General features: G+C 57.2%; 54 protein-coding genes, 2 pseudogenes and 1 other annotated feature (2 of these 57 running past the window's edge). Of the genes and pseudogenes, 24 read left to right on the plus strand and 32 right to left on the minus strand.

The features are described 5' to 3' along the window. The 3 genes in view from ACOT1A_RS10070 to ACOT1A_RS10080 are tightly spaced (at most 15 nt apart) and all read left to right on the plus strand, a layout consistent with a single transcriptional unit that may run on beyond the window. Positions 1-251: the 3' portion of a fimbrial biogenesis chaperone gene (locus ACOT1A_RS10070; protein ID WP_058646781.1), read on the plus strand. The gene continues 442 nt to the left of window position 1, outside the view; only the last 251 of its 693 coding nucleotides appear in the window; the start codon falls outside the window, past its left edge; the stop codon is at positions 249-251. Between the two features lie 15 nt (positions 252-266). Beyond that, a complete protein-coding gene (locus tag ACOT1A_RS10075; protein ID WP_276169983.1) occupies positions 267-2,759 on the plus strand; it encodes a fimbria/pilus outer membrane usher protein in 2,493 nt (830 codons plus the stop codon). Positions 2,760-2,774: 15 nt separating this feature from the next. Next, positions 2,775-3,839 (plus strand): fimbrial protein, encoded by a 1,065-nt coding sequence (locus ACOT1A_RS10080; protein WP_276169982.1) that lies wholly within the window; start codon positions 2,775-2,777, stop codon positions 3,837-3,839. 6 nt (positions 3,840-3,845) lie between these two features. Here ACOT1A_RS10080 and ACOT1A_RS10085 read toward each other — a convergent pair whose 3' ends face one another. Continuing rightward, positions 3,846-4,481, minus strand: a complete 636-nt coding sequence (locus ACOT1A_RS10085; protein WP_032622107.1) for a LuxR C-terminal-related transcriptional regulator — start codon at positions 4,479-4,481, stop codon at positions 3,846-3,848. Positions 4,482-5,050: 569 nt separating this feature from the next. On the opposite strand from ACOT1A_RS10085, the gene ACOT1A_RS10090 reads away from it, so the two are divergent. Further along, on the plus strand, positions 5,051-5,671 hold the full coding sequence (locus tag ACOT1A_RS10090; RefSeq protein WP_015570093.1) for a LuxR C-terminal-related transcriptional regulator: 621 nt from the start codon (positions 5,051-5,053) through the stop codon (positions 5,669-5,671). Between the two features lie 76 nt (positions 5,672-5,747). After that, positions 5,748-6,428 carry an EAL domain-containing protein gene (locus ACOT1A_RS10095; RefSeq protein ID WP_058677109.1) on the plus strand — a complete coding sequence of 227 codons (681 nt, stop codon included), beginning with the start codon at positions 5,748-5,750 and terminating at the stop codon, positions 6,426-6,428. Positions 6,429-6,446: 18 nt separating this feature from the next. Here the strand turns inward: ACOT1A_RS10095 and nlpA are convergent, their stop codons facing one another. After that, positions 6,447-7,247 (minus strand): lipoprotein NlpA, encoded by an 801-nt coding sequence (gene nlpA, locus ACOT1A_RS10100; RefSeq protein ID WP_276169981.1) that lies wholly within the window; start codon positions 7,245-7,247, stop codon positions 6,447-6,449. Positions 7,248-7,549: 302 nt separating this feature from the next. After that, entirely contained in the window at positions 7,550-9,049 is a 1,500-nt protein-coding gene (locus ACOT1A_RS10105) for an MDR family MFS transporter (RefSeq protein ID WP_058646776.1), read from the minus strand. Between the two features lie 78 nt (positions 9,050-9,127). Here ACOT1A_RS10105 and ACOT1A_RS10110 point away from each other — a divergent pair, with 78 nt between their 5' ends. Further along, on the plus strand, positions 9,128-9,775 hold the full coding sequence (locus ACOT1A_RS10110; protein ID WP_150312271.1) for a TetR/AcrR family transcriptional regulator: 648 nt from the start codon (positions 9,128-9,130) through the stop codon (positions 9,773-9,775). Here ACOT1A_RS10110 and ACOT1A_RS10115 read toward each other — a convergent pair. Then, complete coding sequence (locus ACOT1A_RS10115; RefSeq protein WP_150312252.1) at positions 9,772-10,191, minus strand: GNAT family N-acetyltransferase; 420 nt, start codon at positions 10,189-10,191, stop codon at positions 9,772-9,774. The genes ACOT1A_RS10110 and ACOT1A_RS10115 overlap by 4 nt on opposite strands. A gap of 185 nt (positions 10,192-10,376) precedes the next feature. On the opposite strand from ACOT1A_RS10115, the gene ACOT1A_RS10120 reads away from it, so the two are divergent. From ACOT1A_RS10120 to ACOT1A_RS10140, 5 genes are all read left to right on the plus strand, one after another. Then, the gene (locus tag ACOT1A_RS10120; protein ID WP_038414998.1) at positions 10,377-10,946 is read left to right on the plus strand and encodes a TetR/AcrR family transcriptional regulator; all 570 of its coding nucleotides are present in this window, start codon (positions 10,377-10,379) and stop codon (positions 10,944-10,946) included. A 147-nt stretch (positions 10,947-11,093) separates the two neighbouring features. Then, positions 11,094-12,215, plus strand: coding sequence for an efflux RND transporter periplasmic adaptor subunit (locus tag ACOT1A_RS10125; protein ID WP_038414997.1), 1,122 nt, complete (start codon positions 11,094-11,096; stop codon positions 12,213-12,215). After that, complete coding sequence (locus tag ACOT1A_RS10130; protein ID WP_276169980.1) at positions 12,215-15,325, plus strand: efflux RND transporter permease subunit; 3,111 nt, start codon at positions 12,215-12,217, stop codon at positions 15,323-15,325. Before ACOT1A_RS10125 ends, ACOT1A_RS10130 begins: the two co-directional genes overlap by 1 nt. Then, positions 15,325-16,689 carry an efflux transporter outer membrane subunit gene (locus ACOT1A_RS10135; protein WP_022646568.1) on the plus strand — a complete coding sequence of 455 codons (1,365 nt, stop codon included), beginning with the start codon at positions 15,325-15,327 and terminating at the stop codon, positions 16,687-16,689. The genes ACOT1A_RS10130 and ACOT1A_RS10135 overlap by 1 nt, the downstream gene beginning before the upstream one ends. A 120-nt stretch (positions 16,690-16,809) precedes the next feature. Then, entirely contained in the window at positions 16,810-17,106 is a 297-nt protein-coding gene (locus ACOT1A_RS10140; protein ID WP_022646567.1) for a YicS family protein, read from the plus strand. 50 nt (positions 17,107-17,156) lie between these two features. Here ACOT1A_RS10140 and ACOT1A_RS10145 read toward each other — a convergent pair whose 3' ends face one another. Then, positions 17,157-18,107 carry a LacI family DNA-binding transcriptional regulator gene (locus tag ACOT1A_RS10145; RefSeq protein WP_022646566.1) on the minus strand — a complete coding sequence of 317 codons (951 nt, stop codon included), beginning with the start codon at positions 18,105-18,107 and terminating at the stop codon, positions 17,157-17,159. 293 nt (positions 18,108-18,400) lie between these two features. Between ACOT1A_RS10145 and ACOT1A_RS10150 the strand changes: the two genes are divergently transcribed. From ACOT1A_RS10150 to ACOT1A_RS10175, 6 genes are all read left to right on the plus strand, one after another. Next, positions 18,401-18,715 (plus strand): PTS sugar transporter subunit IIB, encoded by a 315-nt coding sequence (locus tag ACOT1A_RS10150; protein WP_003861034.1) that lies wholly within the window; start codon positions 18,401-18,403, stop codon positions 18,713-18,715. Between the two features lie 11 nt (positions 18,716-18,726). Beyond that, positions 18,727-20,052 carry a PTS sugar transporter subunit IIC gene (locus ACOT1A_RS10155; RefSeq protein ID WP_063841687.1) on the plus strand — a complete coding sequence of 442 codons (1,326 nt, stop codon included), beginning with the start codon at positions 18,727-18,729 and terminating at the stop codon, positions 20,050-20,052. A 17-nt stretch (positions 20,053-20,069) separates the two neighbouring features. Continuing rightward, positions 20,070-21,446: a glycoside hydrolase family 1 protein gene (locus tag ACOT1A_RS10160; RefSeq protein WP_276169979.1), complete on the plus strand. Its 1,377-nt coding sequence runs from the start codon at positions 20,070-20,072 to the stop codon at positions 21,444-21,446. 5 nt (positions 21,447-21,451) lie between these two features. Continuing rightward, a complete protein-coding gene (locus ACOT1A_RS10165) occupies positions 21,452-21,754 on the plus strand; it encodes a PTS lactose/cellobiose transporter subunit IIA (RefSeq protein WP_421625517.1) in 303 nt (100 codons plus the stop codon). 138 nt (positions 21,755-21,892) lie between these two features. After that, positions 21,893-23,272 (plus strand): carbohydrate porin, encoded by a 1,380-nt coding sequence (locus tag ACOT1A_RS10170; RefSeq protein ID WP_022646562.1) that lies wholly within the window; start codon positions 21,893-21,895, stop codon positions 23,270-23,272. A 147-nt stretch (positions 23,273-23,419) separates the two neighbouring features. Continuing rightward, positions 23,420-24,325: an EamA family transporter gene (locus ACOT1A_RS10175; protein ID WP_023298973.1), complete on the plus strand. Its 906-nt coding sequence runs from the start codon at positions 23,420-23,422 to the stop codon at positions 24,323-24,325. A gap of 112 nt (positions 24,326-24,437) precedes the next feature. On the opposite strand, the gene nepI is transcribed toward ACOT1A_RS10175, so the two are convergent. The 12 genes from nepI to ACOT1A_RS10235 all read right to left on the minus strand — a co-directional run bounded on the left by nepI (position 24,438) and on the right by ACOT1A_RS10235 (position 35,731). Next, complete coding sequence (nepI, locus tag ACOT1A_RS10180) at positions 24,438-25,628, minus strand: purine ribonucleoside efflux pump NepI (RefSeq protein WP_023298972.1); 1,191 nt, start codon at positions 25,626-25,628, stop codon at positions 24,438-24,440. A 100-nt stretch (positions 25,629-25,728) separates the two neighbouring features. Then, positions 25,729-26,181, minus strand: coding sequence for a DUF1198 domain-containing protein (locus tag ACOT1A_RS10185; RefSeq protein ID WP_014830062.1), 453 nt, complete (start codon positions 26,179-26,181; stop codon positions 25,729-25,731). Between the two features lie 151 nt (positions 26,182-26,332). Continuing rightward, positions 26,333-27,337, minus strand: coding sequence for an alpha/beta fold hydrolase (locus ACOT1A_RS10190; protein WP_058677100.1), 1,005 nt, complete (start codon positions 27,335-27,337; stop codon positions 26,333-26,335). Between the two features lie 161 nt (positions 27,338-27,498). Beyond that, the gene (gene uhpT / locus ACOT1A_RS10195) at positions 27,499-28,890 is read right to left on the minus strand and encodes a hexose-6-phosphate:phosphate antiporter (RefSeq protein WP_023298970.1); all 1,392 of its coding nucleotides are present in this window, start codon (positions 28,888-28,890) and stop codon (positions 27,499-27,501) included. 132 nt (positions 28,891-29,022) lie between these two features. Continuing rightward, positions 29,023-30,333, minus strand: a complete 1,311-nt coding sequence (locus ACOT1A_RS10200; RefSeq protein WP_038414992.1) for an MFS transporter — start codon at positions 30,331-30,333, stop codon at positions 29,023-29,025. After that, a complete protein-coding gene (gene uhpB / locus ACOT1A_RS10205) occupies positions 30,326-31,831 on the minus strand; it encodes a signal transduction histidine-protein kinase/phosphatase UhpB (RefSeq protein ID WP_276169978.1) in 1,506 nt (501 codons plus the stop codon). The genes ACOT1A_RS10200 and uhpB overlap by 8 nt, the downstream gene beginning before the upstream one ends. Beyond that, positions 31,828-32,421, minus strand: a complete 594-nt coding sequence (gene uhpA, locus ACOT1A_RS10210) for a transcriptional regulator UhpA (protein ID WP_022646555.1) — start codon at positions 32,419-32,421, stop codon at positions 31,828-31,830. Before uhpA ends, uhpB begins: the two co-directional genes overlap by 4 nt. Before the next feature lie 125 nt (positions 32,422-32,546). Further along, the gene (gene ilvN, locus ACOT1A_RS10215) at positions 32,547-32,834 is read right to left on the minus strand and encodes an acetolactate synthase small subunit (RefSeq protein ID WP_010426528.1); all 288 of its coding nucleotides are present in this window, start codon (positions 32,832-32,834) and stop codon (positions 32,547-32,549) included. A gap of 3 nt (positions 32,835-32,837) precedes the next feature. Then, positions 32,838-34,526, minus strand: coding sequence for an acetolactate synthase large subunit (ilvB, locus tag ACOT1A_RS10220; RefSeq protein WP_276169977.1), 1,689 nt, complete (start codon positions 34,524-34,526; stop codon positions 32,838-32,840). 229 nt (positions 34,527-34,755) lie between these two features. Then, entirely contained in the window at positions 34,756-34,854 is a 99-nt protein-coding gene (gene ivbL / locus ACOT1A_RS10225) for an ilvB operon leader peptide IvbL (RefSeq protein WP_057979964.1), read from the minus strand. Between the two features lie 146 nt (positions 34,855-35,000). Then, positions 35,001-35,420, minus strand: a complete 420-nt coding sequence (locus ACOT1A_RS10230; protein ID WP_022646553.1) for a helix-turn-helix domain-containing protein — start codon at positions 35,418-35,420, stop codon at positions 35,001-35,003. Then, positions 35,417-35,731, minus strand: coding sequence for a type II toxin-antitoxin system HigB family toxin (locus ACOT1A_RS10235; RefSeq protein ID WP_022646552.1), 315 nt, complete (start codon positions 35,729-35,731; stop codon positions 35,417-35,419). The genes ACOT1A_RS10230 and ACOT1A_RS10235 overlap by 4 nt, the downstream gene beginning before the upstream one ends. A gap of 486 nt (positions 35,732-36,217) precedes the next feature. On the opposite strand from ACOT1A_RS10235, the gene tisB reads away from it, so the two are divergent. From tisB to emrD, 4 genes and pseudogenes are all read left to right on the plus strand, one after another. Continuing rightward, a complete protein-coding gene (gene tisB, locus ACOT1A_RS10240) occupies positions 36,218-36,307 on the plus strand; it encodes a type I toxin-antitoxin system toxin TisB (RefSeq protein ID WP_022646551.1) in 90 nt (29 codons plus the stop codon). 64 nt (positions 36,308-36,371) lie between these two features. Further along, positions 36,372-36,818, plus strand: coding sequence for a GNAT family N-acetyltransferase (locus ACOT1A_RS10245; RefSeq protein ID WP_023298965.1), 447 nt, complete (start codon positions 36,372-36,374; stop codon positions 36,816-36,818). 62 nt (positions 36,819-36,880) lie between these two features. Continuing rightward, a pseudogene (locus ACOT1A_RS10250) lies at positions 36,881-37,299 on the plus strand (EamA family transporter). A gap of 175 nt (positions 37,300-37,474) precedes the next feature. After that, entirely contained in the window at positions 37,475-38,659 is a 1,185-nt protein-coding gene (gene emrD, locus ACOT1A_RS10255; protein WP_023298963.1) for a multidrug efflux MFS transporter EmrD, read from the plus strand. Here the strand turns inward: emrD and ACOT1A_RS10260 are convergent. Continuing rightward, a pseudogene (locus tag ACOT1A_RS10260) lies at positions 38,565-39,650 on the minus strand (cellulase family glycosylhydrolase); the annotation flags it as partial. The gene emrD and the pseudogene ACOT1A_RS10260 overlap by 95 nt on opposite strands. A 97-nt stretch (positions 39,651-39,747) precedes the next feature. Between ACOT1A_RS10260 and dsdA the strand changes: the two are divergent. Then, entirely contained in the window at positions 39,748-41,034 is a 1,287-nt protein-coding gene (dsdA, locus tag ACOT1A_RS10265; protein WP_045308260.1) for a D-serine ammonia-lyase, read from the plus strand. Between the two features lie 32 nt (positions 41,035-41,066). Here the strand turns inward: dsdA and ACOT1A_RS10270 are convergent, their stop codons facing one another. The 4 genes from ACOT1A_RS10270 to ACOT1A_RS10285 all read right to left on the minus strand — a co-directional run bounded on the left by ACOT1A_RS10270 (position 41,067) and on the right by ACOT1A_RS10285 (position 44,785). Then, the gene (locus ACOT1A_RS10270; RefSeq protein ID WP_022646545.1) at positions 41,067-41,414 is read right to left on the minus strand and encodes a DUF202 domain-containing protein; all 348 of its coding nucleotides are present in this window, start codon (positions 41,412-41,414) and stop codon (positions 41,067-41,069) included. Further along, positions 41,404-41,751 carry a YidH family protein gene (locus ACOT1A_RS10275; RefSeq protein WP_003861080.1) on the minus strand — a complete coding sequence of 116 codons (348 nt, stop codon included), beginning with the start codon at positions 41,749-41,751 and terminating at the stop codon, positions 41,404-41,406. The genes ACOT1A_RS10270 and ACOT1A_RS10275 overlap by 11 nt, the downstream gene beginning before the upstream one ends. 92 nt (positions 41,752-41,843) lie before the next feature. Further along, positions 41,844-43,166, minus strand: coding sequence for a 6-phospho-alpha-glucosidase (locus ACOT1A_RS10280; RefSeq protein ID WP_045308261.1), 1,323 nt, complete (start codon positions 43,164-43,166; stop codon positions 41,844-41,846). After that, positions 43,163-44,785, minus strand: a complete 1,623-nt coding sequence (locus ACOT1A_RS10285) for an alpha-glucoside-specific PTS transporter subunit IIBC (protein WP_022646542.1) — start codon at positions 44,783-44,785, stop codon at positions 43,163-43,165. Before ACOT1A_RS10285 ends, ACOT1A_RS10280 begins: the two co-directional genes overlap by 4 nt. A gap of 221 nt (positions 44,786-45,006) precedes the next feature. Here ACOT1A_RS10285 and ACOT1A_RS10290 point away from each other — a divergent pair, with 221 nt between their 5' ends. After that, positions 45,007-45,753 (plus strand): GntR family transcriptional regulator, encoded by a 747-nt coding sequence (locus tag ACOT1A_RS10290; RefSeq protein ID WP_276169976.1) that lies wholly within the window; start codon positions 45,007-45,009, stop codon positions 45,751-45,753. On the opposite strand, the gene ACOT1A_RS10295 is transcribed toward ACOT1A_RS10290, so the two are convergent. The 3 genes from ACOT1A_RS10295 to ibpA all read right to left on the minus strand — a co-directional run bounded on the left by ACOT1A_RS10295 (position 45,721) and on the right by ibpA (position 48,530). Then, positions 45,721-47,382: a putative transporter gene (locus ACOT1A_RS10295; protein ID WP_022646540.1), complete on the minus strand. Its 1,662-nt coding sequence runs from the start codon at positions 47,380-47,382 to the stop codon at positions 45,721-45,723. The two genes, ACOT1A_RS10290 and ACOT1A_RS10295, sit on opposite strands and share 33 nt — an antisense overlap. A gap of 172 nt (positions 47,383-47,554) precedes the next feature. Continuing rightward, complete coding sequence (gene ibpB / locus ACOT1A_RS10300; protein WP_022646539.1) at positions 47,555-47,983, minus strand: small heat shock chaperone IbpB; 429 nt, start codon at positions 47,981-47,983, stop codon at positions 47,555-47,557. 136 nt (positions 47,984-48,119) lie between these two features. Next, on the minus strand, positions 48,120-48,530 hold the full coding sequence (ibpA, locus tag ACOT1A_RS10305; protein WP_003861094.1) for a small heat shock chaperone IbpA: 411 nt from the start codon (positions 48,528-48,530) through the stop codon (positions 48,120-48,122). Further along, positions 48,524-48,598: a sequence feature (ROSE (Repression Of Heat Shock gene Expression) occurs in the 5'-region of heat shock genes and acts as an RNA thermometer to modulate expression.), on the minus strand. Its footprint overlaps the gene before it by 7 nt. Positions 48,599-48,845: 247 nt before the next feature. Here ibpA and ACOT1A_RS10310 point away from each other — a divergent pair. Then, positions 48,846-49,178: a YceK/YidQ family lipoprotein gene (locus ACOT1A_RS10310; RefSeq protein ID WP_032622035.1), complete on the plus strand. Its 333-nt coding sequence runs from the start codon at positions 48,846-48,848 to the stop codon at positions 49,176-49,178. Here ACOT1A_RS10310 and ACOT1A_RS10315 read toward each other — a convergent pair. From ACOT1A_RS10315 to yidA, 7 genes are all read right to left on the minus strand, one after another. After that, positions 49,175-50,404: a DUF3748 domain-containing protein gene (locus ACOT1A_RS10315; protein ID WP_211356988.1), complete on the minus strand. Its 1,230-nt coding sequence runs from the start codon at positions 50,402-50,404 to the stop codon at positions 49,175-49,177. The genes ACOT1A_RS10310 and ACOT1A_RS10315 overlap by 4 nt on opposite strands. A 51-nt stretch (positions 50,405-50,455) precedes the next feature. Next, positions 50,456-51,793: an MFS transporter gene (locus tag ACOT1A_RS10320; RefSeq protein WP_161496779.1), complete on the minus strand. Its 1,338-nt coding sequence runs from the start codon at positions 51,791-51,793 to the stop codon at positions 50,456-50,458. Between the two features lie 117 nt (positions 51,794-51,910). Then, complete coding sequence (dgoD, locus tag ACOT1A_RS10325) at positions 51,911-53,059, minus strand: galactonate dehydratase (protein ID WP_017694024.1); 1,149 nt, start codon at positions 53,057-53,059, stop codon at positions 51,911-51,913. Beyond that, a complete protein-coding gene (locus ACOT1A_RS10330; RefSeq protein WP_063841676.1) occupies positions 53,056-53,673 on the minus strand; it encodes a 2-dehydro-3-deoxy-6-phosphogalactonate aldolase in 618 nt (205 codons plus the stop codon). The genes dgoD and ACOT1A_RS10330 overlap by 4 nt, the downstream gene beginning before the upstream one ends. Further along, positions 53,657-54,535 (minus strand): 2-dehydro-3-deoxygalactonokinase, encoded by an 879-nt coding sequence (locus tag ACOT1A_RS10335; RefSeq protein ID WP_276169975.1) that lies wholly within the window; start codon positions 54,533-54,535, stop codon positions 53,657-53,659. Before ACOT1A_RS10335 ends, ACOT1A_RS10330 begins: the two co-directional genes overlap by 17 nt. After that, on the minus strand, positions 54,532-55,221 hold the full coding sequence (dgoR, locus tag ACOT1A_RS10340; protein ID WP_003861109.1) for a D-galactonate utilization transcriptional regulator DgoR: 690 nt from the start codon (positions 55,219-55,221) through the stop codon (positions 54,532-54,534). Before dgoR ends, ACOT1A_RS10335 begins: the two co-directional genes overlap by 4 nt. Positions 55,222-55,447: 226 nt before the next feature. Continuing rightward, positions 55,448-56,168 carry the 3' portion of a sugar-phosphatase gene (gene yidA, locus ACOT1A_RS10345; RefSeq protein ID WP_023305134.1) on the minus strand. 92 nt of this gene lie beyond the right edge of the window, so the window shows 721 of its 813 coding nt (coding positions 93-813); its start codon lies off the right edge, out of view; its stop codon occupies positions 55,448-55,450.

Raw genomic sequence — 56,168 nt, forward strand, 5'->3', positions numbered from 1 at the left:
ACGCGGTGGCGAAACTGACGCTCGCCGCCGAAGGCGATCGCTTTCGCATTACAAATAACAGTCCGTTCCATATTACGGTCGCCAATATTTCGCTGGGTAAAACGAAATTGCTCCAGGAGTCCCCGATGGTTTCCCCGTTTGGGCAGCTGACGGTCGCCGCAAAAAATACGGTTAAGCGCGGACAGACCTTCCAGCTGATGTATGTGGACGATCTTGGCGCGTATAAAACCCGGACTTTCACCAGTCAGTGATCGGAAAGACTCACCATGAAAATGAAACAAAACAGACTCTGTCTGCTGGCAGTCTGCACGCTTCTGCTTTCGCATAAATCAGGGGCCGTCTCGTTTGATCCCTCCCTGCTTGCTGGCGCATCCGGTGAGTCCGATCTGTCTCGCTTTTCCGAAAACAACGCCATGCCTGCCGGCAATCAGGAGATGGATATCTACGTAAACGGCAGCTGGAAGGGACGTTATACCGTCATCTACGGCGAGCAGCGTGACGACATCCGCCTTGCCTGGAAAGATGCCCGGTCGCTTGGCATCAACACCACGTCCGTGCCTGCGCCCGCCATTGCGCACGGGCAGGTGCAGCTGCGCGATCTGGTTCAGGGCGGTGAAGTCAAAACCGATACCAGCACTCTGAGTCTGGCGCTTACCGTTCCGCAGGCGGCTGTGCTGCGTACTGAAGAAGGTTACATTGCCCCCCAGTTTTGGGACGAGGGGATCCCGGCGCTGATGCTCTCGTGGAACACGACCTGGTATAACACCCGTGCAAAAGGCGCTGCGAAAGACACAAATGATGATTTTTATGCCGGGCTGGATTCCGGCGCCAACCTGTTCGGCTGGCAGTTTCGCGACAGCAGCGCCTGGCGGAAAACGGCCAGCGGAGAGAGTAGCTGGCAGAATAATACCCGCTACCTGCGCCGTCCCCTGGCCTCGCTGAAATCCAACCTGACGCTGGGTGACTTTTATATTCCTGGCGATCTGTTTGATTCCCTGCGCGTGCGCGGCGTGTCGCTGGCGTCGGACATGAAGATGCGCCCAAATTCACAGCAGGGTTTTTCACCGGTGGTTCACGGCGTGGCACGGACGAACGCCCTGGTGAAAGTTATCCAGAATGGCAACGTGATCTATCAGGAGAACGTACCGCCGGGCCAGTTTACCCTCGACAGCATTCAGCCTACCGGCTCCGCGGGCGATTTGCTGGTGGTGGTGCGTGAAGCGGACGGTTCACAGCAGTCCTTCACGGTGCCGTTTTCCGCCGTGCCCGGGATGCTAAAAGAAGGGGTGAGTCAGTACAGCGTGGTGGCGGGTAAAGTGCACCAGAACACGCTAGATGCCGAACCCGCATTCATGCAGGCCACGCTGCGCTACGGGTTTAATAACCTCATCACCGGGTATACCGGGACGATTATTAGCGATAACTACCAGGCCGGGCTTGTCGGTACCGGGTGGAACCTTCCGTTTGGCGCGGTCTCGTTTGATGTCACCCACGCCAAAACCACCCTACAGGATCGCACCAGCAGCGGTCAGAGTTATCGCGTGTCGTACAGCAAATTTATCGATACCACCGCCACCAACTTCACCCTGGCGGCCTATCGCTATTCCACTAAAGGCTATTACAGCTTCAGCGACGCGCTCTATTCGCGCGAAGGGTATCAGCGCCTGAGAGCGCAGTACGACGACTATGAAGATCGGTTTGGCGTTGCGCCCGACATGTCGCTAAGCACCTGGGATGCCCTGCGCGCGGCGCAGCCCAAGAATACCTTTACGCTTAACCTTAATCAGCGCCTGCTCAATAACTGGGGCACGGTATTTGTCTCCGGCACACAGCGCGATTACTGGAACTCACAGCAAACCACGCGCGAATACCAGATGGGCTATTCCAACGCCATCGGCCGCGCCAGCTATACCCTGTCGGCCAGCCGGGTACGGAACAGGGACAGTGAAGAAGAGACGCGCCTTTACCTCTCCCTCAGCCTGCCGTTCTCGCTGTTTGATAATAATGCCTGGATCACCTCCAGCCTGACGGCCAGCGATTCGCATTACGAGCAGAGCAATATCAGCATGAGCGGGAACGCGCTGGCGTCGAACCGACTGAGCTACACCCTCTCCGGCAGTAATGCGCGGGGGGGTAAAAATGCGGCAAGCGTTAACGCCGCGTACCGTTCGAACTTCGCGACACTCGGTGGCTCTTACAGCGAATCCTCCGACTACCGCCAGACCGGGCTCAGCGGACGGGGAAGCCTGGTGGCCTACCCGTGGCACGTTCTCGCCTCAAACGAAACCGGCACAACCATGACTATCGTCGATGCGCCAAAAGCGGAGGGACTGATGGTGAACGGCGATGAAAGCATTATGACGAACCGCGATGGCGTGGCGCTGGTGCCTTACGCCACCCCGTATCGCAAAAACGCCATTACGTTATCGCAAACGGAAAACAGCGCTGGCGCGGAGGTGATCGGCAACATGGCTAACGTGGCCCCTTACGACGGGGCGGTGAGCTACATCCGCTTCGAAACCGACAAACGCCAGTCATGGGTACTTCATGCGACGCGTGCCGACGGCAAACCGCTGCCCTTTGGTACTGAAGTGCTTGATGAACACGGTGAATCTGTCGGGTATGTCGGCCAGGCCAGCGTACTGTATATCCGCGCTGAACAGCCGCCACGCGCGCTCAACCTGCATCTCCGCGGCGGGAAGTGCGAAATCTCCGCCCCAGCCTGGGGGCTGAACAGCCTCTCATCGGTTTGCCATTAATTACGGATTATCAAAATGTTACGATCATTCATATTCCTGCTCCTCTCCAGTATTAGTGGGATGAGCTATGCCACCTGCTCCGGCAGCAGCATCGTTTATGGCACACCGATTACCATTGATTTATCGGATAAGCTGAGCCCGGCCACGCCCACATGGACCGGCAGCTTCAGCACCCAGTACAGCGGCTCATTCAACTGTACGACGGGTAACAGTGAATTTTCTTACACGCCGATCCTCTCGACCGACAGCAAATACGCGACCATCCTCGGATTCAGCAATAACAAGTATATGGTGCGGGCGGAGATCACCAATCCCCCGGCCAATAAAACCCTGACTGCCAGCGGTAGCCATACGGCGTCTGAGCTGAACACACCGTTTACGGTTCGCTTCACCCTCGTTAACCAGAGCGGCACTACCCTGACGGGGGATACGGCGAACATGAGCGACGTTCTGTTCGTCAGCGACATGAGTGGGTTATCCTTCTGGGAAATCATCACCTGGCCAATCAATCAGGTCATCAAGATAGCGCAGTGGTTATTCAGCGGGTTCAAGTGGCCTTACGACAACCGCGATATGTTTGGTCAGCCGATGATCATCAAATACGCGCCAAAACTGACTACCTGTTCCTTTGATAATGCGGGGCTGACCGTAGCGCTGCCGACGCTCGGCATTCCCCAGCTCAGTGCATCCTCACAGCCGGGGCTGACGCCTTTTTCACTGAACATGAGCTGTCAGAACGTCGGGGTTAACGGCAATTCCGATCGGGCAATTGAGATGTTTCTGTCCAGCACGCAGCTGCTCTCAACCGACAGCTCGGTGCTGATCGACAGCAGCAGTAGCGCGGCGCAGGGCGTGGGGCTACGCCTGATAAAACGTGACGCCCCACAAACGCCGGTGACCTTCTCTACCTCAACCACCAGCCGTGGCAACGCCACGATGATTTTCAGCGTGGCGGCTGGCGCGGCGCTGGACGAACATTTCACCCTTCCGATGGCGGCGTACTATTACGTGTGGGAGCCCGCCCAGGTGAGCCAGGGTAAGATCAATACATCGGCTACGCTGAATATTATCTATCCCTGATGTGAGCTATTTCTCCATCTTTCCAACCGCTTGCACATACTTAATCAGTTCGCTGTGGTTGGAAAGATTCAGCTTTTTCATCGCATTGTGCTTCTGCGTCGCAATGGTACTGACCGAACGGTTTCGATGACGGGCAATCTCCGTCGTTGAAAATCCTTCCACGATAAGATGGAGCACCTCCCACTCTCTGGCCGAGAGGATGGAGCGCGCCCGGGAACCGGACCGCATTACCCGCCTGAGCCACGAAGAGATCGACGGTGTTTGCCCGTCCGCCATGAGCAACGCGGGTAATTCCTTTTTCAGTTCAGTCAATTCATCCTGCTGACTGATGGTTAATTCAAATTTCATCTCCAGAACTTTTTTTAACAGCCCGTAAGGCAGCTCGGGCACCAACAGAACACGCCTGACGTGATGGGTTTTACATAAAGATGTAAAACGGCTGCTGACCTCCGCACTCCACTCTTTATGATTAAGCAGATAATTAAATTCAGTGAAGAAAACATCCACGTTATTATCCGCGACCGCCGCCAGCGCCTGTTCAGTGGAATCGACCTGAGTAATGTTCAGTACGTAATCGGGTAAAAGATCATGGAGCGCCCGGAATATTATCTCTTTAAATATATTTATTTTGTAAAACACCATTACCTTTACGATACGTTCAGTATTATTCATGTCTTTTCTAAATTCTCGTGACCGGAGGAAAATGATAATAGTTTATGTACTCATCACTCACAACCTCTTCACGCCAGGATTTTATCCTTCTCAGGCTTAAAAATCTGAACAAGGACATTAAATTTATAGAAAAAATTCTATTTTATTCTGCACGCCGTTTCCTCTTGCAGATAAAGCCTTGTCGATAACCCTGCCGCGATCACAATTTTTCTTTCAGGAATAGCAGTAAGCCACTGAAAAAACGGTGGATAAACCCCATCAATCAACCTTCTGATGCTTATTAACCGCCCATTCACAGAATAAAAATCTGGCATGAATATTATTAGAAGATTAAAACAATTGCATATACCATTAAAACCATTTTTCAATTTTATCTTCCTCTAATAATTGGCATCGGCTTTACTCGACGGTTTGTATTGGCTTACATTGATGCCATCGCATCGCGTTATTTAAAAAGTGCTCGCCATTCTTTTAATAAGAGAGTGCGAACCGCCATTTTCTCTTATATGGACTGTTTACTCAGCGAAAGGAGAATGCCAATGCAAAATAAAAAAACAATTCACGTTGCCGTTGTTGACAGCTGCGAATTCACGATGATTGGCCTGCAATCGCTCGGAAAGCGTGAGCCTGATGAAAAACACGACGTTATTTTCCATGGGTTTACCCATATCGAAGAACTTGCTATGAGTGAACAACTCTTTGATATCATCATTTATGATCCGTTGAATACGCGTCATTTCCGGGTGACGACGAATGACGACATTCTCTGTATTAAACAGAAACAAGTGACGGCGAAGATCTATATCTATTCGTTATCCGCCGGCTATTTGAAATTCAAACATGTTGATGGGGTAATCAGCAAAAGAGTCTCCCTGGGGGATATCAAAGCGCTGTGGCAAATACTGATGAGCCAGACGCCGCAAGAGTCTGGTCGTTACAACGTAGGCATGACTACCCGCTTACGCACCCCGGCGAGGCTGTCCAGCGAGGAGGCCAGCGTATTGCGCGGCTATTCCTGTAATCTCAAAACCAAGCAAATCGCCCGTCAGCTGGGGTGTAACGTCAGGCTGGTTTACTTTTATAAAAACAACGCCATGAACAAGCTTAAGGCCGTGCGTGGCCCCTCGTTTTACCAGAGCATTCGCTGGATCCTGAATTAAGAATTTGACCGTGTGTCGTTTGCCTTTTGTTCCCGTGTCCGCGGGAACCTTTTTTTCATTTCCTGAAGGCTGTTCCATGTATACCGTTCTTCCCTCTCCCCTGTTGCAACGTATCTCAGGGCTGCGATTCCAGCCGCTTGTCGATCTTCATTCGGGCCAGGTGTTCGCGCATGAAGTTCTCGTGGAGATCCATAACGTCAATCTGGAGATATTGTTTGCTTCTCTGCCTTCGCGCAGCGCGCTGCAAATCTTCTTCTGGCAGGCCAACACCCTGTTACAGATACCCGTCCGGGACGCTTACTGGCTAAACCTTCCGGCAGAGCACCTTCTCGACGAACGCGCTATCCGGTTGTTGCTGGCGTTACGCCATCAGCAGCGGTTAACGATTGAAATTCAGGATCCTCTCACCATCACACGGCTGAGTAAGGCTGAGCAACATCGTCTTCATGCCACGCTTGTTCGGTTAAAAGAGGCGGGATGGCAAATCTGGCTGGACGATTTAACCCGGGAGTTGGCTGAGGCGTTCGCGCGGCTTGCGCTGCCGCTGGATGGGGTAAAAATTGACCGTTCAGCGCTGCGCGAGCGCGCGCCGCTTGCCCCGTTTGTGCAGGAGGTCAGGGCAGGTATCGCGCAATCAATTCTTATCGAAGGCATCGAGAATTCGCGGGATCTGGCGCGCGCCCGCACGTCTGGCGCACAGTCTGGCCAGGGTTTTCTGTGGCCCGAAAGCCGCACCGATGCCCGCGTAACGCTGTGAGGGCCAGCTTACCGTGGCTTACCAGCCCGGCACCGCACCGCCGTTAAAAAGGGTCTCTGCCGCTTTCGCCACTTCCGGCGACTGATAGGACTGGATAAATTCCTTCACGTTTTCGGCGTCTTTGTTGTCTTCACGCGTGACCACTATATTCACGTAAGGCGAGTTTTTGTCCTCAATAAAGACGCTGTCATGTACCGGAGACAGCCCCGTTTGCTGAAGATAGGTGGTACTGATGATGGCCACATCCACTTTCGGATCGTCCAGCACGCGCGGCAACTGCGCCCCTTCCAGCTCCATAATCTGTACGTTTTTGGGATTCGCGGTAATATCCAGCGCCGTCGGCAGCAGGCCCACATCCGGTTTAAGGGTAATCAGCTTCTCTTTTTGCAGCAGCAACAGCGCGCGGCCGAGGTTGGTGGGATCGTTTGGAATCGCAATGGTTGCGCCGTCCTTCAGCTCAGACACCGATTTAATCTTTCGGGAGTAACCCGCCATCGGGAAGACGAAGGTATTGGCCACGGCGACCAGCTTGTAATTGTGCGCCTTGTTATCTTCTGCAAGGAAAGGGCGATGCTGGAAGACGTTGGCGTCCAGTTCGCCCTGGTTGGTGGCATCGTTGGGTAGCAGCGAGCCGCTAAAGCCCACCAGCTCAACATCCAGACCGTATTTCTCTTTTGCCACCTTTTTGGCGACTTCCGCCACGTCCTGCTCAGCGCCATTAATCACGCCGACTTTAATGTGTCTGGCATCATTGCCGCCCTGATCACAGCCCGCGAGCAGCAGGCCAGTCAGGAGAAGCGCACCCAATCGAAGTTTCACGAGACAGTTCCTTTTGATAGACGTTTTGAAGACTATATCGACAACGAGACGGCAGGCTAAAAAACGAAAAGGAATCAGTAAGACGGATAGGTTATATGCGGCCTGTTGCCGGGTGGCGCTGCGCTTACCCGGCCTACGTGACGGTAGACGTGTAGGCCGGGTAAGCGTAGCGCCACCGGGCGAAGGGGATCAGGCTGCGGTAGTCCAGGCGCAGATAGTGATGGTCTTAAGAAATTCCATTATGGTTTCGTGCAGCTTGTTGTTTTGCTTTTTGGCTACGCCGTAAAGCAATTCCGCTTCCCTCACGCCTGCCGACGCAGCGGCGCTTCGCGCAAAAACCACGACAGCACAAACGCCAGCACCATAATCCCCGCCGCCAGCATAAACACCGCATGGATAGCCGAGCCGAACGCATCCAGATAGTCCAGACGCAGGGCATCAGGCAGATGGTGAATGGCAACGGGATTAAGTTCGCGCGGCAGTTCCGCCCCTTCCGGCAGCCTGTCGATCAGCCCTGATTGCAGAATATGGGTGAACACCGCGCCAAACAGCGCAACGCCAATCGCCCCGCCAATGGAACGGAACAGCGTCACCCCAGAGGTCGCTACGCCGTATTGATCGGCTGACACGCTGTTCTGCACCGCCAGCACCAGCACCTGCATCACCAGTCCCAGCCCCATGCCCAGCACGCCGGTAAACAGGTACAGCTGCCAGGTTGGGGAGGTGATTGAAATGCGCGTCAGTAACGCCATCCCCACCACGCCGAGCAGCGTGCCGAGGATCGGGAACAGGCGGTATTTCCCGGTGCGGCTGATGATGCGCCCGCTGATGATGGAGGTGAGCAACAGCCCGCCCATCAGGGGGATCAGCTGCAAGCCGGCCTGCGTTGGCGTGGCGTCTTTCACCACCTGTAAATAGAGCGGCAGGAACGTTACCGAGCCAAACAGGGACATGCCGATGATAAAGCCAATCAGGCTACAGAGCAGGAAGCTGCGGTCGCGGAAGAGCGACAGCGGGATAATCGGCTCCCACGCCAGCCGCTCTTCGTAAATAAACCCGGCGATCCCCGTCAGGCCGAAGGCCAGAATGCACCACAGCTGCGGGTCGTTCCATTGGCGGATCGTACCGCCCTCGGTGGTAAACAGAATGATGCACAGCAGCGCCATGCTGAGGTAAATCGCCCCCAGGTAATCAATCTCATGCTTGCTGCGCCGCGCGCTGCCGTGGAATACCGCGCCAATCACCAGCAGCGCAAACAGCCCCAGCGGCAGGTTGATGTAGAAAATCCAGCGCCAGGATGCGTGCTGAACGATAAACCCGCCGATCAGCGGCCCTATCACCGTCGCCAGGCCAAACACGCCGCCAAACAACCCCTGATAGCGACCCCGATCGGCAGGCGGGATCACGTCCGCCACGGCAGCCATGCTGATCACCATCAGACCGCCGCCCCCCAGCCCTTGCAGGGCGCGCATCAGCACCAGCTGGGTCATGTTCTGCGCCAGACCGCACAGCGCGGACCCTACAAGAAACAGCACAATCGCGATTTGCAGAACGATTTTTCGGCCAAACAGATCGCCGAATTTGCCATACAGCGGCACCACGATGGTCGAACTGAGGATATAGGCTGTCACCACCCAGGAGAGCTTATCCAGCCCGCCCAGCTCGCCGACGATGGTCGGCAGCGCGGTGGAGACAATGGTCTGATCCAGCGCCGAGAGCAGCATCACCAGCAGGAGTGCGCTGAACAGCAGCTTAATCGACGGTGCGTTTTTCGCAGGTTGAGTCATTACGTCAGACTCCATAAGAGATCGCTTGAAATTAATTAATCGAATAATTAATATTCAGGTAAGTTATGGATAAGATCAAGAGACAGCGTGACCGTGCCAGCACTAAAAGACAATTCTGAACCCCGCCGCCCCGGACGTCCGCGCGGCGGCAAGCGCGTTACCGCCAGCCGCGAACAGCTGCTGGACATCGCCCTGAACCTCTTCTCCCGCCAGGGGATCGCCAATACGTCGTTGAACGCTATTGCCCGCGAAGCCGGCGTGACGCCCGCCATGCTGCACTACTACTTCAACTCCAGAGAACAGTTGCTGGATGCGATGATTGAGGAGCGCTTCCTGCCGTTACGTGAGCGGATCGGGGCAATTTTCGCCGACAACCGGGATTCGCCGGTGGAAGCCCTGACGGAAATGGTCAGGGTGCTGGCCGAACTGGCGGAAAAGTATCGCTGGTTTGCCCCGCTGTGGATGCAGGAGGTGATCGGCGAGATGCCGGTACTGCGTACGCATTTGCAGGAGCGCTTTGGCGATGAGAAATATCACACCACGCTGGCAACCATCAAAGGCTGGCAGCAGGAAGGAAAGCTGAATCCGGCGCTAGCCCCCGAACTGCTGTTCACGACGCTGCTGAGCCTGGTGCTGGTGCCGTTCTCTCGCATGCGCAATGACGAGAGGCTTAATGCCCTCTCGCCGGAGATCGTTGTGCGCCACGTGTTAGCCGTGATCGGCAACGGGATCGGTGGTTAAAGATCCCTGGTCAGATAGTGTCTCTGCATTCCCTGATAAGGGTAATCCTGTAAGGACATCTGCACCTGATAACCCTGTTTTTCATAGAACGGACGCGCCTGAAAGCTGACCGTATCCACCAGCGCGTGACGACACCCTTTACGACGGGCCTCCTCTTCAGCCTTTTTGATCAGCTGGCTGCCGACGCCCGTTCCCCGCACCCTGTCGCTGACCCACAGAAAGTCGATATTCAGCCAGTCGCCTTTACGTACGCCGATTAACCCGCCCAGCATGACGCCGCTGTCGTCTCGCACATATACGCCAATATCGCCACTAAACGTCGCCAGATCTAAATACTGCGCGTTATAGGCTCTTAGCCCCGTTAATAATTCTTCTTTTTCTTCAGCCGTGACTTTATCTGTAATGCTCAGGTGCATAAATCTCTCCTTATTTTCAGCGCAATCTGAATATCTCACAGCTTAACCTTCATAAAAACTCCTTATTTCCTCCATTGTTTAAACAAGGAAATATTCATTCAATATGTAAATAAAAAAAACCTTTCCAATAGGCTCCGAAAACGTATAATGAGAATGATCATTCTCACTTTTTACGGTAGCCGACGATGAGCACAAAGCTGGAAGCACGACAAAAACTACGGCAGGACGAAATCATCACCGCCGCGCGCCGCTGCTTTCGCGCCAGTGGATTTCACGCTGCCAGCATGTCGCAGATCGCCAGCGAAGCCAGGCTCAGCGTCGGACAAATCTATCGCTATTTCAGTAACAAAGACGCGATCATTGAAGAGATGATCCGGCGCATTATTGACTCACGTATTGAGGAGATGCAGGGCAAAACCCTGGTTGAAGGGATGCCGCAGGCGCTTGCCTGGCGCCAGACGCTTAACGAAGATGATGACGCGCTAATGCTCGAAATGTCCGCAGAGGCCACGCGCAATCCGCTGGTGGCAAACATGCTGATCGAAGCCGAAGCCCGCATGTTCGCCAACGCCTGTGAGCACCTGAAAAAGCAGTTCCCCCACCTGAGCGATGAGCATATTCGCTGCTGCGTGGAGATTACCGCCGTGATGATCGAAGGCACGATTTACCGTCGACTCACGCCTTTAAAAGTACCGTCAGAACAATTAGAGCCCATATACCAGAATATTTTAAATATGCTTTTCTCTGCGAAGTAATCGCATGTGAATAATTAGCGGAAATAAGTAATTTCCCTTTTTTCATTTCTGGCTCTGCCAGAGATGCGAGATCGCTGTGCTTTTAATTAGCCCTCCTCCCTGTTAAGCGATTAACAGGGCAGGCTTCGTTCACCCTGGAAAAAGATTATGAAAACCATAACAACCTCCATCGCAGCATTACTCCTCCTGACAGGGTGCGATAATGCGCAAACATCTGCTCCCCAGCGTCCTCTTCCGGAAGTGGGGATTGTCACACTCATGAGCCAGCCGGTGTCCGTGGTCAGCGAGCTGACCGGCCGCACCGCCGCCGCGATGAGCGCCGAAGTGCGCCCTCAGGTGGGCGGCATTATTCAGAAACGGCTCTTCACCGAAGGCGATACGGTCAAGGCCGGGCAGGCGCTGTATCAGATCGATCCTTCCAGCTACCGCGCCGCTTATGATGAAGCTGCCGCCGCACTAAAACAGGCGCAGGCGCTGGTGCAGGCCGACTGCCAGAAAGCCCGGCGCTATGCGCAGCTGGTGAAGGACGACGGCGTATCACGTCAGGATGCGGAAGACGCGAAGTCCACCTGCGCGCAGGACAAGGCCAGCGTCGAGTCAAAGAAAGCCGCGCTGGAAAGTGCCCGCATTAACCTCAACTGGACCACCGTCACCGCGCCGATTGCCGGACGTATCGGCATCTCCTCTGTGACCCCCGGCGCGCTGGTGACCGCCCAGCAGGATACCGCGCTGGCCACTATTCGCGGGCTGGACAGTATGTACGTCGATTTAACCCGTTCCAGCGCCGATCTGCTGCGATTACGCAAGCAAACCCTCGCCAGCAACAGCGATACGCTGAACGTGTCGTTGATCCTCGAAGACGGCAGCAGCTACAGCGAAAAAGGCCATCTGGCGTTAACCGAAGTGGCGGTGGATGAGTCTACCGGCTCAGTCACCCTGCGCGCTGTCTTCCCGAACCCGCAGCATCAGCTTCTGCCGGGCATGTTCGTCCGCGCCCGAGTGGATGAAGGCATCATGAATGACGCGATCCTCGCGCCGCAGCAGGGCATCACCCGCGACGCCAAAGGTACCGCCACCGCGCTGGTGGTGAACGCCAGCAACAAGGTCGAGCAGCGTCAGCTGGAGACGGGCGACACCTACGGCGATAAATGGCTGGTGCTGAATGGCCTGAAGGCGGGCGATAAGCTGATTGTGGAAGGCACCGACAAAGTCACCGCCGGGCAGGAAGTGAAAGCTGAAGAGATGAAAACCAACGGAGGAAACGCCTGATGTTTTCCCGTTTCTTCGTGCGTCGCTCGGTCTTTGCCTGGGTTATCGCCATTCTCATCATGCTCGCCGGGATACTGGCGATCCGCACGCTGCCCGTTGCGCAGTACCCGGACGTTGCCCCGCCGTCGATCAAAATCTCCGCCACCTACACCGGCGCCTCCGCACAAACGCTGGAGAACAGCGTGACGCAGGTGATCGAGCAGCAGCTCACCGGGCTGGATAACCTGCTCTACTTCACCTCCACCAGCAGCTCGGACGGTTCGGTGAGCATCAACGTCACGTTTGAACAGGGAACCGATCCGGACACCGCTCAGGTACAGGTGCAGAACAAAGTCCAGCAGGCGGAATCACGCCTGCCGACCGAGGTGCAGCAGTCCGGGATCACCGTCGAAAAATCCCAGAGCAACTTCCTGCTGATCATGGGCGTATATGATAAAACCGACACCGCCAGCAGCTCGGATATCGCCGACTGGCTGGTGAGTAATATGCAGGATCCGCTGGCGCGCGTGGATGGCGTCGGCAGCCTGCAGGTGTTCGGTGCAGAATACGCGATGCGCATCTGGCTCGACCCGGCTAAGCTGGCGTCGTACTCGCTGATGCCCTCCGACGTGCAGAGCGCGATTGAAGCGCAGAACGTGCAGGTCTCCGCCGGTAAAATCGGCGCGCTGCCCTCGTCGAACGCCCAACAGCTGACCGCCACCGTTCGCGCTCAGTCGCGTCTGCAAACGGTCGATGAGTTCAAAAAAATCATCGTCAAGAGCGAGTCCAACGGTGCGGTGGTGCGCATCAGCGACGTCGCGCGCGTGGAGATGGGCAGCGAAGATTACACCGCCACCGCGAAGCTGAACGGCCACCCGGCGGCGGGTATGGCGGTGATGCTCTCGCCGGGCGCCAACGCGCTTAACACCGCCACGGCGGTAAAAGACAAGATCGCCGAGTTCAAAAAGTCGATGCCGGAAGGCTACGACGTGGCCTACCCGAAAGACAGCACCGAGTTCATCAAGATCTCCGTTGAGGACGTGATTCAGACCCTGTTCGAAGCCATTATCCTCGTGGTGGTGGTGATGTACCTGTTCCTGCAAAACATCCGCGCGACGCTGATCCCGGCGCTGGCGGTGCCGGTGGTGCTGCTGGGCACCTTCGGCGTGCTGGCGCTGTTCGGTTACTCCATCAACACCCTGACGCTGTTTGCCATGGTGCTGGCGATAGGACTTTTGGTGGATGACGCCATCGTGGTGGTGGAAAACGTCGAGCGTATTATGCGCGACGAAGGGCTGCCCGCCCGGGAAGCGACCGAAAAATCGATGGGCGAAATTTCCGGCGCACTGATCGCCATTGCGCTGGTTCTCTCTGCGGTATTCCTGCCGATGGCCTTCTTCGGCGGCTCTACCGGGGTCATTTACCGTCAGTTCTCGGTCACCATTATTTCAGCGATGTTCCTCTCCGTGGTGGTGGCGCTGACCCTGACGCCCGCGCTGTGCGGCTCGATCCTGAATCACACCGCGCCGCACAAAAAGGGCTTCTTCGGCGCGTTTAACCGCTTCTACAGTAAGACCGAGCACGGCTATCAGAATAAGGTTCTGCGCGCCCTGCGCCGTTCCGGCGGCATGCTGGTGATCTTCGCCCTGCTCTGCGGCGCGATGGGGTTCGCCATGCTGAAACTGCCGGGCAGCTTCCTGCCAACCGAAGACCAGGGTGAAATCATGGTGCAGTACACCCTCCCTGCCGGCGCAACCGCGGTGCGTACCGCAGAGGTAAGCCGCCAGGTACGCGAGTGGTTCCTCACCAAAGAGAAAGCCAATACCGACGTGATCTTTACCGTTGAAGGCTTCAGCTTCAGCGGCAGCGGCCAGAACGCCGGGATGGCGTTCGTCTCCCTGAAAAACTGGTCAGAGCGTAAAGGCGAGGAAAACACCGCGCAGGCCATTGCCCTGCGCGCCACGCAGGAGCTGAGCGCCATCCGCGATGCCACCATCTTTGCGATGACACCGCCGGCAGTGGACGGTCTGGGCCAGAGCAACGGCTTTACCTTTGAGCTGATGGCGAGCGGCGGCACCGACCGCGACGCGCTGCTGAAACTGCGTAACCAGCTGATTGGCGAAGCGAATCAGGACAGCTCGCTGCACGCCGTGCGCGCCAACGATCTGCCGCAGATGCCGCAGCTTCAGGTGGATATCGATAACAACAAAGCCGTGTCGCTGGGGCTCTCCCTGAGCGACGTCACCGACACCCTGTCCAGCGCCTGGGGCGGCACCTACGTGAACGACTTCATTGACCGTGGCCGCGTGAAAAAGGTCTACATCCAGGGCGACAGCGACTATCGTGCGGTGCCGTCGGATCTCAACAAATGGTATGTGCGCGGCAGCGACAGCACTATGACCCCATTCTCCGCCTTCGCCACCACCCGCTGGGAGTATGGCCCGGAAAGCCTGGTGCGCTACAACGGCTCGGCGGCGTATGAAATTCAGGGCGAGAACGCCAGCGGCGCCAGCTCCGGTACGGCGATGAGCAAAATGGAGCAGCTGGCGAATAACCTGCCGTCCGGCAGCACCTGGGCGTGGAGCGGTTTGTCGTTGCAGGAAAAACTGGCGAGCGGTCAGGCGATGAGCCTTTATGCACTCTCCATCCTCGTGGTGTTCCTGTGCCTGGCGGCACTGTATGAGAGCTGGTCGGTGCCCATTTCGGTGATCCTCGTGATCCCGCTTGGGGTGCTGGGCGCGGCCATTGCCGCCTCCCTGCGCGGCCTGAGCAACGATGTCTATTTCCAGGTGGCGCTGCTGACCACCATCGGTCTGTCGTCGAAGAACGCCATTCTGATTGTCGAGTTTGCCGAAGCCAAAGTGGCCGAAGGCTACTCACTGACGCGCGCCGCCCTGCGGGCCGCCCAGACGCGTCTGCGTCCGATCATCATGACCTCGCTGGCGTTTATCGCAGGCGTGACGCCGCTGGCGATTGCCACCGGCGCGGGGGCCAACAGCCGCGTGGCGATCGGCACCGGCATTATCGGCGGGACGCTGGCCGCGACGCTGCTGGCGATCTTCTTCGTTCCTTTATTCTTTGTACTGGTGAAACGTCTGTTCTCCGGTAAGCACGCAAACCGGAGGTCATAATGTTTCGTGTAACTGTTTTAGCGTTAGCACTGCTGAGCGCAGGCTGTGTGTCATTAGATCCCACGTATCAGCGCCCGGACGCGCCCGTTCCGGCCACCCTACCCGGCGCGCACGGCGAAGCCAGCGCCGTGGTGAGCCAGTGGCAGCAGGTGATGAATGATGCGCGGCTGAAAAGCGTGGTGACGATGGCGCTCAACAGCAACCGCGACGTGCAAAAAGCGATTGCGGATATCGACGCCGCCCGTGCCCAGTATGGCGAAACGCGCTCGTCCCTGTTCCCGACGGTGGACGCGGAACTGAGCCACACCCGCAGCCGCACGCTGGCGAGCGGCGTCGCGACGAGCGACGAAGCCAACGGCACGGTCTCCAGCTTCGAACTGGATCTGTTTGGCCGCAACCAGAGCCTGTCGCGCGCCGCGCGTGAAACCTGGCTTGCCAGCGAGTTCACCGCGCAGAACACGCGCCTGACAATGGTCAGCGAGCTGACCACGGCCTGGGTGACGCTGGCGGCGGATAACAGCAATCTGGCGCTGGCGAAATCCACCCTGGAGAGCGCCGCGAACTCGCTCAAAATCGTCAAACGTCAGCAGGAAGTAGGTGTGGCAGCGGCCACGGACGTCAGTGAAGCGATGGCGGTTTACCAGCAGGCGCGCGCCAGCGTGGCGAGCTACCAGACGCTGGTGATGCAGGACAAAAACGCCCTTAACCTGCTGGCGGGCGATACGGTGCCCGAGAACCTGCTGCCCGGCACGCTGGAGAGCCTGAGCGATAACGCCATCACGCTGATCCCGGCGGGCGTCAGCTCCAGCGCGCTGCTGCGTCGCCCGGACATTCAGGAGGCGGAACATAACCTGCTGAGCGCTAACGCCAACATCGGCGCGGCACGCGCCAACTTCTTCCCGACCATTTCACTGACCGCCAGCGCGGGCGTCGGCAGCGATTCGCTGTCATCCCTGTTCAGCCACGGCATGAAGGTCTGGTCGTTCGCGCCGTCCATCACCCTGCCGCTGTTTAGCGGGGGCAACAATATGGCGCAGCTGCGCTATGCGGAAGCGGAGAAGAAGGGGCTAATCGCCACCTATGAGAAGACCATCCAGAGCGCGTTTAAGGACGTGGCCGACGCGCTGGCGCGGCGCGAAACGTTGAGCGAACAGCTTGATGCCCAGCGTGAATACGTGGCGGCGGAGCAAAAAACGCTGGATGTGGCGACGCGCAGTTACAAGGCTGGCGCGGGCGATTATCTGACGGTGCTCACCGCGCAGCGGTCGCTGTGGTCGGCACAGGAATCACTGATTGCCTTGCAGCAAACCGACCTGGAAAACCGCATCACGCTGTGGCAATCGCTGGGTGGAGGGGTTCAGTAACGGCCTGAGAGGGCGATTCTCATACCAGGTGAAAAGTAAATTCATACTTTCGGCTGGAATCGCCTGCCTGAATGTAACGATACATTTCAGAGAAAGCCTGTGACTTTACCGGAGGTCTCAATGAAATCTGCACACCTGGTTTGCCTGCTCGTTTGCCTGATTTTCGCTGCGTTTGTTCACGCGCTGGAGAAGAGCGCTCCGGAGAAAGAGGCCCAGATAAAACAGCAGGTCCTGAAAGATGTGAAGAAAACCTGTACCCCGCAGAAAAAGCAGAGCGATAAGGCCTGGCAGGCGATGATTTTGTCGTCTGAGGCCAATCAGCTGCTGATCAAAAATGCCATCACCGCCGTGAAGCGTGACAACCTGGACGCCTACTGGGATGCAGTAAGTCAGGTGGATTGTATGGAAGATTACTGAGGGTTGAGCGCCGGGTGGCGGCTGCGCCTTACCCGGCCTACATCACATGTTTAACGCTTCCGCACATCCGGAATAATCAAATCCCCACGCAGCACGTAGGACCCGAGCATCTGCGTTTTCGCCGTCAGCCAGCTCACGATGCGCGCCGCCATGGCGTCCATGGAATACTCAATGGCCGGGATCACCGGAATACCCGGAAGATGCAGCGAACCGCCGAGGCTGAAGACCATGATGTCTTCCGGTACCGATTTATTAAACGCCTGTAACTGCGGGATCACCCGCTGGGCTTCCTGCTCGTCTGCCACCAGCAGCGCGTTGAAGTTCAGCGTGGACGCGTTGTTGAGTAATTCCTGAAGCGCAACGGACGATGAAGTCGCGTCCATAAACACGAGGTTGCGATTAAAGGGCAGGAAGTTTTTCTCCAGCGCATGTTTGTAACCCAGCAGCACCTGATCGGCAAAGCCGCTGCCGTGCGGGTGGATCAGTGCTATCTGGCGACGCCCCTGGCTGGTGAGATAGTTGCAGGCCGTTTCAGCCGCGAACGCGTGATCGAACTGAATGCTGTTGGCGTTATCGGCTTCCATACAGTCGACCAGAATGACGTTGTCCATGTCCACGTCCAGCGGGAAACGCGCGCCAATCACCAGAATGTCATCACATAAGCCGCAGGAGAGTTCTTCAAGAGCGTTCATCACTTCTGTTTTCGTGTGTGCGAAACGCAGCAGCAGATGTTTTTGATGCTGGCTGAGGTGTTTTTCCAGCGCGTACAGGTAACCGGTGGTCTGGTTAATGTTCTCCTGCGCGCAAATCACCCCAATGCAGCCCGTCGACTGGCTGAGCAGCGACTGGGCGATCACGTTCGGACGATAGTTCAGCTCATCCACCGCTCTCAGAACAGCCTGTCGGCTGGCTTCTTTAACGCCACGCGACCCGCTCAACACCCGTGATACCGTGGCTTTGGACACCCCGGCCAGACGCGATACATCGTTGATTGTAGACATCTCTCTCCCCTGTCAGACGCAACTGGCGTCTGTAATTTCCATCACCGCTACGGCTCACATTAAAGCCAGAACGGAGTATATCCGTTTCCGTTTTCCATGGAAACCGATTTTCCGTTTCCACTCAATTTGATGTCAAAACAGCCAAATTATGTGACCCACATCCGGTTAATTAGCGTCATAAGTAGTGGATATTGATGGTTGTCACACTTCTGTCTTTTATGAATGGAAACCGGTTTCCGTATCATGTCCAATCATCATCGCAATAACTTTTTACATTTTGAGGATGGTCGTCGATGTTCAAGATTATGCTGTGCTGCTCTGCCGGGATGTCCACCAGCCTGCTGGTCAGCAAAATGATCGATGTTGCAAAAGAACGGGGCTTGCCCGTGAAGATAGATGCGTATGGCGTATCCGAATTTGATACGCAGTTTCCGCACTATCAGGTGGTGCTTCTCGGACCGCAAGTGAAATACATGTTAAAGACACTCTCAGACAAGGCAGCGACGCAAGGCATACCGGTGCAGCCCATCGACATGATGGATTACGGCATGCAGCGTGGCGATAAAGTACTGGACTATGCTCTGTCGCTCATCGAAGCGGCACACTAAAAGGTGTTCACATGAGTTCGTTATATCAATCCATGGTCGCGGTGATTGAACAGTCAATTACGCCGCTGGCCGCGAAGCTCGGTCAGCAAAAGTATGTGATTGCCATCCGCGACGGCTTTACCGCCGCGCTGCCGTTTATGATCATCGGCTCGTTTATGCTGGTGTTTATCTTCCCGCCGTTTTCGGCGGATACCACCAACAGCTTCGCCCGCGGCTGGCTGGATTTCTCCGAGACCTACCGCGAACAGCTGATGCTGCCCTTTAACCTCAGCATGGGCGTCATGACCTTCTTCATCTCGGTGGGGATTGGGGCGAGCCTGGGACGTCAGTTTAACCTCGATCCGGTGATGTCCGGTCTGCTGGCCTTTATGGCCTTCCTGCTGGTCGCCGCGCCGTATGCCGACGGCAAAATTTCGACGCAGTATCTGTCGGGTCAGGGCATCTTCACTGCGCTTATCACCGCGATCTACTCCACCCGTGTATACGCGTGGCTAAAGCAGAACAACGTCACCATCCGCCTGCCGAAAGAGGTGCCGACCGGCGTGGCGCGTTCGTTTGAGATCCTGATCCCGGTGATGGTGGTGATTGGTACCCTGCATCCGCTGAACCTGTTCATTGAAGCGCAGACCGGGATGATCATCCCGCAGGCGATTATGCACCTGCTGGAGCCGCTGGTGTCCGCGTCTGACTCGCTGCCCGCGATTCTGCTCTCCGTTCTGCTGTGCCAGATCTTCTGGTTTGCCGGTATCCACGGGTCGCTGATTGTCACCGGCATCATGAACCCGTTCTGGATGGCGAACCTCTCTGCAAACCAGGCGGCGCTGGCGGCGGGCGCGGCGCTGCCGCACGTTTATCTGCAAGGTTTCTGGGATCACTACCTGCTGATTGGCGGTGTAGGCTCGACCCTGCCGCTGGCGTTCCTGCTGCTGCGCAGCCGCGCCACTCACCTGCGCACCATCGGCAAAATGGGCGTTGTGCCAAGCTTCTTTAACATCAACGAACCGATTCTGTTCGGCGCGCCGATCATCATGAACCCGATGCTGTTTATCCCGTTCGTGTTTGTTCCGCTGGTCAACGCCTGCCTGGCGTACGGCGCAACCAAACTCGGCTGGCTGGCCCAGGTGGTTTCGTTAACCCCGTGGACCACGCCCGCGCCGATTGGCGCCTCGTGGGCAGCGAACTGGGCGCTGAGCCCGGTGGTGATGTGCCTGGTCTGCATGGTGATGTCGGCGCTGATGTACCTGCCGTTCCTGCGCGCCTATGAGCGTACGCTCATCAAAAATGAAGAGCAGAAAGCCCAGGCAACCGTCGGCTCCGCTGAAACAGTTAGCAATTAAGTCAAAGAGGAAGGGTCATGAAATACGCATTTCCCGATAACTTCTGGTGGGGCAGCGCAAGCTCCGCTCTCCAGACGGAAGGGACACGAGAGGGTGAAACCACGTGGGACTACTGGTTTGCCCGCGAGCCGAACCGTTTTCACAACGGCGTGGGACCGCAGCACACCTCCACGTTTTATCAGCACTGGAAAACGGACATTCAGCTGTTGAAGCAGCTGAACCACAACAGCTTTCGCACCTCGATTAGCTGGGCGCGCCTGATCCCCGACGGTATCGGTGAAGTGAACCCGGACGCGGTCGATTTTTATAATCAGGTTATTGATGAGCTGAATGAACAGGGCATCACGCCGTTTATCACCCTGTTCCATTTCGACATGCCGATGGCGATGCAGGAGATCGGCGGCTGGGAAAACCGTGACGTAGTGGACGCCTACGCCCGCTATGCGCAGATCTGCTTCGAGCTGTTTGGCGACCGCGTGATGCACTGGTTTACCTTCAACGAGCCGATCGTGCCGGTGGAAGGCGGTTATCTGTACGATTTCCATTACCCGAACGTGGTGGATTTTCGTCGGGCGGCGACCGTGGCATATCACACGGTGCTGGCCCATGCGAAGGCCGTTCAGGCTTACCGCGCCGGGCATTACGCGGGGGAGATCGGCATCGTGCTGAACCTGACGCCGTCATACCCGCGTTCGCAGAACCCGGCGGACGTGAAGGCGGCGCATATCGCGGATCTGATGTTTAACCGCAGCTTCCTCGACCCCGTGCTGCGCGGGGAGTATCCGGCCGACCTGGTGGCATTGCTGAAATCTTACGATCAGCTACCCGCCTGCAAGCCGGAAGACGGTTTCCTGATTGCGGAAGGGAAAATCGACCTGCTCGGCGTTAACTACTATCAGCCGCGTCGCGTGAAGTGTCGCGACAGCGCGGTGAACCCGCAGGCGCCGTTTATGCCGGAGTGGTTCTTTGATAGCTACGAGATGCCGGGCCGTAAGATGAACCCGTACCGCGGCTGGGAAATCTACGAGCCGGGTATTTACGATATTCTGGTTAACCTGCGCGACAATTACGGTAACCCCCGCTGTTTTATTTCTGAAAACGGGATGGGTGTCGAAAACGAGCAGCGCTTTATTGAAAACGGCCAGATTAACGATCGGTATCGCATCGAATTTATTTCTGAGCATTTAGCGTGGCTGCATAAAGGTATTAGCGAAGGCTGCAATTGTCTGGGCTACCATATGTGGACGTTTATTGATAACTGGTCGTGGTGCAATGCCTACAAAAACCGCTACGGTTTTATTCAGCTCGATTTGGAGACGCAGCAGCGCACCATTAAAAAAAGCGGAGAGTGGTTTGCCGCTACCGCCTTAAATAATTGCTTTGATAAAGAGTAAAAATGATGATCGCATTAGAAGAAGCCGTAATGGAAATTATCGTCAACGCCGGTCAGTCCCGCAGCCTGTGCTTCGAAGCGCTGCATGCGGCGCGCCAGGGCAACCTTGACGAAGCCAAAAGCCTGCTGCGTGAAGCCGATGGCTACGCGCGCCAGGCACACAAGATGCAGACCAAACTGATCGAGCAGGACGCGGGCGAAGCCCGCCAGCCGATGACGTTAATTATGGTGTACGCGCAGGATCATTTAATGAATTCGCTATTAGCGCGTGAATTATCTGAAGAGATTATTCATTTATATCAGAGATAGTCTATGGCGAAATAATTTAATGTAATACCTCTGTACCTAAAACTAGAAATCCACTTGTTCTGATGATAGCGACATGTTCTGTCAGATCGGAGCGGGATGGTTATTGTCTGAATAAAATTAAACTATATTGAGATAACCATGAATACGATTAAAAAACTTCCATTAACCATGGCGGTTATCGCCGCGCTTTGTCCAATTTCCGTGCTCGCGCAAGAATTTACGCAGGAGCAAATTGACGCCATTGTGGCGAAAGCGGTGGATAAAGCCCTGGCCGAGCGTCAGGCGAAAATGGATGCGGCGGTCGCGAAAAAAGCGGACGTCATCACCGAGCCGCAGAGCGCAGCGCAATCCCCGGACATGGCGATTCCGTTTGGCATCAAATTTACCGGCTACGCCCGCTACGGCGCGCACTTCCAGGCCGCTGACCAGAAGTATGTGGCGGTGGACGGCTCCTACAACGGCGCGTCCGCGATTGGTCGTCTGGGTAACGAAGGCAACGGCGGGGAATTCCAGCTCTCCAAGGCCTTCAAGGGTGATAACGGCGCCATCTGGGACATCAACGTGATGATCGACCACTGGGGCGACGAAGTTAACCTCAAAAAAGCTTACGCCGGGGTGACCAACATTATGGCCTCCAACCCGAACGCCTACTTTTGGGCCGGTCGTGACTTCCACCAGCGTCCGCAGCAGGGCATCAACGATTACTTCTGGATGAACCACGATGGCCAGGGCGCCGGGGTGAAGAACTTCGACATCGGCGGCGTGCAGTTCGACGTGGCTGCCGTGGCGGCGGTGGAATCCTGTAGCCCGGAAGTGATGGAAGATGAAGCCAACCCGTCGCGCATCACCTGTACCGGCGGTTCCGGCACGGGTGACAAGGGCAACTACGCTGCCACCTCAAAAATCCACGGCATGAAGCTCGGCCCGATCGACCTGGAGCTGTACGCCAACTACGGTTTTGACTCCAAAGCCGTTGAGAGCGACGAGCGTCTGAACGCCTGGCAGGGCGGCGTGGTGCTGAGCCACACCAACGATAGCGGCGTGAACAAGGTGATCGCCCGCTACTCCGATAATTCGGACAACAGCGTGTTCAACAAAACCGAAGATCTGACCACGGTCTACGCCAGCTTCGAAGGGCTGTATAAATTCACCCAGGCCACGCAGGTGGAGTACATCCTCGCCTTCCACGACTATGACAACAGCCGTGATGACACCGACAACCGTAAGAACTACAACGCCATCGTGCGCCCGATGCACTGGTGGAACGACGTTCACTCCACCTGGCTGGAAGCGGGCTGGCAGCACGTAGATTACGACAACGGCGGCGACAACAAGGGCTGGAAGCTGACCCTGTCGCAGAACATGTCTATCGCCATGGGGCCGGAGTTCCGTCCGATGCTGCGCTTCTACGTGACCGGCGGCAAAGTGGACAACGAACGCACCGCGCGCGTGAACAACACCAAAGATGAGACGCTGGACGACTTCAACGTCGGCGCGATGTGGGAGGCGTGGTTCTAAGGTCAACAACATGCCGGGTGGCGCTACGCTTACCCGGCCTACGGTTTTCCCCCTCTCCCCGTGGGAGAGGGCCGGGGTGAGGGCATCAGGCCGCACACAACCATGCTATGCTGTTGGCCAATTAACGACAACATAACAGGGGAGAACATGGGTTCCACACGCAAAGGGATGCTCAACGTCCTGATCGCCGCCGTTTTATGGGGCAGTTCCGGGGTTTGCGCGCAGTACATCATGGAGAAAAGCCACATTTCTTCACCTTACCTGACCATGGTTCGCCTGCTGTTTACCGGCGTGATCCTGCTGACGCTCTCCTTCGTTCACGGCGACAAGATTTTCTCGGTCATCAAAAACCGCAAAGACGCCCTCAGCCTGCTGTTTTTCTCACTGGTTGGCGCGCTCACCGTGCAGCTCACCTTCCTGCTGACGATTGAAAAATCCAACGCCGCTACGGCCACCGTGCTTCAGTTCCTGTCGCCAACCATCATCGTGGCGTGGTTCGCCCTGGCGCGGAAGAAGCGTCCCGGCATGTTTGTCCTGTCGGCGATTTTGACATCGCTTGTGGGTACCTTCCTGCTGGTGACCCACGGCGACCCGACGTCGCTCTCCATCTCGCCTGCCGCGCTGTTCTTCGGTATCGCCTCGGCGTTTGCCGCGGCGTTTTACACCACCTATCCATCAACGCTTATCGCCCGCTACGGCACGCTGCCGATTGTCGGCTGGAGTATGTTGATTGCGGGACTAATGCTGACGCCGTTCTACGCCGGACGCGGCACCACCTTCGCCATTGACGGCGGCCTGCTGCTGGCGTTTTTCTACCTGGTGGTGATTGGCACCGCGCTGACGTTCAGCCTGTATCTGAAGGGCGCGCAGATGATCGGTGGGCCGAAGGCAAGCATTTTGAGCTGCGCCGAACCCCTGAGCAGCGCGCTGCTGTCGGTGGTTTTGCTGGGGGTGGCATTCACCCTGCCGGACTGGCTGGGAACGCTGCTGATTGTGTCGTCGGTGGTGCTGATTTCGATGGATTCACGCAGAAGGGTTAAGGCATCGGCGTAAGCGAATGTCCCCTCACCCCGGCCCTCTCCCCAAAGGGGCGAGGGTGAAAAGACAGCACCGAGCAGTCCCCTCTCCCCTACGGGGAGAGGGTTAGGGTGAGGGGGAAAATTGACTACTTCGCCTTAACCTTCCCCGCCACCAGCAGCGCGGTCAGCAGCATCAGCGTACCGGAGATCACCAGCGGTGACGTCAGCCCCAGATGGTCGAGCGCTACGCCGCCCACCGCCGCGCCGCAGGTGTTCGCCAGCTGGATCACCGCCACCTGAATCGACCCGGCTTTTTCCGCCTGATCGGCAAGCGAGCGGGTGATCCACGTCGACCAGCCCACCGGCACCAGCGCAAAGGCAAAGCCCCAGACAATCGCAATCGCCGATGCGACCCACTTGTCGCTGCCCCACAGCACCAGCACCGCGGCACTGATCGCCAGCACCAGCGGCGCACCCGCCAGCGCCACCTTCAGGGAGCGTTTCAGGAACTGAGACGACAGTGAGGTGCCGACGAAGCTGGCGATACCGAAGCTCAGCAGCACCAGCGTCAGGCCATCCACGTCAAAGCCCGCCATGGTCATATACACCGGGCGAATATAGGTAAAGAAGGCAAACTGCCCGGCAAAGGCCATGAAGATGGCGGTCATCCCCGCCAGCACGCCCGGACGCTTGAGCAGCGCGAACATGTTCTGTTTGTGGTGCGCCGCTTCACCCGGCAGAGACGGTAGCGCTTTCCACACCCAGATAATGCACAGCACGCCCATCACTGCCGCCGCGTTAAAGACGTTACGCCAGCCGATAATCCCACCAAGGAAGCTGCCCAGCGGCGCGGCAATCACCAGCGCAATAGAGACCGCGCCGAAGATAACGGACAGCGCTTTTGGCACGGTGCGCGCGGGCACCAGGCGCATGGTCAGCGAGGCCGACATCGCCCAGAAGCCGCCTAACCCCAGCCCCAGGCAGGCGCGACCCAGCAGCAGCAGGGTGAAGCTTTCAGCGAAAGAGACCAGCAGGCAGGAGAGCGTCAGCAGCACGCTGAACAGAATGACCACTTTACGACGGTCAATGGTGCCAATCGCCTGGGTGATAAACAGGCTGGCGAACATCGCCACAAAGGCGGTGACGGTAACGGACTGCCCCGCCACGCCTTCGGAAATGCCCAGATCCTGCGCCATCGGCGTCAGCAGGCTGACCGGCAGAAACTCAACGGTGATCAGGCAGGCGACGCAGAACGCCACGGAGAAAACCGCCGACCAGTTGGGGCGAGACACCTCTTTGGCCTGCGGCGGAGTCGTGGGCTGGATATGTTCTGTCATGGCATCACCTGAGATAAAAACGTGCGGAAAAGTCGCGCAGTTTATCATCAAAAGTGTGACGGATTTAACGATTTGACAACTTTTGTGGTTTTAGAGGGGATCAGTGCAGATAAAACACACCTTCTTCCGGCAGAAATAGCTGGTTATAGCGCAGCTGGAAGGCGTTCAGCTCCTGCGGATCGGGCTCCATTTCGCGCATAAAGCCAAGTGCCAGTCGAATTTGCGCATCGGTAATGGGTGCGGCAAGGCGGGCTTTACGCAGCATACGGTGCCAGGTATGCAGATTCTCTTCACTGCCGTCGACAATGCAGACCTGCCAGATGAGCAGCACCTGCGCCGCATTTTGCAGATGTGCCTCGTCGGGGCGCTCAAGGTAGCGGATAAACTCATTGCCCGGCGTTTTACCGAACTGATCGATCATCGACTCGACTGGCATCGGGGTGATGCCCAGCCGCTCGCTTAAACGTTTGATGGCGCGGCGGGAGTCTGAGGTCAGGACACGAAATCCAACCACAAATACCACGGCAAGCGTTGCCAGCATTATCCAGACCATGCGTTCTCCTTAGACTAGCCGCCCATCATAGCGGGAAACGCAGCGCGTCAACAGCGGGAACGGCCAGAATAGTGAACCGAAAAAAGCTGGATAATTGCGATGAAAGCAATCCCGCGCAGGCGTGGCTGCGCGGGCTGTTGCTGAAGACCCGTCAGCGCGCCTGAAGCCCTTTCAGCAGCGCGTCGTGGAAACGTTCAGGATCCTGCATCTGCGGCGCGTGGCCCATGTCGTTAAACTCGACCAGCGTCGCGTGCGGAATGCGCTCCGCCGTCTCTTTGCCCAGCACCGCGTAATTGCCGAGCGTCTTGCGGATCTCCGGTGGGGCGAGATCTTTCCCGATGGCGGTATTGTCCTTCGTGCCGATCATCAATAATACCGGCATCTTCAGCTCGCTAAATTCATAGACAACCGGCTGGGTATAAATCATGTCGTAGAGCAGCGCCGAGTTCCACGCCACGCGAGCTTTGCCCGGCCCGTTGTTCAGCCCGGCGAGCATAGTGACCCAGCGCTCGTACTCCGGCTTCCACTCCCCGGCGTAGTAGGTGTTTTTCTCGTACTGACGAATACCGTCGGCGCTGACTTTCAGCTCGCGCTGGTACCACTGGTCGACCGTAATATGCGGCACGCCGCGCGCTTTCCAGTCTTCCAGACCAATCGGGTTCACCATCACCAGCTGCTCCACCTGCTGCGGCCACATCAACGCATAGCGGGTTGCCAGCATGCCGCCGGTCGAATGTCCTATAACCGTCACGCGCTCGACGCCCAGCGTTTTCAGCAGCGCGTGGGTGTTATCCGCCAGCTGCTGGAAGGTGTACTGGTAATGCTCCGGCTTGGTGGATTTACAAAAACCAATCTGGTCAGGGGCGATCACGCGATACCCACCGGCCGACAGCGCGCGGATAGTGCCGTCCCAGGTGCCAGCACAGAAGTTTTTGCCGTGCATCAGCACCACGGTGCGGCCGTTGGGTTTTTCCGGTTTCACGTCCAGGTAAGCCATATCCAGAGGCTGGTTCTGCGAGGTAAAGGTAAAGTGTTTTACCGGCCAGCCGTAGTCAAAACCTTCCAGCTTCTCGCCGTAGGTGGGGGCATCCGCGGCCATTGCGGGGGACGCCAGCGCCATCAGCAGCGCAAGGCAGGACAATCGTCGGGTTAACATGCAAGCTCTCCGTTAGCAAAAGGGCTAAGGCTGCACGAAAGGCGGCAGCAAAAACACTGTAGAGCATAGAGAGGAGCGAGTGTGTAAAGCGGAGTAAAGGTAGGCCGTGCAAAATAAAAAAGCCCGGCATCACACACCGGGCAAAGAAGTTACCTGCACACTCAGGCTACTTTTAATTTCTGCGCACGATTCTCACGGCGGATCTTACGCTCTTCCAGCACCGCAACCATCGCCATCAGGACGATACAGCCAATCGCGGCGGCATCCAGCGCGGCGAAGGTGCCCGCCCAGCCGGTAAGGCCGAAAATTGGCGTGCCGTCGGCGATCATCCCCAGACCCAGCTTGGCGAAGCTGTCGCCGATCAGGTAGGCGAAGGTGCCCTTAATCCCATCGGCGGCGCCGATCGCTTTTTTCGGGACGAAGCCCACTGCCGCCACACCGATCAGTAATTGCGGACCAAACACCAGGAAGCCGAGCGCGAACAGGGACGCCAGGTAAATGTACTGGTTGCTGGCGTGCTGGTAGACGCCAAGGGTGGCGATAATCAGCGCCAGCGCGACGCAGGCCACCAGCGCGCGGCGGCCATTGGCGAGGTCGGAGAGCCATCCCCACAGCAGCGTGCCGACCAGCGCGCCCACTTCAAACAGGGTGAAGCCCTGAATCGCCACTTCTTTAGAAAGCTTCAGCTCCTGGAAGGCATACACTGTGGACCACTGGTCAATGCCGATACGCACCACGTACAGGAAGATATTCGAGAAACAGAGCAGCCAAATCACTTTGTTTTTCAGCACGTACTCAACAAAGATCTGCCATTTGGACATCTCGTTTTCTTCGGTCTCTTTGTCCTCTTCGCTGATCTCTTCCCCGAACAGCTCTTCGGCTTTGCCGAGGCCGTACGACTCCGGGGAATCGCTGCCGTAGCGCAGGCCGATAAAGCCAACAATCAGGGCAATAATCGACGGGAAGATAAACATGCCGATGACGTGACCGTCGAACAGGTAGTTCGCGCCGAACAGCGCCACGCCTGCCGCACCCGCTCCGCCGAGGTTGTGGGAGATGTTCCACATGCCGAGGTACGACCCCCGCTTGCGGCGCGGCGTCCATTTGGTGATGGTGGAGTAGCTGCACGACCCGCCGGTGCTCTGGAAGAAACCGCTCAGGGCGTAAAAGGCGATCATCAGGAACAGGCTGACGGAGCCCGCGCCCATGCTGGCGCTGAAGCCGAGCATACAGATGGCAGAGAGGATCAGCATAAACGGCAGGAACTGCTTGGTGTTTTTGCCGTCCGCATAGTAGGAAACGACAGTTTTCCCCACGCCATAGGTGATGGAGAAGCCCAGGCCAATCATCCCCAACTGCGTCATGCTCAGCCCGTAGGTGGAGATCATGTCGTTCTGCGCGATGTTAAAGTTTTTGCGGATCAGGTACATAGTCAGGTAGCCGATGAAGACCACCAGATAGGACTGCATGAACGGTTTGAACCACATTTTGCGCCGCACGTCGAGCGGCAGATCCAGGGTCGGCTTGCGCACCTGATTTAAGAAGGCCAGCATGACTGAGTTACTCCTGAGCTGATTTTTGCAGCATTGTAAAAACCAGCCAGGAGAGATGCCTGAGACAGCGTCCAGGTGAAACCGGGAAAATTTCTTAGTTTTGCGCGACTCGACAGCAAAAGGTGAGGCGCGTCACGCTTCGCGTGGTGCCTGCGCGTGCAAAAACGGCAGCAACAGCAGGGCGGAGATGCCCGCCGCGATGGCGATCACCGCGAAGAACCCGCTCCAGTGCCAGATGTCGATCACCCGCGCCAGCGGCCAGCCGGAGAGCGATGCGCCGAGGTAGGCAAACAGCCCGACAAAGCCCGTCGCCGCGCCTGCCGCCTCTTTGTGGGAGCACTCTGCCGCCGCCATGCCGATCAGCATCTGCGGGCCAAAGACGAAAAAACCGATGGTGAAGAAGCACGCCGCCTGCATCACGTAGCTGGCGAACGGCATCAGCCACAGCGAGCCGACGGAGAGCAAAATTCCGGCGGCGAAGATCAGGTTCATCGGCCCGCGGTTGCCGTTGAAGAGCTTGTCCGAGCCCCAGCCCGCCACCAGCGCGCCGATAAACCCGCCCAGTTCAAACATGGTCACCGCCGAGTTGGCGGTCACCAGATCCACACCGAGCGTCTCGGACATGTACAGGTTGCCCCAGTCGTTGATGGCCGCGCGCACCACGTAGACCAGCACGTAGCAGAGCGACAGCAGCCAGATGTAGGGGTTTTTCAGTACGTATTTGGTGAGGATCTGCTGGCGGGACAGCCCGGCCCCCTCCTGCTGCTGGGCGATCTCCATCTCGTCGTGCCGCCAGTCGCCCACCGGTGGAAGGCCGACGGTTTGCGGCCTGTCGCGCAGGCGCCAGCAGAGGAACAGCCCGGCGATAATTGCCAGGCCACCGGCAATCATCATCCCCGCACGCCAGCCGTAGTGCAGCGCGGCAGCCCCCACCACCATCGGGATCAGCGCCCCGCCGACGTTATGCGCGGTATTCCATATCGCCCACCAGCCGCCGCGCTCGTTGCGTGAGTACCAGGCGGTGAGCAGGCGGGCGCAGACCGGCGCGCCCCAGCCCTGGAAGAAGGCGTTCAGCGCCCACAGCAGGGCGAAGGCCCAGAGCGAGGTGGAGAAGCCAAACAGGATGTTCACCACGCCGGTGGCGATCAGCCCAACGCCCATGAAATAGCGCGCATTGGAGCGGTCGCTGACGATGCCGGAGAAGAACTTCGACAGACCGTAGGTGATGTAAAACAGCGTCGCCAGCAGGCCGATGTCGGTGCGCGCCATCACGCCGCTGGCGAGGATTTCCGGCGCGGCGGCGTTGAAGCTTTTGCGGGTGAAGTAGAACAGCGCGTAGCCGAGCCAGATAGTGACCAGGATATGACGTCGCCAGTAGCGGTAGCGGGCGTCGATTTCCGCTTTGTTGCCTAGCGGGGCGGCGCTGGCCGGGGTTTTAAACATGGTGCGTCCTTAACGGCAAACTGACGCTGACGCGCGTCCCGTGGGTGCAGGAGATTGTCAGCGTGCCGCCGAGCGCCTTCACGCGCTCGCGCATGCCCGCCAGGCCAAAGCCCTGTTGGCCGGATCCCGGCGGCAGGCCGCAGCCGTCGTCTTCAATCACCAGCATCAGGCGCTCGTCCTGCTGCCAGCCCTGGATCGTGACCGCGCTGGCACTGGCGTGTTTGACGATGTTGTTCAGCCCCTCCTGACAGACGCGGAACAGCGTCACGCGCTGACCTTCGCTCAGGGTAGCTTCATTGATGCGCCAGTCGAGATGGCTGACTATCCCGCGGCTTTCCAGCTCCATCTCGCGCATCAGGGAACGCACCGCCTGCTCCAGGGACAGATCGTCAAGCTGGCGCGGGCGCAGCCGCCCTAACAGGCGGCGAACGGAGTCATAGACACCCAGCGAAAGCTGTTCGATATGCGCCCCGCCCTGCTTCACACCCGCGTTTTCTGCCGCCAGGCGCTGGACAATGCCCGCCTGGGTGCGGATGGCGGTGATGGTCTGGCCGATGTCATCGTGCAGCTCGCGGGCAACCTCCTGGCGCACGCTCTCTTCCGTCTCCAGCAGACGCTCCGCCAGACGGCGATTGCGCGCCAGCTCGGCTTGCAGAGACTGGTTCAGCTCGCGCAGGCGCTGGATGCCCGCCCCCAGCAGCAGCCCGGTCAGGCTCTGGGCCAGCAGCGAGAGCAACAGATCTACCGGATGATCGTGCCAGGTCTGGCTGGCGATCAGCGCGATGGCGTTCATTAGGGTCGCGATCAGCGCCCCCTGCCAGCCGTAGTGCCAGGCGAGGGCGATGATCGGCAGCGCCAGACAAAACGGCGTGAAGCGTGATAATTCAGCGGGCAGACCAAGCTGCAACCACAGGCTCACCACAAACAGCAGCAGATACCAGATCAGGTGCCGGGCGCGCCAGTTCACCGGCTGGGAGACCAGCGCCGGGCCGAGCGGCTGCCAGACGGTGCTGGTAAGGTAGTGCCAGAAAACCAGGCAGGTCGGTGCCAGCGTCAGGCCGCCGGTGAGGGTCAGCAGCAGGGCGTTGAGCCCCTCCTTTTCACCCACCCACGGCAGGGACTGCAACAGCGCGGCGGCAATCAGCGCCGCCCCCTGGCGCAGCAGCGTGCGCCAGTCGCGCTGGTGACGGTAGCGGGAAATCAGGGCAACCGGGAGAAGCGTAAGCAGGCTTCCGGTCATCAATAAAGGCAGATGCGCCAGCGCCACTTCCTGCGCCAGCCAGACCAGCAGTAGCCACTCTGCACCGAGCAAAACGGGCCAGTATCCGCGCGGGCACTGAAGCATCAGTCCCAGACGCAGGCCAAAGGGGAAAAGCAGCACCGCCAGCTCCGGGCGTTCCACCAGATGCAGGCTGATGCTCCACAGGCAGAACCATGCGGCGGAGAAGATAAAAAAGCTGGCGACGACGGCGATCAGCCGTGAAAAAACGGGGCTCATTGCCAGCTGTCAAACATACGGCGCGCCAGCTCGACATCGTTACTGACGTTGAGTTTTTCCATCAGGTTGGCGCGATGAACGTGCACGGTTTTCGGGGACAGATCCAGCTCCGCGGCAATCTCTTTCACCGACATGCCCTGGGCAAGTTTCTCTGCCACCTGACGCTCGCGCCTGGTGAGCGGATCCTGCCGTCCCGCCGCCAGCTTGATGGCGATATCGGGCGTCAGGTAGCAGCCGCCGGTGGATACGGTGCGCACGGCGGCAATCAGCTCGTCGGGGCTACAGCGTTTAGAGAGGAAGCCGCGCGCGCCCGCGTTGAGCGCCTGCTCGACCAGCGCCGGGCTGTCGTGGACCGAGAGCATAATGGTCGCCATCCCTTTCGGCAGCTGGCTTAACAGCTCCAGCCCGGAGAGATCCGGCATTGAGATGTCGCAGATACAGACCTGCACCCCGCGTCCCGGCAGGCCCGCCAGCGCCTCGCGACCGGAGCCAAACTCGGCCACGACCTGAAAATCCGGTTCGAGGTTTAAAAGCTGGGCAAAGCCGGAGCGGACGATAAGGTGGTCGTCGATAAGGGCGATGGTGGTCATGGTTTGATCCTGATGCGTGAACACGCCGGATGGCGGCGTAAACGCCTTATCCGGCCTACGTGTAACGTCCTTGCAGGCTGGATAAGCGCAGCGCCATCCGGCAAAAGCCTTTTACCTTAAGTGATTTACTCGAAAAACACCGCAATTTTGTTAAACATGGTGGGATCGGACTGGTTGCGTGCCACTTTGGTGACATCTTCCAGCTTGTCGATCTGCGCCATCATCTGCTCCAGACGCTGATCGTCGTTCACCAGTAGCCAGATGCGGCTGTGCTCGCTGCCCTGAATCGGCAGGCACAGAATGCCTTCCACGTTAAACGCACGTCGGGCAAACAGCCCGCAGACGTGGGTCATGACGCCAGGGTGGTTGCGGACGGTGAGTTCCAGAATGACGTTATCATGTTGTTTCTGCATGGTTTATTCTCCCACCATCTCAGTATTTGCCGCACCCGGCGGCACCATCGGATACACTTTTTGTTGCGCGTCGATACGCACGTGGATCAGCGCCGGGCCCGGACGAGAAATCGCATCCTGCAACGCCGCGTGGGCATCTTCTTCGGCGTTCAGATCGCAGGTGTGCAGGCCAAAACCAGCGGCAATCTGCATGAAGTTGATCATCCCCGGATAGGTCGCCGCAAACACGCCCTGCTTATAGAACAGGCTCTGCTGCTGGTGTACCAGGCCCAGCGCCTCGTTGTTCATCAGAATGATTTTGACGTCTAACTGGTTTTCGGCTGCGGTCGCCATCTCCTGAATGTTCATCATCAGGCTGCCGTCACCGGAGAAGCAGATCACCTTACGGTCCGGGTTGGCGAGCGCCGCGCCAACCGCTGCTGGCAGGCCGAAGCCCATGGTGCCAAGGCCGCCGGAGGTCAGCCACTGGCGCGGGCGGTTAAGCGGATACGCCTGGGCGGTCCACATCTGATGCTGGCCGACGTCGGTGGTGATAATCGCGCTGTCATCCACGCAGGCGGCAACGGCGTTGATAAGGCCATAGTGGCTCAGCGGGTCGCCCTCGGTTGGGATAGCGCCCGGGAACTCGCGTTGCAGATCGGCCACCAGCTGGCGCCAGTCGGCGCGGTCGGTTGCCTCCGTCTGTGGGATCAGCTGTGCCAGCACCTCGGCCACGTCGCCCTGAATCGCCACGTGCGGCTGCTTGATTTTACCCAGCTCGGCGCGGTCGATATCCACGTGAATGATTTTGGCGTTCGGGCAGAACTCCTCAGTTTTGCCGATCGCCCGGTCATCAAAACGCGCCCCCATAACAATCAGCAAATCCGCCTCTTGCAGGATGTAGTTGGTGCTGCGCGCGCCGTGCATGCCCAGCATCCCTAAAGACAATGGGTGCGCTTTTGGCAGCATGCCGAGCGCCATCAGGGTCATGGTGGTAGGCAGGCTGGATTTTTCAGCGAACTGACGGATTTCATCCGCGGCGTTGATCGCCCCGCCGCCCAGATAGAGCACCGGGCGTTTCGCCGCGTTAATCATGGCGGCGGCATCGCGCACGCTCTCAACGCTGAATTCCGGCGCCGGGGCACGCTTGCCCGGCTCGGGCAGGACGTCGATCTCAATTTCTGCGGTCTGGACATCCTTAGGAATGTCTATCCACACCGGACCCGGGCGGCCAGACTGGGCAATGCGAAACGCATCGCTGATCACCTGAGGCAGCTCGCTGATATCGCGAACTAAATAGTTATGTTTGGTGATGGGGATAGAGATACCGTAGGTATCCACTTCCTGGAACGCATCGGTACCGATCATCGAGGACGGCACCTGGCCGGTAATGCAGATCAGCGGAATGGAGTCGAGGCGCGCATCGGCGATGGCGGTCACCAGGTTAGTGGCGCCCGGCCCGCTGCAGGCCATACAGACCGCCGGTTTACCCTGGGTACGCGCCATGCCCTGAGCGATAAAGCCTGCGCCCTGCTCGTGGCGCGCCAGCACGTGGCGGATCTGTGTGCTTTGGCTTAACGCATCATACAGCGGCAGCACGGTCCCACCCGGGATGCCCGCAACGGTGGTGATGCCCTGTCGTTCCAGTAAATGAACAATCAGCTGCGCGCCGGTGAAACGCGTTTTTGTGTATGTTGTGCCCGAACTTGCCATGCTCCAGTCCTTTTCTTCTGAGCCAGCTTTACGCGTCGTAGTTCAGGTTGCAGATGCGTTGGCTGCGTTCCCTCACCCCAGTCACGTACCTATGTACGCTCCTGGGGATTCGCTCACTTGCCGTCTTCCTGCAACCCGAACTACTTAGCGTATCCGGGAGGGGTCCTAAACGAAAAACCCCGCCCGGTTTGCGCCGGCGGGGTTTTGGATTCGTGTGTTGATCCAGTCCCTACGGCGCATTGCCGACGACCACCACCACACGCACGACGACCACTGCGGCAGGTTGCGCAGTTTTTAGTAGGGTCGAAGTGAAGATGGATGAAGTCATTGGGGACCTGTGTTTGGAATCATTGATAGAATTTATACAAACACAGGTTTTCGGATGTGACAATGGAAATATTTTCAACTGCGCAAAAATGCGTCAGGGATCACGTTTTGTTTGTTGGGCGATGACACTCAATAAAGGGTTTTTACTCACTCAATAAATAGCGCAGGTGATACCCCAAATCTGGCCGCCAGCTTTTTAATATGGTTCAGAGTAAGCTGTCTCTGACCATTCAGAACCCGTGAAACCATCGATTTACTACCAATTTCATCCTTAAAATCCGATATCGTCAGATTGTATTGATCCATCAAGGTTCTCAAAACTGCAATTCCGACGGGAACGGACTCCATCTCCTTGCGTAATGCGACTATCTCTGGCCGATTAGCTTCGTAATGGCTAATTCTGGCGCAAACAATATCCAGCAAGGGGCTATTGGGCTCGTTCATAAGGAGATACTCAACCAGCTCAAGCGCATCCTTATAATCTTTCTCGCTCGGCTGTTCACCCAGTAAAGGAACGGCCGCAACAAGGGCGTGCGTAGCTTTCATTGCATCAGCGACGATCATCATTTCTTCCCCTTAGTGCGATGTTTCTCCGTAAAACGGTCATATTCCTTATGAGTAAAAACATGGCGCACATAAAACTTTTGGCTTTCAAAGAATATGAGAGCCACTACTCTGAGATTGTTATTTGCAATATCAATAACATAATGCTTATCAAGATACTTGAAGTTATCCAGCGTTGGGAAAAGTTTTCTCAGTGCAGCGGGCGTCGGGCAGTGGCTCTTTTCAATAACTCGTCCTAAAAAGAGAAGCTCTTCTCTGTATTGCGGGAACTGGCTTACCGCATCCAAAATTGCCTTCATTGAGATTAAATGCATCCTGCTTGCCTGCCGCGTCCGTTGCCATTATGGCAACGATAACACCTATTGCCAATAAGTCAACGGAGGATACTATTTTCACTTCGTCAGAAAACAAAAAACCCCGCCTAAGCGAGGTTTTTATCAGGGTTTTGCGGTTGGTTGCCGCAGAACACACTGTGTTACGTCAACGCAAAAAGTATACGCGATCGAAGACGAACGCGCAATTCCGGCACGGATTTTGACGTTTTTGAGTATGGATCGCCTTCCAAAATTTGTCCATAAAATACTGTTCATGCATACAGTATTTATCTATACTGAGGGTGTTCGCAGTGAGCGAGGGGGCCGCAGTTTACCGGCGCAACGAAGTCCTGGCTGAAACGGGTGGTGCCGTCAGTGCCTTAACCCCTGAAGTGAGCACACTGTGTTACGTCAATCCAGGTGCTGGCCACAGGCGGCGGAAAGGTACGCCAGCATCGTGCTCCTTTTAACCAAAAGGAGACGCGTATGAGCGTCGTGGATATGGTCATACTTGTCCTCAAACTCATTGTTGCTGTATTGCAACTGCTTGATGCTGTCCTGAAATACGTTAAGTGATTCAGGTTCAAGTCGCACCTGAGAGGGGCGGGCAACCGCCCCTCTTTAATAACGAGGGAATGCTATGTCGCGTCTGTTAATTGAGCCTGTTACCCCTGATGAACCGGGCTATATCGCCCTGAAGGCCGAGAGTATCGCGTTAAATTTCAATATGCTGCGCAGGCTGGAAGAGAACTGGCAGCGCGGTGAGAATCGCTTTAACGCGCCGGGTGAAAAGCTGCTGGGGGCGTTTCTTAACGGCAGGCTGGTGGGCGTGTGCGGTCTAAATCGCGATCCATTCAGCCAGCAGCCGCGCGCCGGACGTATTCGTCATCTCTACGTCAGCGAAAAGTGCCGTGGGCTGGGGATTGGAAAACAACTTTTGACCGTGGTGATGGCGGATGCCAGCATCTGGTTTGATTTTCTTAATACCCATGCGCCGGAAACCGCGTACGGATTTTATCATCGGGCGGGCTTCAGGCTTGTGTCAGACGAGCCCCGGGTGACGCACCGCCTTTTTTGCGCAGTGTAAGCGGCTGGCAGCCTCGACGGGGGAATGTTACAGTTGGATGACATTTCACCAACCGATCCGCCATGTCCATCACCGTTTTCTGCATTTTACTGTTCGCCGCACTGCTGCATGCCAGCTGGAACGCCATCGTTAAGGCCGGAACGGACAAGCTCTACTCGACGATCGGCGTTAGCGGTTCAGCCGCGCTTATTGCCCTGATTTTACTGCCTTTCTCTCCCCAGCCGACGGCTGCAAGCTGGCCATATTTGTTCGTCTCCTGTGCGTTACACTGCTCGGCGGCGTCGGGACGATGGGATCTTACGGTCTGGCACTCTGGGCGATGACTCAGGCGCCGCTGGCGGTGGTCGCCGCACTACGTGAAACCTCTATTCTCTTCGGCGCATTCATCGCATTTGTGCTTTTAAAAGAGAAGGTTGGGGGCCTGCGCATCGCGGCGGCGCTGGGTATTGCAGCCGGTGCGGTCCTGCTGCGCCTGGCGTAATTTGCTGGCAACATTAGTTGCCGATCTTGTTTACAAATCCTGCCTTCACGCCTTCTGTCATTCATCACAGTAATGCTTAAATTGTCATCTCTCTGTGGTAGATTCCTCGCGCATTTATGGGAATGCGTAGTCACTTATTCTTTATTTATCTCTTTTGGCAAAAGTATTCAGCGACATGAAAAAGCAACGGAACGTGAACTTATTGTTGATGCTGGTGTTACTGGTGGCCGTCGGGCAGATGGCGCAAACCATCTACATTCCGGCGATTGCCGATATGGCAAAAGATCTGAGCGTCCGCGAAGGTGCGGTACAGAGCGTGATGGCAGCCTACCTGCTGACCTATGGCGTTTCACAGCTGGTTTATGGTCCCCTGTCCGATCGCGTCGGGCGTCGTCCGGTCATTCTGGTGGGCATGAGCATTTTCATGGTGGCGACGGTGATTGCCATTACTACGCACAGCCTGACCATCCTGATTGCCGCCAGCGCCCTCCAGGGCGTGGGCACCGGCGTCGGCGGGGTCATGGCGCGTACCCTGCCGCGTGATATGTACCAGGGCACCCAGCTTCGCCACGCCAACAGTCTGTTAAATATGGGCATTCTGGTCAGCCCGCTGCTCGCCCCGCTGATTGGGGGTCTGCTGGACACCGTCTGGTCCTGGCGCGCCTGTTACGCCTTCCTGCTGGTGCTGTGCATTATTGTCACCTTCAGCATGGCGCGCTGGATGCCGGAAACACGTCCGCAGGACGCGCCGCGCACGAAGCTCATCGCCAGCTACAAAACGCTGTTCGGTAATGGGTCGTTTACCTGTTATCTGTTGATGCTAATCGGCGGCCTGGCGGGCATTGCGGTGTTTGAAGCCTGTTCCGGCGTACTGCTGGGCGCAGGCCTTGGCCTGAGCAGCATGGTGGTGAGCATTTTGTTTATTCTGCCGATCCCGGCGGCGTTCTTCGGCGCATGGTTCGCCGGACGTCCGAACAAACGCTTCTCTACGCTGATGTGGCAGTCGGTGATCAGCTGTCTGCTGGCCGGGCTGATGATGTGGATCCCGGGGCTGTTTGACGTGATGTCGGTCTGGACGTTGCTTATCCCGGCAGCGCTGTTCTTCTTCGGCGCGGGCATGCTGTTCCCGCTCGCCACCAGCGGCGCAATGGAGCCGTTCCCGTTCCTCGCGGGCACCGCTGGTGCCCTGGTCGGCGGTTTACAGAATATCGGTTCCGGCGCGCTGGCCTGGCTTTCGGCTATGATGCCGCAGACCGGGCAGGCGAGTTTGGGCCTGCTGATGACCCTGATGGGGCTGCTGATTTTGCTGTGCTGGCTGCCGCTGGCGTCGCGCGTCCCGCATCACGAACAGCCGGTTTAACCGCATGATGGCCCGGCTTCTCGCCGGGCTTTTCACACACGGGCGCAATCATCGCCTGTAATAACGGCTCTGGCGCAGGCCGCCAGGCACCCTCTTCCCCGTCGTAAAACTGGAAGTCCGCGTTAAGCGCATACGGGATTTTCGCCTTTTGCAGCTCGCAGGCCATAAAGTTGGCGAAGGCCATTTGCGAAGCGGTTGGTGTGAGGTGGTTTGACTCCCCCACGCCCCAGCCCCCGACCCAGCTAACGTGCCCGGTTTTTTGCTGCCAGTGCAGCGCGGCATTGATTCGGTTACGGATAGCCGCTTTCTCAGCCGCGGTTCCGGACGTCCACGGGTATCTGCCGTTCGTTTTCAGCGGACCCCAGGGGAAAATATGCCATTCCGCCAGCAGGTAATTCTGGCTGTGTGCGGGCAGCTTCAGGCTGGATAAATCCTCCGGCGCGGCGCGCAGACGAGGGGCGATAAAAATCATGCGGCTGGCATCAATGGCGTGAATGTCTTTGATCGCTTTCTCATACACCCGGATGAGCGAAGCAACGTTGTGGTTGAGCTTGTCCGCCGGTTCGTAGATCAGGTCAAACCCCAGCAATGGCGAGCGCTGACCAAAATAGTGCGCCACGGCAATCCACCAGTTGATCACCGCTTTTTCGGTATCCGCTTTCGGATCGTTTTTATATTCATCGGCCTGATAGGCGATGATGGGGATGACGCCGTATTGCTCGCAGGCCTCCACCAGCTTACGCAGGTGAATCAGCCGCGCTTCCGTCGGTTCGCCCGCCACCCGAATACGGACATGATGTATGCCTTTCGCCTGGAAATCACGGACCACCAACGGGTCGAATTCGCGTATACCGCGCTCGGTGCGGGCCCAGTCGACATCCATTCCGACGCCCAACATCTGCGCGTAACGGGCAGCCGTCAGGGGTGGCTCAGCGGCACAGGCCCAGCCGGAAGCGAGCGCTAACACGGTGACAATGAACGGCTTTAACACGACGCCCCTTGCAAATAATCAAATGCTTTACTCTGTATTTAGCATGCTTTTTCACAATTGGTGTAGAGTCAAAACGAACTAAATTCTGAGACAGATTATGAAAACGACTGACCTGATCGGCCTCATTGACCGGTTTCCGCTGCTGGCGGATTTGATTGCCCTGAAAGAGATCACCTGGCTTAATCCGAACACCACGACGCTGGCGGAAGGGTTGCCATATGTCGGGCTGACCAAAGCCGACGTGGACGACGCGCATGCGCGCCTGAAACGCTTCGCGCCGTATCTGGCGAAAGCCTTCCCGGAAACGGCGGCAACGGGCGGGATTATCGAATCCGAACTGGTCGCTATCCCGGCGATGCAAAAGCGGCTGGAGAAAGAGTCTGGCAAGACCATTCCAGGCACGCTGCTGCTGAAAAAAGACAGCCATCTGCCGATTTCCGGCTCCATTAAAGCGCGCGGCGGTATCTATGAGGTGCTGGCCCATGCGGAAAAACTGGCGCTGGAAGCCGGGTTGCTGAGCGTTGAAGATGACTACAGCATCATGCTGGAGCCACGCTTTAAAGCCTTCTTCAGCCAGTACAGCATCGCGGTGGGTTCAACCGGCAACCTGGGGGTGTCCATCGGCATTATGAGCGCGCGCATCGGCTTTAAGGTCACGGTGCATATGTCCGCAGACGCCCGCGAGTGGAAGAAAGCCAAACTGCGCAGCCACGGCGCGATCGTCGTGGAATATGAGCAGGATTATGGCGTGGCGGTGGAGCAAGGGCGCAAAGCGGCGGAAAGCGATCCAAACTGTTTCTTTATTGACGATGAGAACTCACGCACGCTGTTCCTGGGCTATGCGGTTGCAGGTGAGCGCCTGAAAGCGCAGTTTGCCGCGCAGGGGCGCGCGGTGGATGCTGAACATCCGTTGAATGTCTATCTGCCGTGCGGCGTCGGCGGCGGCCCCGGCGGCGTGGCGTTTGGCCTGAAGCTGGCCTTTGGCGATAACGTCCACTGTTTCTTCGCCGAGCCCACGCACTCCCCGTGCATGCTGCTGGGCGTTTACACCGGGCTGCACGATGAAATCGCCGTGCAGGATCTGGGTATTGATAACGTGACGGCGGCGGACGGTCTGGCGGTAGGTCGCGCGTCTGGCTTCGTGGGCCGCGCGATGGAGCGTCTGCTTGACGGGTTCTATACCCTCGCCGATCAAAGCATGTACGACCTGCTCGGCTGGCTGGCGCAGGAAGAAGGCATTTGTCTGGAGCCGTCGGCGCTGGCGGGGATGGCCGGGCCGGTACGCATAACGGCGAATGCTAACACTACACACCTGGTCTGGGCGACCGGCGGCGGCATGGTGCCGGAAGACGAGATGGCGAAATATTTAGCGAAAGGGAAGTAAATATGCCGGGTGGCGGCTGCGCCTTACCCGGCCTACAGGTGCAAAATTTGTTGAATGTGGGTGACCGCAAACAGCAGTGACAGCGACAGCACGGCCAGGGCGATAAGGAACTTATCCCGCACCGCCTTCGGCTGTACAAAGTCGCTCTGCGCCACGTCCATCAGGTTACGGCTGCGGGTGTAGCGCCATAAAATGATGGCTACCAGCGCCAGCACAACAATGGAGATCCAGAATGGCGCCCCCGTGCGGTGCCAGTTGTGCTTAATGGCAAGCGCGATCAACGCACCATACCCAAGCAGCGTGCGCAGCCAGGCCAGCGAGGTTCGCTCCGGCTGAAGCCCGGGGTCCGCTTCCCGCCGCGCTTTGCGGCTATCCGGCATACAGCACCAGTAACATCACTACGCCCGCAACCATCAGCAAAATCGTACTGATGATGAGCAAACCGCGCGTGTAGGGGAGATCCTGCTTCAGACGCATCGCTTTTTCATTTCTCAGCCAGCGCAGATAGCCATAAATCGCCAGCACGCCGGCAATCAGGCACAGCAGCAGGGCCAGCACTTCGCGAATCAACGGAGTGGCAAAATCGGGGGCGAGCTGATCAAGGCCGACGCCTGCGGCCAGAAAGCCCAGGGCGGTGCGGATCCACGCTAAGAACGTGCGTTCGTTAGCCAGTGAGAAGCGGTAGTCCGGCGCTTCACCGAGGCGGGAAATGTTCATGAAGGTTCCTTGTCGTGCATCATGCAGGCTTCAGCATAGCGTAATTCAGCCAGGACAAGGAGACCGGCATCTGGCGATGCCGGTCAGAAAGATTAGTGCAGCTCTGGCCAGTAATCCTTATTAGCTTCAATCAGATCGTCCAGAATCGCCTTCGCCACCGATGCGCTCGGTACGGTTTTCGACAGGGTAATCGCCTGCCAGAGTTTCTGATACGAGCGCTGCTCCCAGGCGTCCACCACCAGTTTTTCCACCGCCACCTGCTGGCTCATGAGCCCTTTCTGGAAGTGCGGAATATCACCCACGGTCAGCGGCTCCGGTCCGTTGTGGCCGACCAGACACGGAATTTCTACCATCGCGTCGGCGTCAAAATTATGGATAGCCCCATTGTTAGGCACAATCAGCAACATGCGTTCCTGGGTATTAAAGGCAATCGCGGTCGCCAGATCGACGATGTACGATGCATGTTCGTCGATTTCCAGTTCACCGGCAGAAGAATGACCGGCTTCGATAATCGCCCGGCATGAACTGAATACATGCTTCTCACGGTGATCCATCACTTCATTGGCGCGGGTACGCTCCGGGTTGGAATGGGCGACCACATAGTCCGGGAACAGGTAATACTTCAGGTAGGTGTTCGGCATGGTGTCCGGATCCAGCGCCTGTACGTCTTTGGCCTTGGCGAAGGTATCGTTCCAGCTCGCTTCAGTATGCACATCTTCCGAAGGCGGAACATAACCGTTTTTCGCCACGTATTCGCGCAGCTTCGGCATCAGATCGTTGCCGTTCAGATCTTCAATCGACGTCCACCAGCCGAAGTGGTTCAGACCGTAGTAGCGCACGCGCATCTCTTTGCGGTCTTTCAGGCCGACGATTTGCGCCATACGGCCTTCAATGCCGATCGGCATGTCGCAGATGTTGAGGATTTTCGCGTTCGGACGCAGGCGGCGCGTGGCTTCCGCGACAATCGCCGCCGGGTTGGAGTAGTTCAGCATCCACGCGTTCGGGGAGTACTGCTCCATATAATCTACCAGCTCAAGCACGCCGCCGATGGAGCGCATGCCGTAGGAGATGCCGCCCGGCCCGCACGTTTCCTGGCCCAGCACGCCGTGGCGCAGCGGGATTTTTTCATCTTTTTCACGCATCGGGTATTTGCCCACGCGAATATGCGCCATCACGAAATCCACATCGGTAAAGGCTGCTTTCGGATCGGTGGTGTAACTAAATTCAATCTCAGGCGCCTGCTCCCTGAGGATGATTTTGCACGCCTCCGCGATAACCTCCTGACGTGCTCCGTCATTGTCATAGAACTTCAGCGCACGTAGCGGGAAACGGTCACGGTTGGCTAACAGCATCAGGACGATACCAGGCGTGAATGTACTGCCGCCGCCTGCAATAACAACTGAGAATTTTTTCATGATATAGCCTCTGTCAGAGTGGTTTGTTCGTTTGTTAAAGGGGTTTTCATCAGCGATTCCAGCTGGTCGCGCACCTGAGGAACGTGCAGACCGACAATCACCTGAATGCCGTTGCCGCGTCGCACCACACCGTGTGCGCCCAGGGCTTTGAAGACGTCGTCGCTTTGGGTTTTCGTCATATCCACCAGGGCGATACGCAGGCGGGTGGCGCAGTTATTGATACTTTCGATATTTGCTGCGCCGCCGAGCGCCTGTAAGAACCCAGCGGCCTGTCCGACCTGCTGGCTGGCTGCTGCCGGGGCGGTGGTTTGCCCACGCGCCGCCTTATAGTCGGCCTTGCTGTAGAGCTTGATTTCGCTCTCTTCCCGGCCCGGCGTTTTTAGATTCAGACGTTCGATAAGCGTCCTGAAGACCACGAAATAGAGAGCGGTGAAGCAGAGGCCGATGCCAATCTGGGTGAATACCGTCGAGGCGTGGTTATGGAACATCGGGATCCAGTTTTGCGGCAGGAACTGGTCCAGCAGACCGCCCCCCATGTTCCCCACCACCCCGAAGGTATACATCACCGTCGCCATCGTTGCGGCCAGCACGGCGTGGATAGCAAACAGCAACGGCGAGATAAACAGGAAGGTGAACTCCAGCGGTTCGGTAATACCCACCAGCACGGCGGTAAGCGTGGCCGGAACCAGCAGCCCCGCAACCTTGACGCGGTTTTCCGGCGACGCGGTGTACCAGATCGCCAGCGCAATCCCGACCGAGCCAAACACTTTCGAATTGCCGTGCAGGGCGAAGCCGCCTTCAGGGAACAGTGTTTTCAGCGGCACAGTGCTCTGGCTGAATTCCTGCAGGTGCTGCGCCCAGTAGACCTGAATGCCGCCCTCTACCGCCGCCGGGCCGAAGATAAACGGGCCGTAGACAAAGTGGTGCAATCCGGTTGGGATCAGAATGCGTTCCAGGAAGGTATAGACCCATACGCCGAGCGCACCGGCAGAGCGCAGGAACGCCTGCAGGGACTCAATGCCCATCTGCACTTTCGGCCAGCCCAGCAACGTCAGCCAGGCGCAGGGGATCATCACGAAGAACGCGAGGATAACGACAAACGAGGTGCCCTGGAAAATCCCCAGGAAGACTGGCAACGGCTTGTCGAAAAATCGGTTGTGGATGGCGGTGACGAGCCCGGAAATGATAATCGCCCCGATGATGCTGGTATCAAGCGTTTTGATTCCGGCAATCATCGCCAGCCCGCTGCCAGCAGTGGGTTCAGCAGAGAAGTCGACGCCAAAGAAGTGACCCCAGGTCATCCCCATCGCGTTGATAAAGTAGTTCCAGGTCAGAAAGCTAATCAGCACCGCCAGACAGGCGCGGCCCTGCGCCTGCTTTGCCAGGCCAATCGGTAAGCCGACAGCAAAAATCAGCGGCATATTGCGGAACACCGCCCAGCCGCCCTCTTCGATGATGTGAACAATCTGCGCGAACAGATGATCGGGGGCCGTTAAAGCTTCGCCGACAAACAGCGGGTTGCGAAGCATGATGGCGATCCCGACCACGATCCCGGCAAAGGGAAACAGTAAAACCGGGGTGAACATGGCGCCGCCAAAACGTTGTATTTGACTGAGCATTTTTAAATCCTCATGAAACAACCTGTAGGGGTAGAGGCCTTTATGATTTTTTACTGGCCTGAGGTGAGCATAAGAAGTTACTGATGCGGGAACATGGCGTGCCGCTGCGATTCGTGATCGCATTCATGGTTTTAATTTGACCAATCAGGTCTACTTTTGATAGCAAATATGGACAAGTTAAGACGTAATCCACGCCATAACGGGCGAGCAGAGGTCTACAGGTGATCTACAAATCTATTGCCGACAGATTGCGGCTACGGCTCAATTCGTCGGACTACAACATTGGCAGCCCGTTACCCGGCGAAAAAGCGCTGGCAAAGGAGTTTGGCGTAGCCCGGATGACCATCCGCAAGGCATTGGATCTGCTGGTAAGCTGGGGGCTGGTTGAACGTCGACACGGCAGCGGGACGTTCGTGGCGCGCAAAGACGTTCATCATGAAACGACTAACCTGACCGGGCTGGTGGAGGTACTGCGCCAGCAGGGGAAAGAAGTGCAGAGCAAGGTGTTGCAGTTTGAAGTGATGCCCGCGCCGCCCGCCATCGCCAGCCAGTTGCGGATTCAGGTTGATGAGCGGATCTATTTTTCAAGGCGGGTACGTTACGTGGACGGAAAACCGCTGATGCTGGAGGACAGCTTTATGCCGGTGAAGCTGTTCCGCAATCTTTCCCTGGCGCATCTCGAAGGGTCTAAGTTTGATTACATCGAGAAGGAGTGCGGGATCACCATTAGCGGCAACTACGAGAGCCTGACGCCAGTGCTGGCAGATAAACAGCTGGCCGGTTATATGAATCTGCCGGAACAGACGCCGCTGCTGCGCATCACCTCTCTTTCCTACAGCGACAGCGGCGAGTTCCTCAACTATTCCGTGATGTTCCGGAACACCAGCGATTACCAGGTGGACTACCATCTGCGGCGTATCCACCCGGTAGACTTATTAGCCCATCCCCCAGAACAGCACCGCCAGTAGTTGCGGGGTGATAATGCGCAAAAACATCACCAGCGGATAGACCGTGGCGTAGGACAACGCCGCCGCGCCGCTGGTGGCGTGCAGGTTATTGGCGAACGCCAGCGCGGGCGGATCGGTCATGGAACCGGCCAGCATGCCGCACAGCGTGAGATAATTCATTTTAGCGAACATACGCGCCAGTAATCCGACCGTTATCAGCGGGATGGCGGTAATGAATATGCCGTAGCCTACCCAGCTCATCCCTTCGCCGTTCACCAGAGTATCGACAAAATCGCCGCCGGATTTCAGCCCCACCACCGCCAGAAACAGCACGATGCCCAACTCCCGCAGCGCCAGGTTAGCGCTCGGCGGCATAAACCAGTAGAGCTTACCGATGGAGCCGATACGCCCGAGGATCAGCGCCATAATGAGCGGCCCGCCTGCCAGCCCCAGCTTCAGTGCTACCGGGAAGCCGGGCACGTACAGGGGGATGGAGCCAAGCATGACGCCAAGCCCGACGCCGATAAAGACCGGCAGCATCTGCACCTGCTGGAGTTTTTGCTGGGCGTTGCCCACCATGTTCGCTACGGCATCAATAGATGAAGGACGCCCGACGAGGTTGAGAATATCACCGAATTGCAGGCTGGCATCCTGGCTGGCCACCAGCTCGACACCGGCGCGGTTAAGCCGGGAGATCACCACGTCATAACGCTCTTTAACCTGCAAATCGCGTATTTTCTTGCCCAGGACCTTCTCATTGGTCACTACCACGCGCTCCACGCGCATGTCCGTTCCACGGGTTGAGAGCGAGGTATCCACCTCCTGACCAATCACCAGCCGGGCATTGTTTAAATCCGCCGGTTGCCCTACCAGATGCAGGAGATCGCCGTGTTGAATGAGGGTGTCAGGTGAAGGCACCATCAGCGTGTCGTCACGTTTCAGGCGTGAACAGATAATGGTCGCACTGTTCAGAATGGGAACATCCTGTATCGCCATATTATTCAGGTTAGGGTTTTCGACGCGAATGTTGATGGTTTTAATGAGCGCATGGCCGTTGGTCAGCGTGCTTTCATGCTCTTTCGCCTCCTGCTCGACGTTAATGCGGAACAGCACGCGCACCAGCCACATGGAGAGCAAAATACCGCAAATGCCAAACGGATAGGCCATGGCGTAGCTCATCCCCATCTGATCGACGACATCAGCAGGGATACCCAGATCGCGCAGAATTTGCTGGCCCGCCCCGAGCGCGGGCGTATTGGTTACGGCGCCGGAGAAGATGCCCAGCACGACGGGCAGCGGAATAGCGAAGAGTTTGTGCAGAATGGCGGTGACCAGCCCACCCATCACGACGATGCCGAAGGCAAAGAGATTAAGGCGTAAACCGGAGACGCGCAGCGAAGCGAAGAAGCCCGGCCCCACCTGAATACCGATGGTATACACAAAGAGGATCAGGCCGAACTCCTGGATGAAATGCAGCATATCGGCGCTGAGCACCCACCCAAGCTGGTCGGCAAAATGGCCGACAAAAATCCCGCCGAAAAGCACTCCGCCAATCCCAAACCCGACGCCGCGGATTTTGATATTCCCCAGCCATAGCCCCACTACCGCGACAAGGGCCAACACGCTGACGGTTAACGCGATATCACTCATGTTCCACATCCTGTGCATAACCTTAGTTATATCAAGGATTCTCTCAGAGCTGGCGGCGGTTGTATGGGCGATGGCGCACAAAAAAGCCCTGCCGGGGCAGGGCCTTGTGCGGTCTGTGAGCGTTGTCGGGTGGCGGCTGCGCCTTACCCGACCTACATTTTCGGCGGGTTTGTTAACTGTTTAACGCCGGCCTGTCGCTAATGGCGATGCGCTGCGGCGCGATAGCTTCCGGCACGTTACGGGTGAGGTCAATATTCAGCAGCCCGTTAGTGAACGTCGCGCCAGAAACTTCCATATGGTCTGCCAGGGTAAAGCTCAGGCTAAACGGCTGAGTGACAAGCCCCTGATGCAACCATTTGGTCTCGGTGTCTGGTTTTTCCGGTGACCCTTTAACGGTCAGGCGCGTACCCTCAAGCTGGATGTCGAGATCTTCCTGACGGAACCCGGCCAGCGCAAGCGTGATGCGGTAGTGGTTATCATCGCTTTTTTCGATGTTGTACGGCGGAAACGTCTGCTGTTCGGTTGCGCTTTGCAGCGCGTTAGCCAGTTTGTCAAAACCGATCCACTGACGCAGCAGGGGGGAAAAATCATAGTTACGCATACTAAATCTCCTTCTGAGAAGCGAGTTCGGCACAGTTTATTTTTGTGCGCAGTTGTACCTGCAAACCCTTACGGATTCGCATATGCTCCCTTTACGGCAAGCAATTTCAGGTGGGCCGCAGCCGCGACCCGCTTAATTAATTGATTTCGATACGACGCGGTTTTTTCTCTTCCGGAATCACACGTTCCAGCTCAATAAACAGCAGGCCGTTCACCAGGTTCGCGCCCTTGACGTGGATGTTCTCAGCCAGCTGGAACTTGCGTTCAAAGTTGCGCTCTGCGATGCCCTGGTAGAGGTAGGTTCGTTCTTTCTGCTCGCCCGCATGGGAGCCTTTCACCACCAGCAGATTGTCCTGCGCGGTGATCTCCAGTTCGCTCTCTGCGAAACCGGCGACAGCAATCGCAATGCGATAGTGGTTTTCGTCAACCAATTCAACGTTGTAAGGAGGATAGCCGTTGCTCTGGCTCTGGTTGTTTTCTAAGTGGTTGAACAGACGATCAAAACCAATGGCAGAACGGTATAGCGGAGAGAGATCGAAATTACGCATAGATAAAAACTCCTGGAATCAGCGAGAAAATGTAGCCTTCCACCATGGACAGGCTTCTGCTTCCCCGAACACCCATCAGGCGTGTCCGTTATCGGGTTACATTCTTAAAATGGGTCTGGATACGGCCTTTTCAAGCCTGTTGATGTGAGATTTTTTTGCACTTTGCTGGTTGTCGCATAGACTCAGGGGCACAGCACAAAGGGTTAAATTGCGATGGCGACCACAGTGCGGGAGTTTTGAGCTATCCATTTTGGACGCGCCTCGCTATAACCCTGAGTTGCAGGTCAATGCCGTGCTACTAATGATGACTGAGTGATGATGAGAAATGTTCTGATTAAGCTGGCGACGTTCAGCGGGGTTGTTTTACTTTGCGGGTGTTCGAGCGTGATGTCGCACACCGGCGGTAAAGAAGGAACATATCCGGGGACGCGCGCCAGTGCCGCCATGATCTCTGATGATGAGACAAACTGGGGTACCAAATCTCTGGCGATTCTTGATATGCCGTTTACGGCGGTTGCCGATACGCTTCTGCTGCCGTGGGATATGTTCCGCACCGACAGCTCAGTGCGTTCGCGCGTTGAGAAAAGCGAGCAGGAGACGCTGGCGACTAACTCCGTCATCCCGCCCGCAGAGATGACCCCGCGCTAATTCTGTGCGGTTTCCGTTAGCCACAGCTGGCGGAAACCGTCCTTCTCTTCCATCCACGCAACAAAACGTCCGTCCGGGGAAAACACCACAGCGTCAGCAGACGGCGGATTGCCGTGATCGGACGTCAAAAACGTCACCTCTCCGGTCTGCGCATCGCAGCAGGCAATGCGGCCTGCAAGCACAAATCCCAGCCCGTTGCCGGAAGGATGCCAGTTAAAGGCAGACTGAATATCGCTCTCAGCGTGGGTCAACTGACGCGGCTCACCGCCTTCAGGGGAGATAAGCCACAGCTGCACAATGCCGTTATCGTCCCGCATTAAAAACGCAATCTGCGTCCCCTGTGGATTGCTGCGCACCCAGTGGCGCGGCACGTTCACCAGCCCCGGATACGCCTTCTGATGGGTGAAGGTAAGGCGGCGTTGCATGACGCCCGCAGGCGGCGCGGGCATTGTATCCGGCGTCCCCTGCAACGGCGCATCGCCCGCCCGTTTCCAGCCCTGCTCGTCCTTGGGAAGGTCCACAATAAACAGTTCGGGCACTTTCTCGCCTTTCGCAGACACCGTATCGCCGATAAACGCCAGCCTGTCGTTGTCCACCCAGCCCTCTTCATAGGCGCGGTTGATCTCATCGCTGCCCGGTTGCGGGTTCGGCGTTGTCCGGCTTACCAGCACGCTCCAGAAGGTGCCAGCATATTCCCGCGGATGGTTCCCCTGTGGATTTACCGGACCAAAAGGCGCCGCCACCCCGACGTTACGCAAATCCAGCTGCGGATCGCGCGCGTGCAGTACATGGTCGTTGTAGGTAAAGCTGACGAACTGCCCGTTCGGGCTAAAAACGTGAACGTGGCTGCCGCCACGCAGCGCCCCCGCCGTGTAAGGCGCGGTGATATCCATCGCATCAAGATTGCTCACCTGGCCGTTGTGCGCAATCACTCCCTGACGATGGTGAAAATCATACTGCCAGTCTGCATCCGGGTTTCTCGGGCCGTGGATAAAAACATATTTGTCCTGCGCCGGATGAACGGTCACCACGCCGACATGCGCGCCGTCAGTCGCACGGTAGATCACCTCAACCTCGCCCGTAATGACATTGACCCGCTCAATGGTATTACCGGTAAACGACGCGCCGGACGGGCGGACATCATAGACAAGCCACTGGCTGTCTGGCGTCCAGATGTTGATGTTGGTGAGCTGGTGGTTGCGGGAAGCGAAGGTGATTTGTTTCATGAAAATACCCTGATGCGCGGTTATCGCATCAGGGTAAAACATCCGAAGGGATTAGCCTACTCGTTTCACGTCACCTACCAGCAGGATGTAGGAGAGCGCGCCGATCAGCGCCACGGCAGAGATATACACCAGAGCCGGACCAAAGCCGTAGTCCTGCGCCAGGTAACCGATGACCAGCGGCACGGTGATCCCGCCCAGGCCGCCAACGAAGTTAAACACGCCACCGGTCAGGCCAATCAGCCGCATCGGTGCCAGGGACGACACCAGCGACCAGGTGATGGAGGCAAAACCGTTCCCGAAGAACGCTACCGCCATCAGGGTCATGATCCACACTGGATCGTTGGTGTAGTTCGCTCCCATGATGCAGGTAGAGATCAGCAGTCCGCAGATAATCGGCGTTTTACGCGCAACGCCCAGTGAGAAGCCTTTTTTAACCAGCTTATCCGCCAGCCAGCCCGAGAGCAGCACGCCGAAAAACGCCGCAAGGAAGGGAACGGTGGTCATAAAGCCCGCCTTCAGCGCGGTTATCCCTTTTTCCTGGGTCAGATAGTTCGGGAACCAGGTGAGGAAGAACCACAGCGTGGAGGTCACCGCGAACTGGCCCAGATATACGCCCACCAGCTTACGGTGGAAGACCAGCTTCCAGTCCGCTCTGGTCAGCGGCTGGCGCGCCTCTTTTTTCACTGGCGCATCGCCATCCACCAGACCGCCGCCGTCGCGGATGTAGTCCAGTTCGGCTTTGGTGATACTTTTGGTCAGACGCGGCGGCTGATAGACCTTAAACCAGATTAACGACCAGATAATGCCGATCCCGCCGGTGACGATGAACACCCAGTGCCAGCTCAGCAGCTCCTGGATCCAGATTAACAGCGGCGTCAGAAACGCCAGACCAACAAACTGCCCGGAGGTGTAAAAACCAACAGCGGAAGCACGTTCGTGTTCAGGGAACCAGCTGGTCACCATGCGGTTGTTGGTCGGGAACGCGGGCGCTTCAAACACCCCGGTGATGGCGCGCAGGCCTATCAGCGACATCAGCCCGGTGGCGAAGCCCTGGAACAGGGTCGCCACGGACCAGCCCAAAATAGCGATAAAGTAGGTCAGACGTGACCCCACGCGGTCAAGGAACCAGCCGCCGGGGATCTGGCAGAGCGTATACAGCCAGGCAAACGCCGAGAAGACGTAGCCCATTTCCGCTTTGGTGATGCCAAACTCTTCCTGAATATGGGCCGAGGCCACAGCAAGGTTGGCGCGGTCTACATAGCAAATGACCACGGTAATAAAGATCATGATCAGCGTCAGGTAACGACGACGCCCGGTTTTTGCAGCAGTAACTGGAATATCCATCGCAATCTGTCTCCAGATTTTGGGCATAGCGAAGCCGCTCACCATGCCCTGTAATTTACAGAGGGTTATATTTTTTCTATGTACGTTTTTTTTGCCCGGTGGCGCTTCGCTTACCGGGCCTACGAGAGAGTAGGCCGGATAAGCGTAGCGCCATCCGGCGATTTACCACTCGGCTACGGAACCGTCTTCAAGACGCCACAGTGGGTTACGCCAGTCCGGCGCACTTTTACTCAGCTCAATGACTTTGGCTTCGTCGATCTCCACGCCAAGGCCCGGCTTCGTTAACGGTTTAAAGAAACCGCCTTCCATGCTGAAGTCTTCCTTGTTTTTCACAAAGTCGAGCAGCTCCGCGCCCTTGTTATAGTGAATGCCCATGCTTTGTTCCTGGAACACTGCATTACGGGAGACGAAGTCCACATGCAGACAGGCTGCCAGCGCAATCGGCCCAAGCGGACAGTGCGGCGCCAGCGCCACATCGTAGGCTTCTGCCATGCCGGCAATTTTGTAGCATTCGGTGATGCCACCCGCGTGGGAGAGGTCCGGTTGCAGGATCGCAATGCCGCCCGCTTCCAGCACGCGCTTAAACTCGAAGCGCGAGAACATACGCTCCCCCGCCGCGATGGGAATGTGCGTCTGTTCAGCCAGTTTAGGATAGTATTCCGCCTGCTCGGCCAGAACAGGCTCTTCAATAAACAGCGGGCGATACGGCTCCAGCTCTTTAATCAGCACTTTGGCCATTGGCGCGCTGACGCGGCCGTGGAAATCCAGGCCAAACTCAATCTCGTTGCCGAAAGCCTCGCGGATTTGCGCCACGGTGTTCACCGCCCGGTCTACCGCGCGCGAGTTGTCGATAACGCCCATCTCTTCGCAGCCGTTGAGTTTGAAGGTGTCAAAACCGATGTTGCGCAGCTGCCGGATACCGTCGATCACTTCCGCAGGGCGGTCACCGCCCACCCAGCTGTAGGCTTTGATTTTGTCTCGCACCAGGCCGCCCATTAATTGCCAGACCGGGGCATTCAGAACTTTGCCTTTGATATCCCACAGCGCCTGATCGATACCGGCGATGGCGCTCATCAGAATCGGCCCCCCGCGGTAGAAGCCCGCGCGGTACATCACCTGCCACAGGTCGTTGATGCGTGCCGGATCCTGGCCAATCAGGTATTCGCCCAGCTCGTGAACCGCGGCTTCAACGGTACGCGCACGGCCTTCAATCACCGGCTCGCCCCAGCCAACCACGCCTTCGTCGGTTTCGATTTTCAGGAACATCCAACGCGGGGGTAAACGGTACGTGGTAAGTTTGGTTATTTTCATTGCACTGCCTCTCGATACGCTTTCACAAATGCTGCCGCCTGCTGTGCGGTACGCTCAACGGGCTGTCCGGCGCGATAGAGATCGCTGCCCAGCCCCGCGCCCGCACAACCTGCTTTTATCCACTGCACCAGGTTTTCCGGCGTGACGCCGCCCACGGCAAAGACCGGCACGCTGGCGGGTAAGACCGCTTTCAGCGCTTTGATGTAATCCGGACCAAAGGCCGACGACGGGAAAATTTTGAGAGACTGTGCGCCCGCATTGAGGGCGGCAAAGGCTTCTGTGGCCGTGGCGCAACCCGGGCATACGGTCATGCCGTAATCCACCGCCCGGCGGATCACCTCGGGGTTGATATTCGGTGTGACGATAAGCTTGCAGCCCATCTTCGCCAGCTCATCCACCTGCTCCGGCTGTAATACGGTACCAGCACCAATCAGCGCCTTATCACCGAACGCCTTAACAACTGCCGGAATGCTTTTTTCCCATTCCGGGGAGTTGAGCGGGATTTCCACCGCGTCGAACCCGGCGTCGATCACCGCGCCAACGTGCGCTAAGGCCTCACCGGGCGTGATACCGCGCAAAATCGCGATAAGGGGAAGATCAGTTTGCCACTGCATGAGCGATGCTCCTTATGCCTGCCTGAAATGCCGTGTCGCCTTCCACCGCAGCAACATCCCGTCCGATAGCGTGGAACGCCTGGCGGTAACGAAACGTCAGCGATGAACCCGCGACGAGCGTGATGGCCTGCTGCCCGGCGAACCCGTCGCTCAGGGCGGCGACTTCGGCGCCAATCAGCAGGCCGGACAGAAATTCGCTGACCTGCTCGCGCGGAAGATTTCCCAGCACGTGCGAGGCGCGAACCTCAAAAAGTTGCGGCAAAACAGCAGGGGATGCGATCCCGCGCTCAAGCCCGGCGGCAAACGCTTCCGGCGAAGGGGTTTGCTCCGGCAAACCGGCCCCCACCAGCGAATGCTTAAGCAGCAAGTGGTGCAGTTCGCCGGTCATCACCGTGCGGAAATCATGAATTTGCTCAGCATCCGCCTGGACCCATTTGCAGTGCGTCCCGGGCATGACGTAGACAGAAGAAGGAGAAAGGGTGCGCGCCCCGAGCAGCTGCGTCTCTTCGCCGCGCATCACGTTATGGTTATCGTCGCGAGAGACGCATAAACCGGGAATAATCCAGACATTGTCGCCAACAGACGTTAACTGATCGCCAATGGCGGTGAAATGCACCGGAACCGACAGGTAAGGCGCAACCTTCCAGCCCACGTTACTGCCGACCATTCCGGCCATCACCACTGGCGTAGTACCGTCGCGCCAGTTTTGTGTCACCTCTGCTAACACCGCTTCGGGGGATTTACCGTTCAGGCGCGTCACACCTGCTTCTGAATGCCTGCTTTCCAGACACTGCTCACCCTGGTAGAGCCAGGCGCGCAGATTGGTCGATCCCCAGTCAATTGCGATGTAGCGTGATGTCATGTGATTTCCTTCAACCTTCGAGTCGAGCTGGCGATCATGGTCAGCGCCGCCTGCTCTGCCGCATCGCCGTCCTGATGCCGTATCGCATCGAACAGCGCTTTATGTTCCTGAAGCGTTTTCGGCATGTTGGCCTCATCGCCCATCCAGGTACGTTCAAAAACTGCTCGCTGTAGCGAGCTGATCGCCACGCTAAGCTGTTGTAACACCGGGTTATGCACCGACTGCAATACCGCCTCGTGGTAGCGAATGTCCGCCTCGTTGAACGCCTCCCGATTCTGGTTATTGGCGATCATGTCGTTTAACGCCGACTCAATCTGTGCCAGGTCACCTGACGTTGCGCGCTCTGCCGCCCAGCGGGCGATGGCCGGTTCCACCAGATTTCGGACTTCGCTCATCGCGCCGATAAGCCGTGGGTCGTAGTCGTTTTCCAGTACCCATTGCAGAACATCGGTATCGAGGTAGTTCCACTGGTTACGCGGCGCAACAAACGCGCCGCGATAGCGCTTCATTTCAATCAGCCGCTTCGCCATCAGCGAGCGGAACACTTCCCGGATGATATTGCGCGAGGTTTCAAACTCCTCGCACAGTTCAGCCTCTGCTGGCAGCGGCGAACCGGGAACGTATTTGCCACCCACAATCTGAGTGCCCAGCGTGATGACAATGCGATCGGTTTTATTGAGTGTCATGGAGAGTCCTTGTGCTCTGTAAGTCCATCACTACTTTACCGCGACCGCTGAATTTCGCCTCACTTTTGCAGTACAAACGTGAGTCCTTTCGCCATTGCCGTGGTGACAATGTAGTACAATCAGTTAATGTTGTACTACAATCCAGATCACAAAAAGAACAATTCGATAAATTCAGCGCCAAAAAAAGCCCCGGTTGATAACCGAGGCTGATGATTACAGACAGCTGTTAGGACAGGACAAATTTCTCAATCGCATAAGCCACGCCGTCTTCCAGGTTAGATTTGGTGACGAAGTTCGCCACTTCTTTCACCGACGGGATCGCGTTATCCATCGCCACGCCCATGCCTGCATATTCGATCATCGCAATATCGTTTTCCTGGTCGCCCAGCGCCATAATCTCCTCAGGCTTGATGCCCAGCGCATCGGCAAGCGATTTGACACCCGTGCCTTTATTGACGCGTTTATCGAGGATTTCGAGGAAGTACGGCGCACTTTTCAGCACGGTGTATTTCTCTTTTACCTCAGCCGGAATGCGTGAGATGGCTTTGTCGAGAACCGCAGGTTCATCAATCATCATCACTTTCAGGAACTGGGTTGCCGGGTCCATGTTTTCCGCTTCGCAGAACACCAGTGGAATGGTTGCAACGTAGGACTCGTGCACCGTGTAGTAGCTGATATCGCGGTTGGCGGTGTAAAGCGTATTGCGATCGAGCGCGTGGAAGTGAGAGCCCACTTCGCGGGAGAGCTTTTCCAGGAAACGGTAGTCATCATAGCTCAGTGCAGTTTGCGCCACCGTGCTGCCATCGGCTGCCTTTTGCACCAGAGCGCCGTTATAGGTGATACAGTAATCGCCAGGCTGATTCATGTGCAGCTCTTTCAGGTAGCTGTGCACCCCGGCATACGGGCGTCCGGTGGTGAGCACCACGTTCACGCCTTTTTCGCGTGCG

It is taken from the genome of Enterobacter cloacae complex sp. SYL003, from assembly GCF_049236925.1.
Taxonomy (GTDB): Bacteria; Pseudomonadota; Gammaproteobacteria; order Enterobacterales; family Enterobacteriaceae; genus Enterobacter; species Enterobacter intestinihominis.

Excerpts from the sequence above, each read along its gene's own strand:
- ACOT1A_RS10075 (WP_276169983.1), top strand. The coding sequence starts at position 267 with ATGAAAATGAAACAAAACAGACTCTGTCTGCTGGCAGTCTGCACGCTT.
- ACOT1A_RS10080 (WP_276169982.1), top strand. The coding sequence starts at position 2,775 with ATGTTACGATCATTCATATTCCTGCTCCTCTCCAGTATTAGTGGGATG.
- ACOT1A_RS10085 (WP_032622107.1), bottom strand. The coding sequence starts at position 4,481 with ATGGTGTTTTACAAAATAAATATATTTAAAGAGATAATATTCCGGGCG.
- ACOT1A_RS10090 (WP_015570093.1), top strand. The coding sequence starts at position 5,051 with ATGCAAAATAAAAAAACAATTCACGTTGCCGTTGTTGACAGCTGCGAA.
- ACOT1A_RS10095 (WP_058677109.1), top strand. The coding sequence starts at position 5,748 with ATGTATACCGTTCTTCCCTCTCCCCTGTTGCAACGTATCTCAGGGCTG.
- ACOT1A_RS10105 (WP_058646776.1), bottom strand. The coding sequence starts at position 9,049 with ATGGAGTCTGACGTAATGACTCAACCTGCGAAAAACGCACCGTCGATT.
- ACOT1A_RS10115 (WP_150312252.1), bottom strand. The coding sequence starts at position 10,191 with ATGCACCTGAGCATTACAGATAAAGTCACGGCTGAAGAAAAAGAAGAA.
- ACOT1A_RS10120 (WP_038414998.1), top strand. The coding sequence starts at position 10,377 with ATGAGCACAAAGCTGGAAGCACGACAAAAACTACGGCAGGACGAAATC.
- ACOT1A_RS10125 (WP_038414997.1), top strand. The coding sequence starts at position 11,094 with ATGAAAACCATAACAACCTCCATCGCAGCATTACTCCTCCTGACAGGG.
- ACOT1A_RS10130 (WP_276169980.1), top strand. The coding sequence starts at position 12,215 with ATGTTTTCCCGTTTCTTCGTGCGTCGCTCGGTCTTTGCCTGGGTTATC.
- ACOT1A_RS10135 (WP_022646568.1), top strand. The coding sequence starts at position 15,325 with ATGTTTCGTGTAACTGTTTTAGCGTTAGCACTGCTGAGCGCAGGCTGT.
- ACOT1A_RS10140 (WP_022646567.1), top strand. The coding sequence starts at position 16,810 with ATGAAATCTGCACACCTGGTTTGCCTGCTCGTTTGCCTGATTTTCGCT.
- ACOT1A_RS10145 (WP_022646566.1), bottom strand. The coding sequence starts at position 18,107 with ATGTCTACAATCAACGATGTATCGCGTCTGGCCGGGGTGTCCAAAGCC.
- ACOT1A_RS10150 (WP_003861034.1), top strand. The coding sequence starts at position 18,401 with ATGTTCAAGATTATGCTGTGCTGCTCTGCCGGGATGTCCACCAGCCTG.
- ACOT1A_RS10155 (WP_063841687.1), top strand. The coding sequence starts at position 18,727 with ATGAGTTCGTTATATCAATCCATGGTCGCGGTGATTGAACAGTCAATT.
- ACOT1A_RS10160 (WP_276169979.1), top strand. The coding sequence starts at position 20,070 with ATGAAATACGCATTTCCCGATAACTTCTGGTGGGGCAGCGCAAGCTCC.
- ACOT1A_RS10165 (WP_421625517.1), top strand. The coding sequence starts at position 21,452 with ATGATCGCATTAGAAGAAGCCGTAATGGAAATTATCGTCAACGCCGGT.
- ACOT1A_RS10170 (WP_022646562.1), top strand. The coding sequence starts at position 21,893 with ATGAATACGATTAAAAAACTTCCATTAACCATGGCGGTTATCGCCGCG.
- ACOT1A_RS10175 (WP_023298973.1), top strand. The coding sequence starts at position 23,420 with ATGGGTTCCACACGCAAAGGGATGCTCAACGTCCTGATCGCCGCCGTT.
- nepI (WP_023298972.1), bottom strand. The coding sequence starts at position 25,628 with ATGACAGAACATATCCAGCCCACGACTCCGCCGCAGGCCAAAGAGGTG.
- ACOT1A_RS10185 (WP_014830062.1), bottom strand. The coding sequence starts at position 26,181 with ATGGTCTGGATAATGCTGGCAACGCTTGCCGTGGTATTTGTGGTTGGA.
- ACOT1A_RS10190 (WP_058677100.1), bottom strand. The coding sequence starts at position 27,337 with ATGTTAACCCGACGATTGTCCTGCCTTGCGCTGCTGATGGCGCTGGCG.
- uhpT (WP_023298970.1), bottom strand. The coding sequence starts at position 28,890 with ATGCTGGCCTTCTTAAATCAGGTGCGCAAGCCGACCCTGGATCTGCCG.
- ACOT1A_RS10200 (WP_038414992.1), bottom strand. The coding sequence starts at position 30,333 with ATGTTTAAAACCCCGGCCAGCGCCGCCCCGCTAGGCAACAAAGCGGAA.
- uhpB (WP_276169978.1), bottom strand. The coding sequence starts at position 31,831 with ATGAGCCCCGTTTTTTCACGGCTGATCGCCGTCGTCGCCAGCTTTTTT.
- uhpA (WP_022646555.1), bottom strand. The coding sequence starts at position 32,421 with ATGACCACCATCGCCCTTATCGACGACCACCTTATCGTCCGCTCCGGC.
- ilvN (WP_010426528.1), bottom strand. The coding sequence starts at position 32,834 with ATGCAGAAACAACATGATAACGTCATTCTGGAACTCACCGTCCGCAAC.
- ilvB (WP_276169977.1), bottom strand. The coding sequence starts at position 34,526 with ATGGCAAGTTCGGGCACAACATACACAAAAACGCGTTTCACCGGCGCG.
- ivbL (WP_057979964.1), bottom strand. The coding sequence starts at position 34,854 with ATGACTTCATCCATCTTCACTTCGACCCTACTAAAAACTGCGCAACCT.
- ACOT1A_RS10230 (WP_022646553.1), bottom strand. The coding sequence starts at position 35,420 with ATGATGATCGTCGCTGATGCAATGAAAGCTACGCACGCCCTTGTTGCG.
- ACOT1A_RS10235 (WP_022646552.1), bottom strand. The coding sequence starts at position 35,731 with ATGCATTTAATCTCAATGAAGGCAATTTTGGATGCGGTAAGCCAGTTC.
- tisB (WP_022646551.1), top strand. The coding sequence starts at position 36,218 with ATGAGCGTCGTGGATATGGTCATACTTGTCCTCAAACTCATTGTTGCT.
- ACOT1A_RS10245 (WP_023298965.1), top strand. The coding sequence starts at position 36,372 with ATGTCGCGTCTGTTAATTGAGCCTGTTACCCCTGATGAACCGGGCTAT.
- emrD (WP_023298963.1), top strand. The coding sequence starts at position 37,475 with ATGAAAAAGCAACGGAACGTGAACTTATTGTTGATGCTGGTGTTACTG.
- dsdA (WP_045308260.1), top strand. The coding sequence starts at position 39,748 with ATGAAAACGACTGACCTGATCGGCCTCATTGACCGGTTTCCGCTGCTG.
- ACOT1A_RS10270 (WP_022646545.1), bottom strand. The coding sequence starts at position 41,414 with ATGCCGGATAGCCGCAAAGCGCGGCGGGAAGCGGACCCCGGGCTTCAG.
- ACOT1A_RS10275 (WP_003861080.1), bottom strand. The coding sequence starts at position 41,751 with ATGAACATTTCCCGCCTCGGTGAAGCGCCGGACTACCGCTTCTCACTG.
- ACOT1A_RS10280 (WP_045308261.1), bottom strand. The coding sequence starts at position 43,166 with ATGAAAAAATTCTCAGTTGTTATTGCAGGCGGCGGCAGTACATTCACG.
- ACOT1A_RS10285 (WP_022646542.1), bottom strand. The coding sequence starts at position 44,785 with ATGCTCAGTCAAATACAACGTTTTGGCGGCGCCATGTTCACCCCGGTT.
- ACOT1A_RS10295 (WP_022646540.1), bottom strand. The coding sequence starts at position 47,382 with ATGAGTGATATCGCGTTAACCGTCAGCGTGTTGGCCCTTGTCGCGGTA.
- ibpB (WP_022646539.1), bottom strand. The coding sequence starts at position 47,983 with ATGCGTAACTATGATTTTTCCCCCCTGCTGCGTCAGTGGATCGGTTTT.
- ibpA (WP_003861094.1), bottom strand. The coding sequence starts at position 48,530 with ATGCGTAATTTCGATCTCTCTCCGCTATACCGTTCTGCCATTGGTTTT.
- ACOT1A_RS10310 (WP_032622035.1), top strand. The coding sequence starts at position 48,846 with ATGATGAGAAATGTTCTGATTAAGCTGGCGACGTTCAGCGGGGTTGTT.
- ACOT1A_RS10315 (WP_211356988.1), bottom strand. The coding sequence starts at position 50,404 with ATGAAACAAATCACCTTCGCTTCCCGCAACCACCAGCTCACCAACATC.
- ACOT1A_RS10320 (WP_161496779.1), bottom strand. The coding sequence starts at position 51,793 with ATGGTGAGCGGCTTCGCTATGCCCAAAATCTGGAGACAGATTGCGATG.
- dgoD (WP_017694024.1), bottom strand. The coding sequence starts at position 53,059 with ATGAAAATAACCAAACTTACCACGTACCGTTTACCCCCGCGTTGGATG.
- ACOT1A_RS10330 (WP_063841676.1), bottom strand. The coding sequence starts at position 53,673 with ATGCAGTGGCAAACTGATCTTCCCCTTATCGCGATTTTGCGCGGTATC.
- ACOT1A_RS10335 (WP_276169975.1), bottom strand. The coding sequence starts at position 54,535 with ATGACATCACGCTACATCGCAATTGACTGGGGATCGACCAATCTGCGC.
- dgoR (WP_003861109.1), bottom strand. The coding sequence starts at position 55,221 with ATGACACTCAATAAAACCGATCGCATTGTCATCACGCTGGGCACTCAG.